General features: G+C 69.0%; 57 protein-coding genes and 1 pseudogene (1 of these 58 only partly in view). 30 read left to right on the top strand and 28 right to left on the bottom strand.

The genetic code is table 11. The features are described from left to right. The 5 genes from ON33_RS05380 to ON33_RS05400 all read left to right on the top strand — a co-directional run. A partial coding sequence (locus ON33_RS05380; protein ID WP_040855884.1) for a biotin/lipoyl-containing protein occupies positions 1-182 on the top strand: 182 nt, incomplete at its 5' end. A 66-nt stretch (positions 183-248) separates the two neighbouring features. After that, positions 249-674 (top strand): DUF1707 SHOCT-like domain-containing protein, encoded by a 426-nt coding sequence (locus tag ON33_RS05385; protein WP_040855886.1) that lies wholly within the window; start codon positions 249-251, stop codon positions 672-674. Beyond that, positions 674-1,018 (top strand): hypothetical protein, encoded by a 345-nt coding sequence (locus ON33_RS05390; RefSeq protein WP_040855889.1) that lies wholly within the window; start codon positions 674-676, stop codon positions 1,016-1,018. Before ON33_RS05385 ends, ON33_RS05390 begins: the two co-directional genes overlap by 1 nt. Before the next feature lie 256 nt (positions 1,019-1,274). Next, positions 1,275-1,538 (top strand): hypothetical protein, encoded by a 264-nt coding sequence (locus tag ON33_RS05395; RefSeq protein WP_040855892.1) that lies wholly within the window; start codon positions 1,275-1,277, stop codon positions 1,536-1,538. Positions 1,539-1,626: 88 nt separating this feature from the next. Beyond that, entirely contained in the window at positions 1,627-2,427 is an 801-nt protein-coding gene (locus ON33_RS05400) for a biotin--[acetyl-CoA-carboxylase] ligase (protein ID WP_040855895.1), read from the top strand. Between the two features lie 12 nt (positions 2,428-2,439). On the opposite strand, the gene ON33_RS05405 is transcribed toward ON33_RS05400, so the two are convergent. Both ON33_RS05405 and ON33_RS05410 read right to left on the bottom strand, forming a co-directional pair. Continuing rightward, on the bottom strand, positions 2,440-3,873 hold the full coding sequence (locus ON33_RS05405; protein ID WP_169336779.1) for a serine/threonine-protein kinase: 1,434 nt from the start codon (positions 3,871-3,873) through the stop codon (positions 2,440-2,442). 59 nt (positions 3,874-3,932) lie between these two features. Beyond that, positions 3,933-4,886: an acyl-ACP desaturase gene (locus ON33_RS05410; protein WP_040855997.1), complete on the bottom strand. Its 954-nt coding sequence runs from the start codon at positions 4,884-4,886 to the stop codon at positions 3,933-3,935. Between the two features lie 193 nt (positions 4,887-5,079). Here ON33_RS05410 and ON33_RS05415 point away from each other — a divergent pair, with 193 nt between their 5' ends. The 3 genes from ON33_RS05415 to ON33_RS05425 all read left to right on the top strand — a co-directional run bounded on the left by ON33_RS05415 (position 5,080) and on the right by ON33_RS05425 (position 7,706). Continuing rightward, positions 5,080-5,604 (top strand): PH domain-containing protein, encoded by a 525-nt coding sequence (locus ON33_RS05415; protein WP_040855896.1) that lies wholly within the window; start codon positions 5,080-5,082, stop codon positions 5,602-5,604. Between the two features lie 30 nt (positions 5,605-5,634). Continuing rightward, positions 5,635-6,312: a response regulator transcription factor gene (locus tag ON33_RS05420; protein ID WP_040855899.1), complete on the top strand. Its 678-nt coding sequence runs from the start codon at positions 5,635-5,637 to the stop codon at positions 6,310-6,312. A gap of 83 nt (positions 6,313-6,395) precedes the next feature. Beyond that, positions 6,396-7,706, top strand: a complete 1,311-nt coding sequence (locus ON33_RS05425; RefSeq protein WP_040855999.1) for a sensor histidine kinase — start codon at positions 6,396-6,398, stop codon at positions 7,704-7,706. Between the two features lie 139 nt (positions 7,707-7,845). On the opposite strand, the gene ON33_RS05430 is transcribed toward ON33_RS05425, so the two are convergent. Next, positions 7,846-8,394, bottom strand: a complete 549-nt coding sequence (locus ON33_RS05430) for a GtrA family protein (protein ID WP_040855903.1) — start codon at positions 8,392-8,394, stop codon at positions 7,846-7,848. Positions 8,395-8,510: 116 nt separating this feature from the next. Here ON33_RS05430 and ON33_RS05435 point away from each other — a divergent pair, with 116 nt between their 5' ends. The 5 genes from ON33_RS05435 to ON33_RS05455 all read left to right on the top strand — a co-directional run bounded on the left by ON33_RS05435 (position 8,511) and on the right by ON33_RS05455 (position 13,091). Next, positions 8,511-9,716, top strand: coding sequence for a 5-(carboxyamino)imidazole ribonucleotide synthase (locus ON33_RS05435; RefSeq protein WP_051151675.1), 1,206 nt, complete (start codon positions 8,511-8,513; stop codon positions 9,714-9,716). Then, a complete protein-coding gene (gene purE / locus ON33_RS05440) occupies positions 9,709-10,212 on the top strand; it encodes a 5-(carboxyamino)imidazole ribonucleotide mutase (protein ID WP_040855909.1) in 504 nt (167 codons plus the stop codon). The genes ON33_RS05435 and purE overlap by 8 nt, the downstream gene beginning before the upstream one ends. Positions 10,213-10,305: 93 nt before the next feature. Further along, positions 10,306-11,001 carry a TetR family transcriptional regulator gene (locus tag ON33_RS05445; protein WP_040855911.1) on the top strand — a complete coding sequence of 232 codons (696 nt, stop codon included), beginning with the start codon at positions 10,306-10,308 and terminating at the stop codon, positions 10,999-11,001. Between the two features lie 170 nt (positions 11,002-11,171). Next, complete coding sequence (locus ON33_RS05450; RefSeq protein WP_040855914.1) at positions 11,172-12,329, top strand: acyl-CoA dehydrogenase; 1,158 nt, start codon at positions 11,172-11,174, stop codon at positions 12,327-12,329. A 441-nt stretch (positions 12,330-12,770) separates the two neighbouring features. After that, positions 12,771-13,091, top strand: coding sequence for a hypothetical protein (locus ON33_RS05455; RefSeq protein WP_040855917.1), 321 nt, complete (start codon positions 12,771-12,773; stop codon positions 13,089-13,091). Here the strand turns inward: ON33_RS05455 and ON33_RS05460 are convergent. From ON33_RS05460 to ON33_RS05470, 3 genes are all read right to left on the bottom strand, one after another. After that, positions 13,088-13,378, bottom strand: coding sequence for a GNAT family N-acetyltransferase (locus ON33_RS05460; RefSeq protein ID WP_040855920.1), 291 nt, complete (start codon positions 13,376-13,378; stop codon positions 13,088-13,090). The genes ON33_RS05455 and ON33_RS05460 overlap by 4 nt on opposite strands. 45 nt (positions 13,379-13,423) lie before the next feature. Beyond that, positions 13,424-14,743 (bottom strand): FAD-binding oxidoreductase, encoded by a 1,320-nt coding sequence (locus tag ON33_RS05465; RefSeq protein ID WP_051151681.1) that lies wholly within the window; start codon positions 14,741-14,743, stop codon positions 13,424-13,426. Positions 14,744-14,850: 107 nt separating this feature from the next. Further along, positions 14,851-16,314 carry an MFS transporter gene (locus ON33_RS05470; RefSeq protein ID WP_245550312.1) on the bottom strand — a complete coding sequence of 488 codons (1,464 nt, stop codon included), beginning with the start codon at positions 16,312-16,314 and terminating at the stop codon, positions 14,851-14,853. Positions 16,315-16,461: 147 nt separating this feature from the next. Here ON33_RS05470 and ON33_RS05475 point away from each other — a divergent pair, with 147 nt between their 5' ends. Next, complete coding sequence (locus tag ON33_RS05475; protein ID WP_051151676.1) at positions 16,462-17,085, top strand: TetR/AcrR family transcriptional regulator; 624 nt, start codon at positions 16,462-16,464, stop codon at positions 17,083-17,085. 30 nt (positions 17,086-17,115) lie between these two features. Next, a complete protein-coding gene (locus ON33_RS05480) occupies positions 17,116-17,436 on the top strand; it encodes a GroES family chaperonin (RefSeq protein WP_040855925.1) in 321 nt (106 codons plus the stop codon). 64 nt (positions 17,437-17,500) lie between these two features. On the opposite strand, the gene ON33_RS05485 is transcribed toward ON33_RS05480, so the two are convergent. The 5 genes from ON33_RS05485 to ON33_RS05505 all read right to left on the bottom strand — a co-directional run bounded on the left by ON33_RS05485 (position 17,501) and on the right by ON33_RS05505 (position 21,957). Continuing rightward, a complete protein-coding gene (locus tag ON33_RS05485; RefSeq protein WP_040855927.1) occupies positions 17,501-18,289 on the bottom strand; it encodes an SDR family oxidoreductase in 789 nt (262 codons plus the stop codon). An 82-nt stretch (positions 18,290-18,371) separates the two neighbouring features. Next, positions 18,372-18,947 (bottom strand): TetR/AcrR family transcriptional regulator, encoded by a 576-nt coding sequence (locus ON33_RS05490; RefSeq protein WP_040855930.1) that lies wholly within the window; start codon positions 18,945-18,947, stop codon positions 18,372-18,374. Between the two features lie 107 nt (positions 18,948-19,054). After that, entirely contained in the window at positions 19,055-20,470 is a 1,416-nt protein-coding gene (locus ON33_RS05495; protein WP_040855934.1) for an NAD(P)(+) transhydrogenase (Re/Si-specific) subunit beta, read from the bottom strand. A gap of 3 nt (positions 20,471-20,473) precedes the next feature. Beyond that, a complete protein-coding gene (locus tag ON33_RS05500; RefSeq protein ID WP_040855936.1) occupies positions 20,474-20,815 on the bottom strand; it encodes an NAD(P) transhydrogenase subunit alpha part 2 in 342 nt (113 codons plus the stop codon). After that, positions 20,815-21,957, bottom strand: coding sequence for a Re/Si-specific NAD(P)(+) transhydrogenase subunit alpha (locus ON33_RS05505; RefSeq protein ID WP_040855939.1), 1,143 nt, complete (start codon positions 21,955-21,957; stop codon positions 20,815-20,817). Before ON33_RS05505 ends, ON33_RS05500 begins: the two co-directional genes overlap by 1 nt. 323 nt (positions 21,958-22,280) lie before the next feature. Here ON33_RS05505 and ON33_RS05510 point away from each other — a divergent pair, with 323 nt between their 5' ends. From ON33_RS05510 to ON33_RS05520, 3 genes are read left to right on the top strand one after another with little or no spacing between them, the layout of a single operon-like run. Then, complete coding sequence (locus ON33_RS05510; RefSeq protein ID WP_040856004.1) at positions 22,281-22,730, top strand: HIT family protein; 450 nt, start codon at positions 22,281-22,283, stop codon at positions 22,728-22,730. Beyond that, positions 22,727-23,545: a maleylpyruvate isomerase family mycothiol-dependent enzyme gene (locus tag ON33_RS05515; RefSeq protein ID WP_040855942.1), complete on the top strand. Its 819-nt coding sequence runs from the start codon at positions 22,727-22,729 to the stop codon at positions 23,543-23,545. The genes ON33_RS05510 and ON33_RS05515 overlap by 4 nt, the downstream gene beginning before the upstream one ends. A gap of 2 nt (positions 23,546-23,547) precedes the next feature. Next, positions 23,548-24,186 carry a Type 1 glutamine amidotransferase-like domain-containing protein gene (locus ON33_RS05520; protein ID WP_040855944.1) on the top strand — a complete coding sequence of 213 codons (639 nt, stop codon included), beginning with the start codon at positions 23,548-23,550 and terminating at the stop codon, positions 24,184-24,186. A 68-nt stretch (positions 24,187-24,254) separates the two neighbouring features. Here ON33_RS05520 and ON33_RS05525 read toward each other — a convergent pair whose 3' ends face one another. Continuing rightward, positions 24,255-25,697, bottom strand: coding sequence for an MFS transporter (locus ON33_RS05525; RefSeq protein WP_040855946.1), 1,443 nt, complete (start codon positions 25,695-25,697; stop codon positions 24,255-24,257). Positions 25,698-25,756: 59 nt separating this feature from the next. On the opposite strand from ON33_RS05525, the gene ON33_RS05530 reads away from it, so the two are divergent. Beyond that, a complete protein-coding gene (locus ON33_RS05530; RefSeq protein ID WP_040855949.1) occupies positions 25,757-26,293 on the top strand; it encodes a MarR family winged helix-turn-helix transcriptional regulator in 537 nt (178 codons plus the stop codon). Positions 26,294-26,311: 18 nt separating this feature from the next. On the opposite strand, the gene ON33_RS43070 is transcribed toward ON33_RS05530, so the two are convergent. Both ON33_RS43070 and ON33_RS05540 read right to left on the bottom strand, forming a co-directional pair. Then, positions 26,312-27,745 carry an MFS transporter gene (locus ON33_RS43070; RefSeq protein ID WP_040855951.1) on the bottom strand — a complete coding sequence of 478 codons (1,434 nt, stop codon included), beginning with the start codon at positions 27,743-27,745 and terminating at the stop codon, positions 26,312-26,314. A 137-nt stretch (positions 27,746-27,882) separates the two neighbouring features. Next, on the bottom strand, positions 27,883-28,740 hold the full coding sequence (locus ON33_RS05540; protein WP_040856006.1) for an NAD(P)H-binding protein: 858 nt from the start codon (positions 28,738-28,740) through the stop codon (positions 27,883-27,885). A 74-nt stretch (positions 28,741-28,814) separates the two neighbouring features. Here ON33_RS05540 and ON33_RS05545 point away from each other — a divergent pair, with 74 nt between their 5' ends. Both ON33_RS05545 and ON33_RS05550 read left to right on the top strand, forming a co-directional pair. After that, positions 28,815-29,771 (top strand): AraC family transcriptional regulator, encoded by a 957-nt coding sequence (locus tag ON33_RS05545; protein ID WP_040855955.1) that lies wholly within the window; start codon positions 28,815-28,817, stop codon positions 29,769-29,771. A 183-nt stretch (positions 29,772-29,954) separates the two neighbouring features. Then, a complete protein-coding gene (locus ON33_RS05550; RefSeq protein ID WP_040855958.1) occupies positions 29,955-30,392 on the top strand; it encodes an acyl-CoA thioesterase in 438 nt (145 codons plus the stop codon). Here the strand turns inward: ON33_RS05550 and ON33_RS05555 are convergent. The 3 genes from ON33_RS05555 to pdhA are packed head-to-tail and all read right to left on the bottom strand — an operon-like array spanning position 30,389 to position 33,909. After that, a complete protein-coding gene (locus ON33_RS05555; protein ID WP_040856010.1) occupies positions 30,389-31,804 on the bottom strand; it encodes a dihydrolipoamide acetyltransferase family protein in 1,416 nt (471 codons plus the stop codon). The genes ON33_RS05550 and ON33_RS05555 overlap by 4 nt on opposite strands. A gap of 45 nt (positions 31,805-31,849) precedes the next feature. Next, complete coding sequence (locus ON33_RS05560) at positions 31,850-32,833, bottom strand: alpha-ketoacid dehydrogenase subunit beta (RefSeq protein WP_040855961.1); 984 nt, start codon at positions 32,831-32,833, stop codon at positions 31,850-31,852. Further along, positions 32,830-33,909, bottom strand: a complete 1,080-nt coding sequence (gene pdhA, locus ON33_RS05565; protein WP_040855963.1) for a pyruvate dehydrogenase (acetyl-transferring) E1 component subunit alpha — start codon at positions 33,907-33,909, stop codon at positions 32,830-32,832. Before pdhA ends, ON33_RS05560 begins: the two co-directional genes overlap by 4 nt. 180 nt (positions 33,910-34,089) lie before the next feature. Here pdhA and ON33_RS05570 point away from each other — a divergent pair, with 180 nt between their 5' ends. The 3 genes from ON33_RS05570 (at position 34,090) to ON33_RS05580 (ending at position 36,850) form a co-directional block, all read left to right on the top strand. After that, the gene (locus ON33_RS05570) at positions 34,090-34,617 is read left to right on the top strand and encodes an Lrp/AsnC family transcriptional regulator (RefSeq protein ID WP_040856012.1); all 528 of its coding nucleotides are present in this window, start codon (positions 34,090-34,092) and stop codon (positions 34,615-34,617) included. 77 nt (positions 34,618-34,694) lie between these two features. Then, positions 34,695-35,900 carry a benzoate/H(+) symporter BenE family transporter gene (locus tag ON33_RS05575; protein ID WP_040855965.1) on the top strand — a complete coding sequence of 402 codons (1,206 nt, stop codon included), beginning with the start codon at positions 34,695-34,697 and terminating at the stop codon, positions 35,898-35,900. A gap of 92 nt (positions 35,901-35,992) precedes the next feature. After that, positions 35,993-36,850 carry a sulfurtransferase gene (locus tag ON33_RS05580; RefSeq protein WP_040855967.1) on the top strand — a complete coding sequence of 286 codons (858 nt, stop codon included), beginning with the start codon at positions 35,993-35,995 and terminating at the stop codon, positions 36,848-36,850. Here the strand turns inward: ON33_RS05580 and ON33_RS05585 are convergent, their stop codons facing one another. Beyond that, positions 36,851-37,567 (bottom strand): methyltransferase domain-containing protein, encoded by a 717-nt coding sequence (locus tag ON33_RS05585; RefSeq protein ID WP_245550313.1) that lies wholly within the window; start codon positions 37,565-37,567, stop codon positions 36,851-36,853. It abuts the gene before it with no gap. Between the two features lie 42 nt (positions 37,568-37,609). Between ON33_RS05585 and ON33_RS37960 the strand changes: the two genes are divergently transcribed. After that, positions 37,610-38,266 (top strand): TetR/AcrR family transcriptional regulator, encoded by a 657-nt coding sequence (locus ON33_RS37960; RefSeq protein ID WP_218001373.1) that lies wholly within the window; start codon positions 37,610-37,612, stop codon positions 38,264-38,266. On the opposite strand, the gene ON33_RS05595 is transcribed toward ON33_RS37960, so the two are convergent. Both ON33_RS05595 and ON33_RS05600 read right to left on the bottom strand, forming a co-directional pair. Beyond that, the gene (locus tag ON33_RS05595; RefSeq protein ID WP_373281016.1) at positions 38,207-38,914 is read right to left on the bottom strand and encodes an HNH endonuclease family protein; all 708 of its coding nucleotides are present in this window, start codon (positions 38,912-38,914) and stop codon (positions 38,207-38,209) included. The genes ON33_RS37960 and ON33_RS05595 overlap by 60 nt on opposite strands. A 71-nt stretch (positions 38,915-38,985) precedes the next feature. Next, entirely contained in the window at positions 38,986-39,348 is a 363-nt protein-coding gene (locus ON33_RS05600; RefSeq protein WP_040855969.1) for a hypothetical protein, read from the bottom strand. A gap of 246 nt (positions 39,349-39,594) precedes the next feature. On the opposite strand from ON33_RS05600, the pseudogene ON33_RS05605 reads away from it, so the two are divergent. Beyond that, positions 39,595-42,425, top strand: a pseudogene (locus ON33_RS05605) (DEAD/DEAH box helicase). Beyond that, positions 42,422-43,192: an SWIM zinc finger family protein gene (locus ON33_RS05610; RefSeq protein WP_040855971.1), complete on the top strand. Its 771-nt coding sequence runs from the start codon at positions 42,422-42,424 to the stop codon at positions 43,190-43,192. Before ON33_RS05605 ends, ON33_RS05610 begins: the two are co-directional and overlap by 4 nt. Before the next feature lie 10 nt (positions 43,193-43,202). Here the strand turns inward: ON33_RS05610 and ON33_RS37965 are convergent, their stop codons facing one another. The 4 genes from ON33_RS37965 to ON33_RS05630 are packed head-to-tail and all read right to left on the bottom strand — an operon-like array spanning position 43,203 to position 47,090. After that, positions 43,203-44,738 carry a flavin-containing monooxygenase gene (locus ON33_RS37965; RefSeq protein ID WP_083868620.1) on the bottom strand — a complete coding sequence of 512 codons (1,536 nt, stop codon included), beginning with the start codon at positions 44,736-44,738 and terminating at the stop codon, positions 43,203-43,205. Continuing rightward, positions 44,735-45,310 (bottom strand): NAD(P)/FAD-dependent oxidoreductase, encoded by a 576-nt coding sequence (locus tag ON33_RS39345; RefSeq protein ID WP_083868621.1) that lies wholly within the window; start codon positions 45,308-45,310, stop codon positions 44,735-44,737. Before ON33_RS39345 ends, ON33_RS37965 begins: the two co-directional genes overlap by 4 nt. Beyond that, positions 45,307-46,230: a hypothetical protein gene (locus ON33_RS05625; protein WP_040855977.1), complete on the bottom strand. Its 924-nt coding sequence runs from the start codon at positions 46,228-46,230 to the stop codon at positions 45,307-45,309. Before ON33_RS05625 ends, ON33_RS39345 begins: the two co-directional genes overlap by 4 nt. A 23-nt stretch (positions 46,231-46,253) precedes the next feature. Next, positions 46,254-47,090, bottom strand: a complete 837-nt coding sequence (locus ON33_RS05630) for an SDR family NAD(P)-dependent oxidoreductase (RefSeq protein WP_040855979.1) — start codon at positions 47,088-47,090, stop codon at positions 46,254-46,256. Between the two features lie 104 nt (positions 47,091-47,194). On the opposite strand from ON33_RS05630, the gene ON33_RS05635 reads away from it, so the two are divergent. Beyond that, complete coding sequence (locus ON33_RS05635) at positions 47,195-47,869, top strand: TetR/AcrR family transcriptional regulator (protein WP_051151680.1); 675 nt, start codon at positions 47,195-47,197, stop codon at positions 47,867-47,869. Between the two features lie 8 nt (positions 47,870-47,877). Here ON33_RS05635 and ON33_RS05640 read toward each other — a convergent pair whose 3' ends face one another. From ON33_RS05640 to icmF, 4 genes are all read right to left on the bottom strand, one after another. Next, complete coding sequence (locus ON33_RS05640) at positions 47,878-48,864, bottom strand: methyltransferase (RefSeq protein ID WP_040855981.1); 987 nt, start codon at positions 48,862-48,864, stop codon at positions 47,878-47,880. 90 nt (positions 48,865-48,954) lie between these two features. Further along, positions 48,955-50,016 carry an amidohydrolase family protein gene (locus ON33_RS05645; RefSeq protein ID WP_245550314.1) on the bottom strand — a complete coding sequence of 354 codons (1,062 nt, stop codon included), beginning with the start codon at positions 50,014-50,016 and terminating at the stop codon, positions 48,955-48,957. Positions 50,017-50,151: 135 nt separating this feature from the next. Next, positions 50,152-50,550, bottom strand: coding sequence for a hypothetical protein (locus ON33_RS39350; RefSeq protein ID WP_040855985.1), 399 nt, complete (start codon positions 50,548-50,550; stop codon positions 50,152-50,154). Between the two features lie 208 nt (positions 50,551-50,758). Further along, entirely contained in the window at positions 50,759-54,043 is a 3,285-nt protein-coding gene (icmF, locus tag ON33_RS05655) for a fused isobutyryl-CoA mutase/GTPase IcmF (RefSeq protein ID WP_040855986.1), read from the bottom strand. 127 nt (positions 54,044-54,170) lie between these two features. Here icmF and ON33_RS05660 point away from each other — a divergent pair, with 127 nt between their 5' ends. After that, on the top strand, positions 54,171-55,670 hold the full coding sequence (locus tag ON33_RS05660) for a CoA-acylating methylmalonate-semialdehyde dehydrogenase (protein WP_040855988.1): 1,500 nt from the start codon (positions 54,171-54,173) through the stop codon (positions 55,668-55,670). Positions 55,671-55,673: 3 nt separating this feature from the next. After that, positions 55,674-55,815, top strand: the 5' portion of a protein-coding gene (locus ON33_RS05665; protein ID WP_040855990.1) for an acyl-CoA dehydrogenase family protein. The gene runs 998 nt beyond the window's last position; the window shows 142 of its 1,140 coding nt (coding positions 1-142); it begins with the start codon at positions 55,674-55,676; its stop codon lies beyond the right edge, outside the window.

The following is a 55,815-nucleotide window of genomic DNA, read 5'->3' on the forward strand; positions in this document are numbered from 1 at the left end:
CAGTCGTGAAGGTCGCCGTCGAAGAGGGTCAGTCCGTCGAGGCGGGCGACCTGGTGGTGGTGCTCGAGGCCATGAAGATGGAGAACCCGGTCACCGCCCACAAGGCCGGTGTCATCACCGGGCTCGCGGTGGAGGCGGGCGCCGCCATCACCCAGGGCACCGTGCTCGCCGAAATCAAGTAACGCAACATGATTCGCCGAGTGGCCGCTCACCTGCAGGTGAGCGGCCACTCGCGCTAATGTCGTGGCATGGCTGAACCACCCGAGATTCGTATCGGAACCGCCGAGCGTGAGGACGCGATGAAGCGGTTGTCGGATCATTTCGCGGCGGGACGGCTCAGCGTGGCGGAGTTCGACGAGCGCAGCGGTGTCGTGGCCGCGGCGCTGACGCGCGGGGACATCGAGCGGGTGTTCACCGATCTGCCGGAGCCGGTCGCGGAGAAGAGCGTTCCGGCGCAACGGGAGTCGCGGTTCGGCGCGCACTGGCGCGACCGGGTGATGCCCGTCGTCCCGATCGTCGCGCTGATCCTGTTCTTCGTCACCCACCAGTGGTGGATGTTCCTGTTGATTCCGCTGGCGGGCGCGGTGCTGTACGGCGGGCGCAATCCGGGCCGGCGGCCGGACCGCCGGGATCGCCGGCGGCAGCGGCGGCTGGATCGGGGATCGGAGGACTGATGGAACCCATCGAAATCAATGCGGGCAGTTGGTATCTGCGCGCCCTGCGCGCCGACGAGCGCATCGACGACCGGCCGGCCCTCGCCGACGGCGGCATCACCGAGGCCGGCTATGTGGCCCGGCGCAGCGCCGAATGGGCCGAGGAGACCCACTTCTCGTGGGCGGTGTGCATCCCGACCACCGCGGAGATGGTCGCCGAGATCGGTGTCCGGCCCAATGCCGACGGCACCGCGACCGTGACCGGCTGGGCGCGTACGGGATACGACGCCGCGCTGGCGGACGGTCTGGTGACCGTGCGCCGATTCACCGCGGGCGCCCTCGGCCTGGACCCGGTCGACGCCTGAATCCGGCCCGCCGGATTGCCTCCCCTGTCCGGTCCGGACACGGATCTGGACCCTGAAAGTCCGCCTCTGCCAGCCGTAATGCCATCCGGACCCGAAAAAATCGGTCGTGCCGGGCCCCGGTCGTGGGTCACTCTGGAGTCGCATCCGAAACCGACGACCTGGGGAGGCGGTTATGTGGAGCTGGAGTGCACACCAAGCAGATCGGGCAGCGGCGGCATCGTTCACCGCGTGGCGGTTCCGTGACCCGGAGCCGACAGTGACCGATCCGGATTTCAGTGAGACGGGGGACGGGGACGGCGCGACCGAAGACGGGCGCACCGCTCCGCTCGACGGTGACTGCCGCACCGGAGGCGGCGACGACACGACGGGGGACGCCGCCGCCTCCGAGTATGCGGAGATGCCGGGCGCGGAGGAGTCCGACGCGACCGGCGATGCGCACGAGGACATCTCCGAACACGCGCTCACCAGCCTGTTCGAGGCTCTCGCCGGCCTGTTGCAGGCGGGTTCCGCGGCACGATAGTGCTCCGGGCGCATCAGGGGCGGGTCCGATCCGGACCCGCCCCTTGTCGTTTCCGTCCCCGGCCGGGCGGGGGAGTAGCGTGCCGGATATGGACAGGTCGCCGCTGAATGCTGACGTGCTGGGCCGGAGTGTTGCCGAGGTGCCCGAGCTGGGTTTCTTCTCGGCCGTCGAGGTGGTGGAGTCGACCGGGTCGACCAATGCGGATCTGGTTGCGCGGGCCGCGGATTCGAGTGCTGATCGGCTGGTGCTGATCGCGGAGTCGCAGGAGCACGGCCGCGGCCGCCACGACCGGCGGTGGGTGAGCCCCGAGCGGGCGCAGATCGCCATGTCGCTGCTGGTGCGGGTGCGCGGTATCGATCCGGCCGTGCTGGGCTGGCTGCCGCTGCTGACCGGCGTGGCCGTGGTGGACGCGGTGCGCGCGGTGGCCGGGGTGAAGGCCGTGCTCAAGTGGCCCAATGACGTGCTGGTGGACGGCCGCAAGCTGGCCGGGATCCTGGCCGAGATCGCGGCGGCGGGCACGGACCCGGCGGTGGTGGTCGGGGTGGGGCTGAACGTGTCGCTCACCGAGGCCGAACTGCCTGTCCCGCACGGCACGTCGCTGCTGCTGGCCGGTGTGCCGGAAATCGATCGCACGGTGCTGGCGCAGGCGATGCTGCGCGAGTTCGCGCGGCGCTTCACCGCGTGGGAGGCGTCCGGCTGGGATATCGCCGAGCTGTCGGCCGCCTACCGGGAACGCTGCGCCACGCTCGGCGCACAGGTCCGCGCGGAGCTACCCGGCGGTGAGGTTCTCACCGGAATCGCCACGGGCATAGACGAATACGGCCGCCTGCTGATCGGTGATCGTGCTGTGTCCGCGGGCGACGTCACCCACCTGCGCGCCGAATACTGATCCGGCAGGCCGTTACTGGCTGTACTGCCCGTGCTGTCCGCGATGATTGTTGCCGCCGGGCCGAGTGCCGCCGCCGGGACCCGAACCCGGGCTCGGGATGCCCGGAATCGACAGACCCGGGATGGTGAAGTCGGGATCGGGTTGCCACGGGGCGCTCGGAATGCCGATTGCCGGTGGTCCGGCGGGGGCCAGCGTGTCATCCGGCGGCGGCGCCACGGGTTCGGCCGCGGGGGCCTCGGGAGTCGGTGATGTGTCGCTCGGCTGCTCGGTGGTCGTCGGGATCGTTTCTCGGACAATCACTTTCGTGGTCGGTACGGCCGAGGTTCGGGCGCGCTGCTCGGGGTGCGCGTCCGCGGCCCAGCTGGTGAACGTTGCCGCGCCGATCGCGAGCACGATGGCGGCGCCCGCGAAGCCCGCGGTGGCGAGCCGCCGCCGTCCGGTCCAGCGGCCCAGGCCCAGATCGGTGGTCTTGGACAGCGCGACCGTCCGTGTCTCCGGCTCGGATGGGGTTGCCGCGGCGGGCACCGGGTGCGGGATGGCGGTGGTGCGGGCATCGGTGAGGGCTGGGTTGGGGATGGCCACGGTCGCCTGCGTCCCGGGCTCGGGCTGGACCGCGGGCGCGGCGAGAGCGGCCTGCGCGGCGGCGGCGAATTCGCCTGCGGTGGAATAGCGTTCGCCGGGTTTCTTGGCCAGGGCGCGCAGCACGACCGCGTCGAGTGCGGCCGGTACGGTCGCGTCGATGGTGGACGGCGGTTTGGGTGCGAGTTCGAGGTGGGCGCGCATGAGCTGTGCCGGATTGCGGACCCGGAAAGGCCTTTGGCCGGTGAGACATTCGTAGAGCACGCAGCCCAGCGAGTAGATGTCGGAGCGTGCCGTGACGGCGCCCTCGAAGCGTTCCGGCGCCATGTAGGCGGGGGTGCCGATCAGCATGCCGGTCTGGGTGATCGGGCTCTGGCCGTCCTGCAGGGCGGTGCCGAAGTCGATGAGGTAGGCGACGTCGTCGGGGGCGACGATGATGTTCTGGGGTTTGACGTCGCGGTGGATGAGCCCGGCGGCGTGGGCGTCGTCAAGGGCGGAGGCGACCTGCGAGATGAGCTCGACGGCCGCGTCCGCGGCCATCGGACCCTCCCATTCGAGCAGGGCCTCGATGTCGAGGCCGTCCACGAATTCGGAATCGATGTACAGCCGGCCCTCGAGTTCGCCGTAGCTGTGCACCGGGACCACGTGGGGTCCGTGCAAGAGGGAGGCGGCTCGGGCCTCCCGTTCGAAGCGCTGCCGGTATTCGGGATCGGCGGTCAGTACGGGCGCCAGCATTTTGAGCGCCACGGTGCGATCCGCCACGGTGTCGTGCGCACGCCACACTTCCGCCGACCCGCCGCTGCCGAGCAGTTCGTCGAGGCGGTATCGGCCCAGGTAGCCATCCCCCAACGGATTTCCTCTCGTCACACTGGGGGACACCATAGCGAACCGGACTTTATTTCAATCGCGCACGACGCGCGTCCGCGTCAGACCGACTGCAATTCGCCGCGGGCGGCTTCCCGGGCGAGCATGCGGTCGCGTTGCTCTTCGAACTTGACGACATCCTTGCCGAGCTTGTCCAGATAAGCGGCCAGGGTCTCGCGCGCCTGCTCGCCGCGCGGCCCGAAGTCGTTGCGCTCGAAGATATTCCAATTCTTCAGCACCGGGCCGACGACTTCCTCGAGGTGCTGGCGCAGGTCGTAGATGCCGTGTTTGGCCATCATGACGCCGTTGCGGCGGAAGTTCGGCATGCCGTGGCCGGGCATGACGAAATTGGTGAGCACCCTGGTGATGCTCTCGACCGCCTGATCGGGGACCAGGTCCAGGCCCGCGCCGCACAGGCTGCGGTAGAAGATCATGTGCAGGTTCTCGTCGGCGGCGATGCGCTGCAGCATGCGGTCGGCGATCGGGTCGTCGCAGACCCGGCCGGTATTGCGGTGCGAGACACGGGTGGCCAGCTCCTGGAACGTCACGTACGCGACGTTCTCCAGAAAGCCGCCCCAGTTCTCCGGCGACTGCACGCCATTGGTCATGTGGATCATGCGGGCCTGTTCCAGCGCCACCGGATCCACGCCGCGGGTGACCACCAGGTAGTCCCGCATGACGATGCCGTGCCGGTTCTCCTCGGCGGTCCAGCGGCCCACCCAGGCGCCCCAGGCGCCGTCCTGGGAGAAGTTCTCGGCGATCTCGCGGTGGTAGGAGGGCAGGTTGTCCTCGGTGAGCAGATTGGTGATCATCGCGATCTTGGCGACCTCGGACAGCCGCGACTGCGAGGGATGCCAGTCCTCGCCGCCCATGGCGGCGAAATTGCGGCCCTGGTCCCACGGCACGTAATCGTGGGGGTGCCATTCCTTGGCCATCGACAGATGCCGATTCAGATTCGCCTCGGCGACGGGTTCGAGCTCGGAAAGTATCTGGAACTGCGTCAACTCGCGGGTCACACACGCCTCCTGTGTCTTGCACACCGGGTAGAGCCTGAACAGGTCTTGCTCGGAAACCACGAAGGTCTTGCGCGGTACAACTAGGAAGTAAGGCAACTCGTGCCTGCCGATGGTATCGGTAACCGCACGATTGTGCCCCGGCCCGCAGGCTGCTGTGCGGCATTCCGACATCTGGCCGCGATAGGGTTTCGGCATGGGTTATCCGGAGGAGGCGTTGGCGGCCGAAGAGGTGCTGCTGCTGCACCGCCATCCGCATTGGAAGATGTTGTTCTGGCCCGCTGTGACTTTCATCCTGATCACCGCGTTGGCCGGATTCGCCGCGGGTGTGACCGCGCGTAATACCCACGACACCCTCCAGACCGTTCTACTGCTCGGCATTCTGGCGCTGTGGCTGGGGATCGTGCTGTGGCGCAGCGTCGCACCGCTGATCCGGTGGAAGTCGACGCATTTCATCGTGACCGATCGGCGGGTGCTGATCCGGCAGGGCGTGCTCACCCATACGGGGATCGACATTCCGATGAACCGGATCTCGAATGTGCAGTTCCGCCATGGGTTGTTCGACCGCATGCTGGGTACCGGCACGCTGATCATCGGCTCGTCGTCGGAGGATCCGCTGGAGTACGACGACATTCCGCATGTGCAGCAGGTGCACGCGCTGCTCTATCACCAGGTCTTCGATGTGGTGCAGAAGAATCCGAACGGCGGCGGCTTCTACTGATCCGCCGGGGCGTACCCGTAGTCTGGTGCCGTGACCGCAGTACTGCTGGCCGAGGATGACGAGGCCATCGCCGCCCCGCTGTCGCGGGCGCTGGGCCGGGAAGGCTATTCGGTGACCGTGGAGAGCTATGGTCCCGCCGTGCTCGAACGGGCCCTCGAGGGCGGCCACGACCTGCTCATCCTGGATCTCGGCCTACCCGGCATGGACGGTCTCGAGGTGTGCCGTCAGGTGCGGGCGCGCGGCGCCGAGCTGGCCGTGCTGATGCTCACCGCGCGCACCGACGAGGTGGACTTCGTGGTCGGCCTGGACGCCGGCGCGGACGACTATGTGGGTAAGCCCTTCCGGCTGGCCGAGTTGCTGGCCCGGGTGCGGGCGCTGTTGCGCCGCAGTGGAATCGGCGACGAGGCCGTGGAGGTGGGTGGCATCCGGCTGGAGCCGGCCGCGCGCCGGGTGCTGGTGAACGGCGTCGAGGTGAATCTCGCGAACAAGGAGTACGAGCTGCTGAAGGTGCTCATCGACCGGGCCGGGCAGGTGGTCTCGCGCGAGATGATCCTGCGCGAAGTGTGGGGTGACGCCGATCTGCGCGGCTCCAAGACTCTGGATATGCACATGTCGTGGTTGCGCCGCAAGATCGGCGACGAGGGCCCGGTGGCGGAGCGGCGCATCGTGACGGTGCGCGGCGTAGGCTTCCGGTTCAACACCGACTAGCCGCTCAGTTCGAAATCGTTTGTGTTGTGCTGTTCCGCGCGCGTCCGAACCCCGAAAGCCCGGCGAAGCGAGGCATCTCGACGATGAGACGCAGAATTCTGCTGTCGATGGTGGCCGCTCTGACCCTCACCACCCTGGTTCTCGGTGTGCCGCTGGCGTTCACGGCCTGGAAGTGGGTCGAGGACATCAACCGCAACGAACTGCGCAACCGCCTCAACGGCATCTCCGAGGAGGTGACGCGGCAGGAACGCGACGGTGTGGTGTACGGCGATCTGGACGTCAAGGCGGTGCGGCTGCTGATCCCGGCCAACGGCAAGCTGACCATCATCTATCCCACGCCGACCGAACCCAACAAACGGGTCGACATCGGCGCTGACACGGTGCGCGATCCGCTCTCGGAGTCCTGGTCCATGGGCACCGACGGCTCGCTACGGCTGGAAGTGCCCTCGGCCCCAATGCATTCCATGCAGCGGCAGGCGCTGGGCGCGGTGCTCGGCCTGGTGCTCATCTCGCTGGGCGCGGGGATCGCGGTGGCGGTGGTGACCGCGCGCCGGGTGGCCGACCCGCTGCGGGATGTGGCGGCCCGCGCGGCGCGGCTGGCCATGGGCGACTTCCGCGCCGATCCGCGCCGCCACGGCATCACCGAGCTGGACCGCGTCTCCGACGTCTTGGACTCGGCGACAGTGGAAATCGCCGGCCGGCTGCAGCGCGAGCACGCCCTGGTGGCCGATGTGTCGCATCAGCTGCGCAGCCGGCTCACCGCCGTGCGCCTGCGCCTGGACGAACTGTCCGCGCACGCCGACCCGGCGGTGGTGCACGAGGCGGAAGAGGCCATGGCACAGGTGGATCGGCTCACCGACGCCATCGACGAACTGGTGCGCGCCTCCCGTGACGAGGGCGCGGCCGAACGCGATCCGCTGCCCGTGGTGGCCGAATTGCGCAGTGTCGTCGCGGAATGGCGGCATCCGTTCGCCGAGGCCGGGCGCAAGCTGGTGCTGCTCGGCGACCCGACTCTCAAAGCGCCCGTGACGGGTTCGCGGTTGCGCGAGGCCGTCGCGGTGCTGGTCGACAATGCCCTCATGCACGGCGGCGGCACCTGCACGGTGTCGGTGCGCACGGTGGCGGGCCGCATGGACGACCGCGAGCCGCTGGTGGTCGTCGAGGTCGCCGACGAGGGCGACGGCGTGCGAGACGAGCTGGCGCCGCACATCTTCGACCGCGGCTTCTCCGCGGCGGGCTCCACCGGCGTCGGGCTGGCGCTGGCCCGCGCGCTGATCGAAGCCGACGGCGGGCGACTGGAACTGCAGCGCCGCCGGCCCGCCCTGTTCGCCGTGTTCCTCGGCTCCTCGGGGGTGGCGTCGCGGCCGATCGCGGTCGGCACCGAGCCGCGCTGACCCGCTATCCGTTATCGGGCGAGTACGACGCCGGGCAGTGGCCTGGGTCTGGCCCCGGTGGCTCGGCAATCCCGCTTACACGGCGGAACCGCGACAATCGAGGAAAATCCGGCGGGCGGCGTCCGCCTCACCGTCACTCTCAGCTGTGGCCCAGCTGCTCCTCGTTCTCGCTGACGAGATCCTCGAATTCGTTCTGCAGTTCCTGCATTTCGTCCGGAAAGACCCACTTCTTCATGGCGTAGAACCGGAATGCCATTTGCAGTAGGTTGCCGATGATGAAGGCGCTGAAGAAGTCGGCGATGTTCTCGACGGTGAAACTCACATTGGGCTGCCGGAGGTCGAACACGTAGCTCGACACCCACAGCGGCAGCGCGGCGAGTCCGACGCCGATCCCGCTGACCAGGAAGAACAACAGCGCTTCGTGGTGCTTCTCGCGTCCACCGCGCTTGTCGAAGGTCCATTCCCGGTTGAGGATGTAGGACACGATGACCGCGATGGTGCCCGACATGATGCGGGCCACGGTCGGCTTGGTGTCCATGATCGTCCATTTCAGGACGTAGAAAATGCCCAGGTCGATGACGAACGTGGTCGCACCGACTATCGCGAACTTGATCAGTTCGTAATGGCGATCCGCGAGGGCCCGCAGGGGTGTGGGCAGGCGGTTGACCACTTTGTCGACAAATGACACGGGCCGAGTCTACGTCGCTCGTCCACGCTGTGTCCGGCCGGTACAAATTGGGGCATATACCTGTCGGGTGACCCGCGGGTCGGGCACCGGTGGATGCCATGACAACATAGTGCAGCGTGAGCGCCCGTTCCTTCGATTCCTCCGCGATGCCCACCGTCACCATGATCGGCGGTGGCCAGCTCGCGCGCATGACCCATCAGGCGGCCATCGCGCTGGGCCAGCGGCTGCGCGTCCTCGCCGAGCGCCCCGACGATCCGGCCGCCCAGGTGACGCCGGAGGTGGTGCTCGGCAGCCACGACGATCTGGCCGCGCTGCGCAAGGCCGCCGTCGGCTCCTACGCGCTGACCTTCGATCATGAGCACGTGCCGACCGCGCACCTGGAGGCGCTGATCGCCGAGGGCGTGAACGTGCAGCCGCCGCCGCAGGCGCTGATCTTCGCCCAGGACAAGCTGCTGATGCGCCGCAAGCTGGCCGAACTGGGCGTGCCGATCCCGGCCTACACCGAGGTGACCTCGGTCGCCGACGCCGTGAATTTCGCCGACGAGCACGGCTGGCCGTTCGTGCTGAAGGCGGTCCGCGGCGGCTATGACGGCCGCGGCGTGTGGATGCCCGCCGACGCCGCCGAGGCCGCGCCGATCATCGAGGACCAGCTGGCCCACGGGGTCTCGCTGATGGCCGAGGCCAAGGTGGATCTGAAGCGGGAGCTGTCGGCCATGGTCGCGCGCTCCCCGTTCGGCCAGGCGGCCGCCTGGCCGGTGGTCGAGACCGTGCAGCGCAACGGCCAGTGCGCGGTGGTCATCGCGCCCGCGCAGAACCTGAGCGAGGCCAGGGCCACCGAGGCCGAGGCGCTGGCCCTGCGCCTGGCCGCGGAGCTCGGCGTGACCGGCGCCATGGCCGTGGAGCTGTTCGAGACCCACGACGGCGACCTGCTGGTCAACGAGCTGGCCATGCGCCCGCACAACTCCGGCCACTGGGGCATGGACGGCGCCTGCACCGGCCAGTTCGAGCAGCACCTGCGCGCGGTCCTGGACTACCCGCTCGGCAGCACCAAGCCGCTGGCCCCGGTCACCGTCATGGCCAATATCCTGGGCGCGGCGGAGGCCCCCGCGATGTCCATGGACGAACGGCTGCACCATCTTTCGGCCCGGATCCCCGAGGCCAAGGTGCACCTCTACGGCAAGGGCGAGCGCCCCGACCGCAAGATCGGCCACATCAACATCCTCGGCGACGACATCGCCGAGACCCGGGAGAAAGCCGAGCGGGCGGCGTACTGGATGTCGCACGCGATCTGGACCGACGGATGGGATCCGCACCATGACTGACACCGCGCAGGTTGGCCTCATCATGGGGTCGGACTCCGACTGGCCCACCATGGAGGCGGCCGCGGAAGCCCTGGCCGAGTTCGGCATTCGCTTCGAGGTCGGCGTGGTCTCCGCGCACCGCACCCCGCAGCGCATGCTGGACTACGCGAAGAACGCGGCCGGCCGCGGCATCAAGGTCATCATCGCGGGCGCGGGCGGCGCGGCCCATCTGCCCGGCATGGTCGCCTCCGCGACCCCGCTCCCGGTCATCGGCGTCCCGGTGCCGCTGAAGTATCTGGACGGCATGGACTCGCTGCTGTCGATCGTCCAGATGCCCGCCGGCGTCCCGGTGGCCACGGTCTCCATCGGCGGCGCCCGCAACGCAGGCCTGCTGGCGGTTCGCATCCTGGCCGCCGCCGACCCCGAATTGCGTTCTCGCATGGAACGTTTCCAGGCGGGCCTGGAGCAGATGGTCCTGGAGAAGGACGAGACGCTGCGCACCAAACTCCTGGGCTGACGCGCCCGTCTTCCCGAACCGACCTCACCCCGTTTCCGCGCGCCGTCGGCCGTGGCGTGCGGAACGGTCCGCCGGGGTCGCTACCGTTGGCGGATGCCTACCGACCAGCCCGCGCGGCCGCGCGCCGACACGGATTCCACCCAGCGCCGTCTCACCGTGGTGGATCAGGCATTACGGCTGTTCGCCGAAAAGGGTTACGAGGCAACGACGGTCGACGAGATCGCGGAGGCCGCGGGGATTTCGCGGCGGACCTTCTTCCGGCAGTTCCGGTCCAAGGAGGACGTGGTCTTCGCCGATCACGAGTCGCAGCTGACGCAGGCGCGGGCCTTCCTGGATGCCGCGGTGGGGGATCCGTGGGAGGCCGTGTGCGAGGCCGTGGTCGAGGTGTTCGAGCGGTTCACGCAGTGGCGCGAGATCGCGGCCCGGCGCTACGGGGTGGTGCGGCAGGTGCCGACGCTGCGGGAGCGTGAGATCGTGACGGTCTTCCGGTACGAGCGGTTGTTCACCGATTTTCTGCGCCGGCGGTCGCCGGACAGTTCCGATCTGGCGCTGGTGCAGTTCACCGCCGCGGTGACGGCGACGCACAACTATCTGCTGCGGCGCATGGTGCGCGGCGAGTCGGCGGCGAGTCCCGAGGATCTGCGGTCGGCGCTGGCGACGATTCCACGCGGAGGCGTCGCGCGCGAAGCCGCGCCGGGCTCGGACCAGATGGTGGTGGCGGTGTTCCCCCGGGATCTCCCGCCCCGGCAGGTCGCTGACCTGCTGGCTCGTCGGCTGGATACGCTGTGAGCTGTCCCCAGTGGCATAAATGACACTGCGTGCCACAGATTGGTGAGCAAGTACCCGCACGTGATCGGGATATCGCGGCGTATACTTAATTTCGAATGGCACTGAGTGCCGTACATGTTGGCGATGCTGGACAACCACCGGCGATCCCCCGACGACCAGGAGAGCACCCCATGGCGGGCAACCCCGATTTCAACCTGTTCCAGCTCGAGGACTTCCACCACGAACTGCGCGAGGCCATCCGCGGCCTGTCCGAGAAGGAGATCGCCCCGTACGCGAAGGATGTGGACGGCAACGCCCGCTTCCCCGAGGAGGCGCTGACCGCCCTCAACGCGGCCGGTTTCAACGCCGTCCACGTGCCCGAGGCCTACGGCGGCCAGGGCGCCGACTCGGTCGCCACCTGCATCGTGATCGAGGAGGTGGCCCGCGTCTGCGGTTCCTCCTCGCTCATCCCGGCCGTGAACAAGCTCGGCACCATGGGCCTGATCCTGAACGGTTCCGAGGAGCTCAAGACCAAGGTGCTCGCCGACATCGTCGCGGGCAAGATGGCCTCCTACGCGCTGTCCGAGCGTGAGGCCGGCTCCGACGCCGCCTCCATGCGCACCCGCGCCCGCCAGGACGGCGACGGCTGGATCATCAACGGCTCCAAGTGCTGGATCACCAACGGCGGCCGCTCCGACTGGTACACCGTCATGGCCGTCACCGACCCCGACAAGGGCGCCAACGGCATCTCCTCGTTCATGGTCCACAAGGACGACGAGGGCTTCGTGGTCGGCCCGCTGGAGCACAAGCTGGGCATCAAGGGTTCCCCGACCGCCGAGCTGTACTTCGAGAACTGCAAGGTCCCCGGCGACCGCATCGTCGGTGAGCCCGGCACCGGTTTCAAGACCGCGCTGCAGACCCTGGACCACACCCGCCCGACCATCGGTGCGCAGGCCGTCGGTATCGCGCAGGGCGCCCTCGACGCCGCGATCGCCTACACCAAGGACCGCAAGCAGTTCGGCAAGACCATCGCGTCCTTCCAGAACACCGAGTTCATGCTGGCCGACATGGCCATGAAGATCGAGGCCGCCCGCCTCATGGTCTACACCTCGGCCGCCCGCGCCGAGCGTGGCGAGAAGAACCTGGGCTTCATCTCCGCGGCCGCCAAGTGTTTCGCCTCGGATGTGGCCATGGAGGTCACCACCAACGCGGTCCAGCTCTTCGGTGGCGCCGGCTACACCACCGACTTCCCGGTCGAGCGCATGATGCGCGACGCCAAGATCACCCAGATCTATGAGGGCACCAACCAGATCCAGCGCGTCGTCATGTCGCGTCAGATCCTGCGCTGACGTTCTCGGCGAGTTCGTAAGTCCCGGAGGCGGTTCCGAGTTTCGGCTCGGGGCCGCCTCCGGTCCCTCGGCAGGGCTGCCGCGGTGTCGAGGGGGCTTCCGCGCCGCTGTTCGCGCCGGGTGTCGCGTGACTGTGAAATGCTTCTTCTTCGCAGCTAACTGGCGGCCCTGCGGGTGTCCGCCGCGGGGTCCCGGAGATCGGTCCTGCCCTGCGCGTGAGCCGCATTCGAGGCGCCCGGCCGCAGGCCGGGCCCGGCACGCCGGATGCTCGCCTGGGCTGCCACGCCGAAATCTGTTCAGTAGCCGAGGAATTGCTCCGGGGGGCGGTCAACCGCCGATGTGCGGCGGGCTGGTTCGCCGGACTTTTCCTTCACGGCTCCCTCGGGTAAAGCACGGGTTTCAGGGCTGTTCGGGCCGGGGTGCTGGAGGCACTATTGACCCATGGCCGGAGTCGAAATCAACGACACCTTCGTCCGGCGCACACTGGCCGACGGACGGGTGGAAGAGGTCGCGTGGACGGAACTGGCAGAGGTGCGGATCATTACGGCGGCCGACGGCCCGTTCGCCGGCGATGTGTTCTTCGTGCTGATCGGGGCGACCGGTAAGGGCTGTGTGGTGCCGTACTCGGCCGCCGACACCGCGTTCCTGGCCAAACTCCAGTCACTGCCGGGGTTCGACGACGCGAAGGTGGGGGAGGCGATGGTGGGTAGCGCCGACCGGCACTTCCGGGTGTGGCGGCGCCGGCATCACCGCTCGAATTAGGCCACCAGGTCGGCGTACTCGGGGTGCTCCCCGATGTACTTCTCGACGTACCAGCAGGTGGGAATGATCGAAAAGCCTGCGGTGCGCGCGTCGTTCAGCGCGAACTCCACCACCTGCGCGGCCACGCCGCGGCCCCGGAACTCGGGAAAGGTGAGGGTGTGCTGGATGTCGCGGACCCGGGTGTCGCCGTCCACCCGCTCCGCGTAGTCGGCGTAGCCCGCGAGAGTGCCGTCCAGGTAGATCTCGTAGCGGGTCGCGTCGGCATTGTGTTCCAGCTTGGTGCTCATGACCTGTGTGAACTTCCTTGTGAGGTGGATTGTTCCGGTGCCCGGTCAGAGAACCGCGCCCGGATTGAGTATCCCGTCCGGATCCAGCGCGTCCTTGATGCGGCGGGTGAGCGCCATCACGTCGGGGCCGAGCTGATCGGGGAGCCAGGCCTTCTTGAGCCGGCCCACGCCGTGCTCGCCGGTGATGGTGCCGCCCAGTCCGATGGCCAGGTCCATGATCTCGCCGAACGCGCGGTGCGCCCGCTCGGACTCGTCGGGGTCGGCGGGATCGTGCACGATCAGCGGATGGGTGTTGCCGTCGCCGGCGTGCGCGATGACGGAGATGAGCACCCGGCGGTGCGCGGCGATCTCGGCGATGCCGGTGACCAGGTCGCCGAGCCGGGGGAGCGGCACGCCGACATCCTCGAGCAGCAGCGGCCCTTTGCGTTCCACGGCGGGAATGGCGAATCGCCGTGCCGCGCAGAAGGCTTCGCCCTCCTCGGGATCGTCGGTGCGGAAAGCCTCGGTGGCTCCGGCCTTTTCGCAGGCGGCGAGCATGATGTCGGCCTCGTGCCCGGCGTGTTCGCCCGGGGCGTCGGACCGCGCCACCAGCAGCCCGGCCGCATTCCGGTCGAGTCCCATGCGCAGCTCGTCCTCGACGGCGTTGATGGCGACCGAATCCATGAATTCCAGCATGGAGGGCCGCAATTGGCCGGTGATGGCGAGGATGGCGTCCGTCGCCGCGGTGAGCGTGGCGAAGGTGGCGACCACGGTGGACTGCGGCGGCTGCGCGGGCAGCAGCCGCAGGGTCAGCTCGGTGATGATCCCGAGCGTGCCCTCGCTGCCGACGAACAGTTTGGTGAGCGACAGCCCCGCCGAGTCCTTGAGCCGCGGCCCGCCCAGCCGCACCGCGGTTCCGTCGGCCAGCACGACCTCCATGCCGAGCACGTAATCGGTGGTGACGCCGTACTTCACGCAGCACAGCCCGCCGGCGTTGGTGGCCGCGTTCCCGCCGATGGAGCAGATCTCGAACGACGACGGATCCGGCGGATACCACAGCCCCCGCTCGGCCACGGCCCGTTTGACCTCGGCGTTCAGCAGTCCCGGCTGCGCCACCGCCGTCCGGGTCACGGTGTCGACGCTGATCTCCCGCATCTTCTCGGTGCTCAGCACCAGCGCCCCGCGCTGCGCGGTGGCCCCGCCGGACAGGCCGGTTCCGGCCCCGCGCGGCACGATCGGCACCCGATGTCCGGCGGCCCACCGCACGGTCGTCGCGACCTGCTCGGTGGTCAACGGCCGCACCAGCGCGAGGGCGGTCCCGGCCTCCGGATCCAGTGCGCGGTCCTGCCGATATCCCGCGAGCACATCCGGATCGGTGACCACCATGCCGGCCGGGAGCAGGGTGCGGAGTGAGTCGAGATCGATGTCCACACTCAGAAAACTACGGGCTCCCGGCTGGTTTGTCCGGAAGCCCGTGGATCCCCGTGGCTGTCTCAGCGCGCGGTTCCGGTCTTCGGCAGCGCGAGTGCGGCGGCGAGCACCACGGCCAGCACCGCGGCTCCGCCCAGGGCGGCCATCTCCATGGCGGTCACGTAGCCGCCGGTCCCGTGGTGCGCGCCCAGCGCGCTGAAGAAGATGACGCCGAGAACCGTTGCGCCGATGGCGTTTCCGAACTGCTGCGAGGTGGTCAGCACTCCGGCCGCCATGCCCGCCTGCCGCGCCGGGATCCCCGACGACAGCACCGCCCCGACCACCGACGGAATGGTCAGCCCGTTCCCGGTCCCGACGATCATCATGCCCGGGATGAGCGCGAGGACGCTCACCCCGCCGCCCAGGGTGAACAGCACGCCCAGCGTCAGCGCCAGCCCGGTGAGGCTGGTGAGCGTGCCCGCCACCATGACCCGGTTGCCGATCCGGGCGGCGACCCGCGGCGCGAGGAAGAACGAGCTGCCCGCGAAGCACAGTCCCAGTGGCGCGAAGGCCAGCCCGGCGGTGAGCGGCGAGAGGCCGAGCCCGTTCTGCAGCATGAGCGTCAGGCACAGCATGAATCCGGCGAAGAAGGCCAGATATCCGCCCGCGATCACCAGCCCGAGGCTGAATCCGCGTTCGCGCACCATGCCGGTGTCGAGGACGGGTTCGCCGCCGCGGCCGGCCAGCCGGTTCTCGTAGCGCAGGGTGAGCAGCAGCACCGGGATCGAGGCGAGCATGCTGAGCCAGGTCCACACCGGCCAGCCCTCGGGGCGGCCCAGCGTGATCGGGACCAGCAGCAGCGCCAGCGCGGCCGAGATACCCAGTGCGCCGATCGGATCCAGTTTCGGCCGCTGGATTTGTTCGTGCCGGGGCAGCCAGCGGGCGGCCAGCGCGGCGGCGATCAGCCCGATGGGCACGTTGATGTAGAAGATCGTGCGCCAGCCCCAGCCGAACAGGTCTGCGTCGAGCAGTACGCCGCCGAGCACCTGGCCCGAGACCGCGCCGATGCCGATGGTGGCGCCGAAAGCGGCCATGGCCCTGGGTCGTTCGTGCGGCGGGAAGAGGGTGTTGATGAGGGCGAGCATCTGCGGCACCATGAGCGCCGCGGTGCCGCCCTGCAGGATGCGGAAGGCGACTAGCGCCCAGGCATTGGGTGCGAGCCCGCACAGCAGCGAGGCGAAGGTGAAGGCGAGCATGCCGATCACGAACAGCCGGCGGTGCCCGTGCAGGTCGCCGAGGCGGCCGCCGGTGATCAGGCCCGAGGCGTAGGCGAAGCCGTAGCCGCCGACGATGAGTTCCAGCGCCGATTCGCCGGCGTGCAGGTCGTGTTCCAGCGAGGAGGCGGCGACATTGACGACGAACCAGTCGAACATCGCCATGAACATGGCACTGAGGATGACGGGCAGGGCGCGCCAGCGGGCGGCGAACTCGAGGGGGCCGGCGGCGACGGGAGCCGTTGCGGCGGGCCTGTTTTCGAGGGTGGTCACGTCGTTCTCCCGAACGTGAAAAGGGATGGGAGGCGGTGGCGCACCGTTGCGCCGGGAAGCTCGAGCTTTGTAACTAACCGGTTGGTTAGAGATATTCCACCCGGATCCCGCGTCTTGTCAACCAGTTGGTTGGTTACCATCGGGGGCATGGCAGGTATCAGGGACCCCGAGGCCACGAAGGCGCGCATCTTCGAGGCCGCGACGGCGGAATTCGCGCAGTACGGGATCGCCGGCGCGCGGGTGGACCGCATCGCGCGCAATGCCAAGGCCAACAAGCAGCTCATCTACGCCTACTTCGGCGACAAGGAGAAGCTCTTCCATCAGGTCCTGGAGAAGACCATGCTGACCGTCGCCGGCTCGGTCACCACAGATATCGAGGACCTCGACACCTGGATCGACCAGCACATCGACTACCACCGCGAGCACCCCGAACTGCTGCGCCTGCTCCAGTGGGAAGCGCTGGAACTGGGCCGGGACCATGCCTCGGCGGGTGAATTGCGGTGCGGCCGTTACCTGGAGAAGCGCGCGAAGATCGAGGTGGCGCAGGGCAAGGGCCTGCTGCGCGCGGACATGCCGTCCGGACAGGTGCTCATGCTGCTCATGTCGATGATCAACTATCCGCTGGCGGTCCCGCAGGTCAACGCGTTCACCCTGGGCGTGGCGGCCGACCCCGAGGAGCAGCGCGCCTGGATCAAGGACGCCATCCGGCGGATCGTCGAGCCCGCGAGCGAAACCGCGACCGTGGCACCGGCGGCGGGCACCGGGGCATAACCGCTCGTCCCCGCGCAGTACACTGCCGCGGTGTCCGATGCCAAGCTAGAGATCCAAATGCTGCACGACCGCGTCATGGTCAAGCTCAATCCCGAGGCGGGCGAGCGGCGCAGCAGTGGCGGCATTCTCATCCCGGCCACCGCGCAGGTGGCGAAGCGCCTGTCGTGGGGCGAGGTCTGCGGCGTGGGTTCCCATGTTCGCGCGGTGAGCGTCGGCGACCAGGTGCTGTTCAGCGCCGACGATCAGTTCGAGGTGGAGATCCAGGCGCAGGCGTATTACGTGCTGCGCGAACGTGATCTGCACGCGGTCGCCAATGCCCATCCCGAACACGGCACCGGCCTGTACCTGTAGCGCACTCGAAGCCCGAACGGTCCGCGCCCTTTTCGAGGACGCGGGCCGTTGCCGTGACGGCCGATCAGGCCGTCTTCAGGATGCCGCCGTCGATCACGTAGTCCGCGCCGTTGATGATGGCGGCCTGCTCGGAGGCCAGGAAGGCCACCAGTGCCGCCACCTCGCTGGCCTCGGCGATGCGGCCGGAGGCGATATCGAACTGGGCCGGAATGGCGTTCAGGAACTGCTCCTGGTCCAGTCCGCTGGCCGCGGCCAGCTTCGCGCCGAGATGGTCTGGGCCGCGCCAGATGTCGGTGCCGACCGGACCGGGCGACACCGTGTTCACGCGGACGCCCCGTGGGCCGAACTCCTCGCTGAGCCGCTTGCCGAAGTTGGTGAGCGCGGCCTTGGCCTCGCTGTAGCCGACCGGGCCCTTGGCCGGGATCCGGGCGTTGATCGAGGACACTGTCACGATCGCGCCGCGCCGCTCGATGATGCTCGGCAGCGCCGCCCGGGTGGTGGTGACGACGCCGAACAGGTTGAGGTCGAACAGCTTTCGCCACTGCTCGTCCGGCGTCTCGAGGAAGCCGCCGAGGACCAGCTGGTCGGGGTCGCCGCCACCGACATTGTTGACCAGGATGTCGATGCCGCCGAGTTCGGTCAGCGCCGCCTCGACCGCTGCGAGCGCGCCCTCGGTGCTGCTCAGGTCGGCGGAAATGGTTGCCGCCGCGACTTTTTCGAGTTCGGGTGAGATGTTCCGGGCGACGCCGGCCACCCGCACGCCCTCCGCGGCGAGGGTTTCGGCGACGGCCAGGCCGATGCCTCGGCTGGCCCCGGTGACGAGTGCGGTCTTGCCGTTCAGTCCGAGATCCATGATCCGTACCTTTCTTGAACTGTGGGTCAAAAACGGGGGTAAAAGAAAAGGCCGCGGGATGCGGCCCCGATGGGCAGTGGTTTCAGAGGGTGGACAGGGTAGTGTCGACGATCCGGTACAGCATCGCCGTATCCGCGATCTTCGCCGTGACGCGAAGGCCGCCAATGGCATTCATCAGGTACTCGCTGTAGGCGCGAGCGTCGAGCTCGGCGCGGACGTCGCCGTCGCGCTGTCCCTGTTCGATGCGCTCGGCGATCACCTCGATCATGTGGGCATGGGCGGCCGTGACCGCCTCGGTCGCCTCCGCATCGTGCCCGCCGAGCTCCATGGCGGTGTTCACCACCATGCACCCGCGCCGCACCGGCTGCGACAGATCGCTGTCCACAACCCAGCGCATCCAGGCCCGCAGGCACTCCCGGGCGGTCCCCGGCTGCGCCAGGGACTCGCGTGCGAACGCGGCCCCGAGTTGGTCGTAGCGCGCCATGCACAGGTTGAACAGCTCCCGCTTGCTGCCGAAGGCGTTGTAGAGACTGCCTTTTCCGATCCCGGTCGCCTCGGCGAGCTGGGCGGGCGAGGTATTCGCGTACCCGTGGGTCCAGAACGCCTCCATGGCGCGATCCACCACCGCTTCCTCGTCGAAGTTGCGTGGCCGGCCCATGCCTCGACTCTAGAAGTTCTAGACCTTCAGGTCAAGAATTGTAGTGAAAATCGGCCCGCGCCGGAAGACGCGGGCCGGTTGTGCCGTGCCGTGGGGCAACCCGTTGGCTACAGGGCTTTGAGTTCCTCGGTGACTGCTCCGACGGATTTCTTGGCGTCGCCGAAGAGCATGGAGGTGTGGTCGGCGTAGAACAGGGGGTTGTCGATGCCGGCGAAGCCGGAGTTCATCGAGCGTTTGAGCACGATGACGCTTTTGGCTTGGTCGACGTTGAGGACGGGCATGCCGTAGATGGGGGAGGAGGCGTCTTCGCGTGCGGCGGGGTTGGTGACGTCGTTGGCGCCGATGACGAGGGCGACGTCGGTGCGGGCGAATTCGCCGTTGATGTCGTCCATTTCCTTCATGGCGTCGTAGGAGACCTCGGCTTCGGCGAGTAGGACGTTCATGTGGCCGGGCATGCGGCCGGCGACGGGGTGGATGGCGTATTTGACTTCGACGCCTTTGGCTTCGAGCAGGGCTGCCATTTCCTTGACCGCGTGCTGGGCCTGGGCTACGGCCATGCCGTAGCCGGGGACCACGATGACCTGGTTGGCGTAGGCCATTTGGATCGCGGCGTCGGCGGCGGAGGTGGCTTTGGCCTGTTTCTGCTCGCCGCTGCTGCCCGCGCCGGGTGTTGTTCCGCCGCCGCCGAATCCGCCGGCGACGATGGCGGGGATGGATCGGTTCATGGCCTTGGCCATGAGGTTGGTCAGGATGGTGCCGGAGGCGCCGACGATCATGCCGGCCACGATCATGGCGGTGTTGTCCAGCGCCAGGCCCGCGGCGGCCGCGGACAGGCCGGTCAGGGCGTTGAGCAGGGAGATGACGACGGGCATGTCGGCGCCGCCGATGGGTAGCACCACCATGAGGCCGAGGATGCCGGCGAGGACGAGCAGCGCGATCATCCAGTATTGCGGTACGCCGGTGTCGGTGGCGCCGATGCCGATGACGACGGCCGCGGCGATCGAGCCGGCGAGCAGCAGCAGGTTGAGGGGCTGTTGTAGTTTGCCCAGGCCGATCGGTTTGCCGGGCAGGATTTCCTGCAGTTTGCCGAAGGCGATGACCGAGCCCCAGAACGAGACCGAGCCGATGATGGCCGCGAACAGCGAGGCGATCACGATGTGCACCGTCGGCTGCTCGTGCACCGCGGAAAAGCCCTTGGTGTCGAGGAATTCGGCCCAGGCGATGAGTGCGACGGTGCCGCCGCCGACGCCGTTGAACGCGGCGACCAGTTGCGGCATGGCGGTCATCTTGGTGAAGCGGGCGGGCGGAACGCCCAGCAGCACACCGACGGCCAGGCCGGCGACGATGATGATCCAGTTGCTGGTGTGCCGGATGGCGATGAGCGTCGCGACGACCGCGATGACCATGCCGGTGGCGGCGATCTGGTTGCCGCGCACGGCGGTCTTGGGGCCGGTCAGGCCCATCAGGCCGTAGATGAACAGCGCGAACGCGACGATGTAGAGGATATTGACCAGGTTGTCCATGGCTCAGCGGCCCGCCTTCACAGATTCATCGCTTCGCTTCGCTTCGCCCGCAGCAGGCTTCTTTGCTTTGAACATGCCCAGCATGCGGTCGGTCACGACGAAACCGCCGATGACGTTCAGGGTTCCGAATACGACGGCGACGAACAGGATGATCTGCATGAGTACCGACGGGTGCTGTACTTTGCCGAACACCACGAGCGCGCCGAGTACCACGATGCCGTGAATGGCGTTGGTGCCGGACATGAGTGGGGTGTGCAGGGTGTTGGGCACCTTGGAGATCACGGCGAAGCCCACGAACCCGGACAGCACCAGGATCGCGATATTCGCCAGCAGTTGGGTGTACATCAGGCTTCCACCTTCTGAGCGCTCGGCTCGCTTCGCTCGCGTGTGACGCAGGAATCCGCCAGCACCTGATCGGAGAAATCGGGTGCCAGTACACCGTCTTTGAGCATGAGTTCGAGCAGGGCGGCGATGTTCTTGGAGTACAACTCCGAGGCGTGCTCGGGCATGGTGGCCGGCAGGTTCAGCGGCGAGGCGATGGTGACGCCGTGGCGGACAACGGTTTTGCCGGGTTCGGTCAGCTCGCAGTTACCGCCGGTCTCACCGGCCAGGTCCACGATCACGCTGCCGGGTTTCATGCCCTCCACCGCGGCGGCGGTCACCAGGCGCGGGGCCGGGCGGCCGGGGACCAGCGCGGTGGTGATGACCACGTCGAAGCCCTTGATGGCGTCCTCGAGGGCCTGTTGCTGCTGGGCCTTCTCCTCGTCGGTGAGTTCGCGGGCGTAGCCGCCCTCACCGGCGGCGTCGATGCCCAGGTCCAGCCATTGCGCGCCGACCGAGCGCACCTGGTCGGCGACCTCGGGGCGAACGTCGTACCCGGTGGTGCGGCCACCGAGGCGTTTGGCGGTGGCCAGGGCTTGCAGTCCGGCGACACCGACGCCGAGGACCAGCACGGTGGCCGGCTTCACGGTGCCCGCGGCGGTGGTCAGCATGGGGAAGAATCGGGTGGATTCCGACGCGGCGAGCAGCACGGCCTTGTAGCCGGCGACGTTGGCCTGCGAGGAGAGCGCGTCCATGACCTGGGCGCGGGAGATACGCGGAATGGCTTCCACCGCAAAGGCTTGCACGCCCGCGCTCTCGAGCGCGCCGATCTTGTTGTCGGCGTTGCGGGGTGCGAGGAAACCGATCAGCGTCTGCCCCGACGACAGCTTGGCGATCTCGCTGTCGTTCGGCGCGGCGACCTTCACGACCACCTCGGCGCTGTACGGATCACCCAGCGTCGCACCGGCCTCGGTGTACGCCTCGTCCGGAATCAACGCGCCCAGACCGGCACCGGCCTCGACGATCACCTCGACACCCTGCTTCAGCAGGGCCGGAATGATCTTCGGCACCAATGCGACGCGTCGTTCGTCAGGGTTCGTCTCGCGAACCACTCCGACGCGCGCACCGCGGGGCGCAGCGGTCTGTGCGCTCTGCGTTGTGTCCACTTGCCAAACTTCCTTCTCGTGGTGAGCCCAGGTCACCCTGATGTCGGGGCCGCGTCACCGGTCCAACGGCGGGCCGAACTTACTCGGTAGTAAGTTCGTGAGAATTCTCGCAACTGTACCTGGTTCGCGGTGAGCGTAGCGGAGATGCCCGTCACATGGTGTGGCGAGAAAACCGGACAACTCCATGCTCGACCGGGGTTCACGCCCCGGCAAGCTCGAAGAATTCTGTGTGCTACCGACCAGTAGGTGTGGGTCTGATTGTGCTCACATCGGGGGCGTGTAGGGGGTGTCGCGCGCCACTTGTACGCCGTAATGTCTGCATGGTGAGTGGCTGCATGTTCTGCCGGATCGTCGCGGGCGACGCACCCGCGACCAAGATCTTCGAAGACGACACCCTCGTGGCGTTCCTGGACATCCGGCCCATCACCCGGGGCCACACGCTGGTGATCCCCAAGCGGCACGCCACCGATCTCGACGAGCTCGACCCGGCTCTCGGCGCCCAGCTGTTCGCCTTCGGCCATCGCCTGGCCAAGTCCATGCGCCGCGCCGGCCTCGGCGCCGACGGCGCCAACCTGCTGATCAACGACGGCAAGGCCGCATTCCAGACCGTTCATCACGTGCATCTGCACGTCATCCCGCGTCATCACGGCGACACGCTGCGTTTCGCCAAGGGTTTCGTGCTGCGCCGCCCACACGACACCGAGCGGACGGCCGCGGCACTGCGCTCCGGACTGGACCGGCTCGCCGAGGAAGATAGGGAGACCACCGCATGACGGACACGGTGCCGGACCGCGCCGAGATCACAGCCCTCCTGTCCGACCAGTGGGACGCTCTGACCCGGCTGGTGGACGGCCTGGACGAGAACCGATGGCGCACGGCCTCACCGCTGCCCGGCTGGACGGTGTTCGATGTGCTCGCCCACGTGGTCGGCACCGAATCGATCCTGCTGGGCGAGCCGACCCCCGATCTCGCGGTGGCCGGTGAGCACATTCGCAACGACATCGGCGCACTCAACGAGAAGTGGATCGAATCGCTGCGCCCACTTGCCGGTTCCCAGTTGCTGGAACGGTTCCTGGACGTCACCGGCCGCCGGTTGAAGGCGCTCGAGCAGACCACCCCCGAGGCCTGGGCCGAACCCGTGCCGACCCCCGTTGGCATGGCCCCCTACGCCCGGTTCATGCGCATCCGCCTGTTCGACTGCTGGATGCACGAGCACGACATCGCCGACGCGCTCGGCGTGGCCGTCGACGAGGGCGGCAGCCGCGGCGCCGCGGCCTTCCCCGAACTGCTGACCGCGCTGGGCAAGGCCGCGGTGAAAGGCGCGGGCGCGCCGGACGGTTCGCGCATCACCGTCGAACTGACCGGGCCGCTGCCGCAGACCCTGCACCTCGCGGTCGACGGCGGCCGCGCGGGCCTGGTCGAAACCCTCGACGCCCCAGCGGGTCTGGTGGTCGCCATGGGCTCCGGTCTGTTCGCCCGCTTGCGCGGGGGCCGCACCACCGCCGACGCGCACGCGGGAGAGATCACCCTCACCGGCGACACCGACCTCGGCAACCGCCTGGTCCGCAGCCTGGCCTTCACCATCTGACCGTGCGACTGTTCCTGTCCAGCTACCGTTTCGGCGCGCACCAGCAGCGACTGCTCGACATGATCGGCGACCCGGGCCCCGTGGCGGTGATCGCGAACGCCTGTGATGCCTGGCCTTCGGCCTGGCAGGGCGCGGTCACCAGCGACCTGGTGCCGCTGCGCCGGTTGGGCTTCCGGCCCGACATCCTCGATCTGCGCGACCATATCGGCCGCCCGGCCGAGGTCGAGCGGCGACTGCGCGGGTATCCGATGGTCTGGGTGCGCGGCGGCAACACCTTCGTGCTGCGCGCCCAATTCGCCCGCAGCGGAGCCGATCTCGCGCTGACCACACTGCTCGCCGAGGACGCTCTCGTGTACGCGGGTTACAGCGCGGGCGCCTGTGTCATGACGCCCGACCTGCACGGCATCGAGTCCATCGACGATCCGGACGAGGTCCGCACCGCCTGCGGCGTCGAACCCCGGTGGGACGGACTGGGTCTCGTCGATCACCGCATCGTCCCGCATCTCGACTCCCCGACCGACCCCGAGGGCCTGTCCCGAAAACTGGTGCGCGAGTACGCGTCGGCGGGGGTTCCGCACTGGGCGCTGACCGACGATCACGTCGTGGTCGTCGACGGCGCTCGAACCGAGGTCCTGACCTAACCGTTCCGGCACAGAAAAACCCGCGCACACCGGGTGGTGTGCGCGGGTTCTGCTGCCCGGCAGTTGGTTCAGTACCCCTTGTGGCGGATGCCGTGGCCGAGAGCGACGGCGGCCGCGCCGAACGCGCCGATCGCGAGGGTCGCGAAGCTGGCGACGTAGGCGCCCTCGGTCGGCACGGTGGCGTGCGGGCCGAGGTGCAGCACGTGGGCGGTCAGGATCGAGCCCGTGATCGCACCGGCGATCGAGCCGCCCGCGGTGCGCACCAGCGAGTTGATGCCGGAGGCGATACCGCTCTCGCTCATCGGGACGTGCTGCACGGCCAGGCTGCCCAGCGCCGCGTAGCCGATGCCGAAACCGGCGCCCTGCAAGATCTGCGCGATGATCATGTCGTACTGGTGATCGTGCGAGATCGCCAGCCAGCCCATGGACAGCCCGGCGAACACCGCGCCGATGGCCAGCGTGTAGGCGGGGCCGATCTTCGCGGAGATGCGGCCGGTATTGAAGGAGAAGTAGGTCATGAGCGCCGCGCTCGGGATGCCGTAGAGGCCGACCGAGAGCACGGTGCCCGACAGGCCGTAGCCGACCTTGTCCGCCGGGGTCTGAATGAAGTTCGACACCAGCGAGAACGCGCCGAACATGGAGAAGCCGAGCAGCGCCGAGGCCACGTTGGCGGACAGCGACTGCGGTCCGACCAGCAGTTGCAGGCGCACCAGCGGCTGTTCGACCCTGAGCTCTGTGAAGACCCAGATGGCGGCGAGCACGGCCGCGGCCACGAACAGCGCGATGACCGAGCCGGAGCCCCAGCCCCAGCGCGGGCCCTCGCTGATGCCCAGCAGCAGGCAGACCAGCAGGGCGGCCAGCAGTGCGGCGCCGACGAAGTCGGGCTTGCCGCCGTGGCGGACGCCATTGTTCTTGGCGCTCACCTGGATCAGCACGGTGGCGATGACGCCCAGGGCCGCGGTCAGCCAGAAGACCGGGTGCGAATCGGTGGTGTGATCGGCGATGAGACCGGTGGCCAGCAGGCCGACGGTGCCGCCGACACCCATGGTGCCGGACACGATTCCGATTGCGCTGACCAGTCTTTCGCGCGGGAAGGTGTCGCGGATGATGCCGATGGCGAGCGGGATCATGGCCGAGGAGATGCCCTGCAGCGCGCGGCCTGCGATGTAGACCGGCAGCGTGGTGGCGAAGGCGCAGATGACCGAGCCGACGATGAGCACGCCCATGGTGACCATGACCATCGGCTTCTTGCCGTACATGTCGCCGAAGCGGGAGAGCAAGGGGGTGGCAACCGCGCCGGAGAGCAGGGCGGCGGTGAACAGCCAGGTGACCCCGGCGACGTCGGTGTGCAGCTGCGTGATGAAACGCGGCAGCAGTGGAATCACAACGGTTTGCTGCAGCGACACGACCAGGCCGGCCGCACACAGCGCAAGCAGAGTGAGGCCCAGGTGGGCCTTCGTGTGGTCGTCGGGTTTGGTCCCGTCGACCTGACCGACAGCGGTCGTTGTCATGCGGCGATCCTTTGGTTTACTTACCAAAATTAAGTAAATGGGTTTCGTAAGATAACCACATGCCGCGACCGGAAGCCACTCCCGCCACCCGAGATGATGCAGGTCACATCGTTGAACTGGAGCGCGCGCTGGCCCGAGTCGCCTATCTGCTGACCCGGGTCCGCCGCCATGATCAAGCCATGGTGCAGTGCGGGCTCACCATGGATCGGGCCAGTGTTCCGCTGCTGCGGCTGCTCGCCGATGCGGACCGGCCCTTGCGCCTGGGCGAGCTCGCCACCCGCCTCGATGTCGAGGCCCCGCACGTGAGTCGTCAGATCCAGCGGCTGGAGAAGGCCGGATACGTCGAGCGGGTGCCCGATCCCGACGACCGCCGCGCCCAGCTGGTCCGTCCGACCGCCACCGGCCGCCGCGCCGTCGAGGCGGTCCGCGAGGTGCTGCGCGGGTGGATGCTGGAGGCGCTCTCCGACTGGACCACCGAGGACCTGCAGTCCCTCGCGACCCTCAACCACCGCATGGTCGACGCCTTCCTCGACCACGCCGATTTCATCGGCGACTTCGGCGCGACCGCCCGGGACCGGCCCAGCGGCACCGCCTGAGCCGTCCGGCCGCCGCGGCTACCGGTCCGCGGCGGGTGCGGCGACCGCGCGAGCGCCCCAGGCGCACAACAGCATTGCCACCAGCGGCACCGCCATCGCGGTGGTGAGGGGCACGGCCTTGTCGAGCCAGCCGATGAGCGCGGGCCCGGCCAGCAGGCCCACGTACCCGAGCCCGAACACCCGCGACATATCGGTGGCGGCGGTGCGGGAGCCGAGATTTCCCGCGGCCGTGAACACCTGCGGGACGCCGCCGGACAGTCCGATGCCGCACAGCGTCCACCCCAGCAGGGTGAGCGGCAGCCACCCCGATGTCACCACGAGCCCGAAACCGGTGGCCGCCAGCAGCGTTCCCCAGCGCACGATGGCCACCCGCCCGAACCGCTCGCTCACCCGGTCCGTCGCGAACCGCCCGAGCGTCATGGCCAGCGAGAACCCCGCGAACGCCAGCGCCGCCGTCCCCGCGTCCACCTCGAGCTGCCCTTTCACCTGCAGCGCACTCCAATCCGCCGCGACCCCTTCGGTCATCAGCAGCGCGAAGGCGATCAGGCCCAGCGCCAGCACCTTCCGCCCGACCCGGGCGGGCCCGGCGCTGCCCGCGAGCGTTTCCGTCGCGGCCGCACCATCTCCCACCGGGTCCGGTCCGGTGGCATGGACTTCAGCCGCCCCCGGGGTGTGGTGGGGCACGGTCCCGTCCGGTTCGCCGTCGGCGTGGTCGCCCGCGCGCCGTGCCCGGGTGGGCGGCGAATCACCCTCGGTTCCGGCCGCGTCGGGCCGGCTGATGATGTAGTCGGTGGCGGGAATCCCCGTGTGGCCCATTGGAATCGGGTGCTCCACGGGTGGCGGTGCGCCGCCCGAGTCTCGTCCGGGCGGAGCCGCGGCGGAGTGGGGGAGCAGTCGGGGGATCGTGACGGCGACGACGGCGAGGCCGAAGGCGCTGGACACCAGGAATGCGAGGTGCGGTGGCCAGTGGGCGTGCTGGGTGGCGGCGCCGAAGGCGGAGCCGAGGAAGCCGCCGCAGGAGAAGAAGGCGTGGAAGGCCGACATGATGGGCCGGGCGTAGGCGCGCTCGATATGGACGGCCTGGGCGTTCATGGAGACGTCGATCGCGCCATTGGCGAAACCGAAGGCGCCCAGCGCCAGTCCGAGGGCGAGCGGTGAACTCGCGTGGGCGGGGCCGAGCAGAGCCACGGACAGCAGGGTGGCGGCGGTGCCGGTGAGGGCGCGGCTGCCGAGCCGGTCCGCCAGGGGCCCGGCGGCCTGCATGCCGGCAATGGCGCAGGCCGCCATGAACAGGATCAGCATGCCCAGGGTGGTGGGTGACACGCCGGTGCGTCCGGTGACGGCGGGGATGTGCACGATCCAGACGGCCGAGAGCATCCCATTGAGACCGAACACCGCGAACAGCGCCAGGCGCGCCTTCCGGAGCCGGGGAGCGGGCGTCGTAGCGGCCATCGATACGACGCTACCGGGTGTGGCCCGGCCGCTCCCCGGTTTCCGCAGCTCTTCATGACAGCGTCGGCGCTTCGGCTGCGATCCGAATCGTTTGCAGTACAACCTGTTTGCCGGCCAGTCCAGGCGGGGCGGACAAGTTACGCGCTCGCTGCGACCGTCCAGGCGCCCGAACTCACCACCTCGCGCACATAATCGGCGAAGTCGCGCGGCTCCCGGCCCAGCGCCCGGCGCACCCCGTCGGCCGGCGGTGAGTTGCGCCCGTCGAGCACCGTGCCGAACAGGTAGTCGAGCAGGCTGATCTCGTCCGCGGGCACCCCGTAGGAGGTCAGCGCGGCGACGAAATCGGTTCGGGTGAGCGGAATGTAGGAGATGTCCCGCCCGGTCGCCGCCCCGATCGCGGCCACCGCGTCGGCGAAGGTGAGCGCGCGCGGTCCGGTCAGCTCGTACACCTGGCCGGCGTGCCGGTCGTCGAGCAACGCCGCGACCGCCACCTCGGCGATGTCGTCCGCGTGCACGAACGGCTCGGGCACGTCCCCGGCGGGCAGCGCCACCTCGCCGGCCAGGATGAAATCGGTGAACGCGCCCTCGCTGAAATTCTGCGCGAACCACGCGCACCGTACGACCGTCCAGTCCAGGCCCGAATCCCGCACGATGGCTTCACATTCCAGCGCCTCGGGCTCGCCACGACCGGACAGCAGCACCAGCTTGCGCACCCCGGCGGCGACGGCCCGATCGCAGAACGCCTTGATGTCCGCGGGCGCACCGGGCACCGCCAGATCCGGCTGGTAGGTCAGGTACACGGCGTCGACGCCCGCCAGGACCGCGGCCCAGGTGTCGCGGTCGGTCCAGTCGAACGGGATTGCGGCGGTGCGCGAACCGGCCCGCACGGGCACGCCGCGCGCGCCGAGCAGATCGGCCACCCGGTGCCCGGTCTTGCCGCTCGCACCGAGCACGAGAACGGTATTTGCGCAGTTCGAGGTGTCTTCGTTGATCATGTATCGAGTACACCGGGATTCGGCGAGCGCGAACATGGTTGAGAAGCGCACGGGCATTTGCCATCGTCTTCGGTATGGATGCGTTGGCCAGCCTGCTCGAAGGACCACGCGCGCGAGCCGCATTCGTGATGCGCTCGTCGGTCGACCCGCCCTGGTCGCTGCGCGTCCGTGACGAGGCCCCGCTGACCGTGGTGGCGGTGGTGCGCGGCGGCGGCTGGGTGACGCCGGAACCCAAGGGCGGCAAGCCGACTCCGCCGCGGCAGCTGCGCACCGGCGATATCGCCATCTTCCGCGGCCCCGACCACTATGTGGTCGCCGACGATCCGGCCACTCCGCCGCAGGTGCTCATCGAACCCGGCAATATCACCACCACCATGGACGGTGAGGTGCTGTGCGAGACACTGAGTCTGGGGGTGCGCAGCTGGGGCACCAGCGTCGACGCGGAGACCGTGCTGGTCACCGGCACCTACGAGCACGAATCGGCGGCCAGTCGCCGCCTGCTGCGGGCGTTGCCGCCCGTCGCGGTGCTCGGCCGCGACGAGATCGACGCCCGGGTGCTGGATCTGCTGGTCGACGAGGCCGCCAAGGACCTGCCCGCCCAGAGCGCCATGCTGGACCGACTATTGGATCTGCTGCTCATCGCGGCCCTGCGCGCCTGGTTCTCCCGGTCCGAGGCGCCCGCCTGGTATCACGCCTACGGTGATCCGCTGGTCGGCCGGGCCCTGCGCCTGATGCAGCACAATCCGGCCCATCCGTGGACGGTGGCGTCGCTGGCCGCCGAGGTCGGCGTGTCCCGGGCCGCACTGGCCCGCCGGTTCACCGAACTGGTCGGCGAGCCGCCCATGGCCTTCCTCACCGACTGGCGGCTGGCCCTGGCCGCCGACCTGCTGCACGAATCCGACGCCACCTTGGAATCCATTGCCCGCCGGGTCGGTTACGGCAGCGCCTTCGCCCTGTCGACCGCCTTCAAACGGCACTACGGCATCAGCCCCCGGGACCATCGCGCCACCCCTGACGAACGCTCCGCTTGATCGCTGGAGAGCATCGCGGCCGGAGCGGCTAAGGTTCGTTCACGGCAACCCTCACCCAAAGGTTCGCGGCCCGTCTCGATTCTGGACTGAGTGGAGCGGGGGGAGCGAAGCTGAGGAGCGGAGGGAGGGAAGAATCGAGACCTCCAGGGCCGCGAACCCGCCCGGAGCGAAGCGGAGGGCAAAATGACAGAGCGCTACCCGGTGCTGTGGCCGGTGCCGACGCGCTGGGCGGACAACGACCACTACGGGCACGTCAACAACGTGACGTACTACTCGTACTTCGATACCGCCGTGAACGCCTGGCTGATCAGCGCCACCGGCACCGATATCCGCGATCTGCACGCCATCGGCGTGGTCGCGCAGACCTCCTGTACCTTCCGCGGCTCGATCAGCTTCCCGGACATGCTGCGGGTGGGCATCCGGATCGCGCGGCTCGGCAACTCCAGCATCAACTACGAGCTGGCCATCTTCCGCGACGCCGGCGACACGCTGGAGCTGGCCGCCACCGGCACCTTCACCCACGTCTACGTGGACGAGGAAACCCGCAAGCCGGTCCCGATCCCGGCGGTCATCCGGGCGGTGGCCGAGCCGCTGGTGGTCACCGCTCCCTCGGAGGGCTAGACCCGGCCGAGCAGGGTCAGCGGATCCTCCAGCAGGGCCCCGATGCACGCCAGGAACCGCGAGCCCTGCTCGCCGTCGATCATGCGGTGATCGAAGCTGAGCCCAAGGCTGGTCACCCAGCGCACGGCCAGCTCGTCGCGATGCACCCACGGGCGCTTGCGGATGGAACCCAGGCACAGGATGGCCGCCTCGCCCGGATTCACCAGCGGCACACCGGTATCCACGCCGAAGACGCCGACATTGGTGATGGTGAAGGTGCCGCCGGTCAGGTCGGCGGGCGTGGCGGTGCCGCCGCGCGCCTTACCGGCCACCCCGGCGATCTCCAGGCACAGATCGCGCAGCGTGAACCCTTGTGCCTCCTTGAGATTCGGCACCAGCAGCCCGCGTTCGGTCGCGACTGCGATGCCCAGATTCACGTAGTGCTTGGTGACGATCTCCTGATTGGGTTCGTCCCAGACCGCATTGATCTCCGGGAATTCGATGAGCGCCGCCAGCGCGGCCCGCGCCACCAGCGCCAGCGGGGTGAGGGTCAGGCCGGTGAAACTGGGCGTGGCTCGCAGATGCTCGAGCAGCTCCATGGACGCGGTGAAATCGGTGGTCACGAAGGCGCTGGCCTGGGGAATGTGCTGGGCGCTGGCCACCATGGCGGCGGCGGTGCGCTTGCGGATTCCGCTGATGGGTGTGCGGGTTTCGCGTTCGGCGGGGACGGCGCGGCCGCCGGCCGCCGGATGCATGGGCGGCACCTCGGGCGCGGGATGCGGCGTGGGCAGCGCGCTGAGGGTGGCGGGCGGGGGCGGGGTGTGGATCGTGATGTGGCCCGCTCCAAGGGCTTCGGGCCGCATGCCGTGCAGATCCTCCACGGTGACCGCGCCGTGCGGCCCGGTCCCGCGTACCGCCCGCAGATCGATCCCGATCTCGCGGGCCAGTTTCCGGGCGGCGGGGGTGGCGGCCGCCCGCCCGGCCGGAGCCGAGCTGCCCAGGCCCTCGGGACCGTCCGAGCCCATGGCGCGCCGGGTCGAAACAGTCGGTGCGTCAGCCGCTTTCGCCGCAGCGCGGGCGGCGCGGCGGGATACCGGCTCACTGTCGGGGCCGTAGCCGACCAGCACCGACTGCCGTCCGTCCGGCGCACTCGGCTCCGAGCCCGCCTCCGGACCGGCGGCGGGCGCCGCGGCGGCCCGCGCGGCCACGCTGATCCGGATGAGCGGCGCGCCGACCGGCACCGTGTCGCCCGGTTCCGCCAGCAGTTCCAGCACCCGGCCCGCGTACGGACTGGGCAGCGCCACCTGAGCCTTGGCCGTCTCGACCTCGGCGATGGTCTGGTTCAGGGCCACGGTGTCGCCGACCGCGACCGACCACGACACCAATTCCGCGTCGGCCAATCCCTCACCGAGATCGGGCAAACGGAATTCCATGACCTGCTGCTGATCTTCCACCGGGCTTCCTCCGTGGCTTGACCGTTAGGCGGCGAGCGAGCGATCGACCGCGGCGAGAATGCGATCGGGGTCGGGCAGGTGGTGCCGCTCGAGTTTAGCCGGGGGATAGGGGATGTCGAAGCCACCGACGCGCAATACCGGTGATTCCAGATGGTAGAAGCAGCGTTCCGTGACCCGGGCCGCGATTTCGGCTCCCAGCCCGGCGAATACGGGCGCCTCGTGCACCACGATCAGACGCCCGGTTTTCCGCACCGAGGTTTCGATGGTGTCGAAATCGATCGGGGACAGGCTGCGCAGATCGATCACCTCGATCGAATGTCCCTCCGACGCCGCGATATCGGCGGCGGTGAGCGCCGTGGCGACCGTGCCGCCGTAGGCGACGATGGTGGCGTCCTCCCCGCCGGCGCAGACCCTGGCCTGGTCCAGGGCGATTCCGCCGTCCTGGTCGAGCCGGTCGAAATCCACCTCGGCCTTGTCCCAGTACCGGCGCTTGGGCTCGAAGAAGATCACCGGATCGTCGAGGGCGATGGCCTGGCGGATCATCGGATACGCGTCGGCCGGATTGCTCGGCGAGACCACCCGCAATCCCGCGGTGTGCGCGAAATACGCCTCCGGCGATTCCGAGTGATGCTCTACCGAACCGATGCCGCCGCCGAACGGAATGCGAATGGTTATGGGCACGCGCACTTTTCCGCGCGTCCGGAAGTGGATTTTCGCGACCTGCGAGACGATCTGGTCGAAGGCCGGATACACAAATCCGTCGAACTGGATTTCGCATACCGGCCGCAATCCGCGCAATGCCATTCCGAAAGCCGTTCCCACGATTCCGGATTCGGCCAGCGGCGCATCGATGACGCGGTTGTTGCCGAAATCCTTCTGCAGCGTGTCGGTGACCCGGAATACGCCGCCCAGCCGGCCGATGTCCTCACCCATCAGCACAACCTTCGGATCGTCCTCCAGCGCCCGGCGCAGTCCGGCATTGATCGCTCCCGCGAACGTGGTCTTCATCGCCCGGCTCCCTCCAGATAGGCGGCGTACTCGCGGCGTTCCTCCTCGATCAGCCGATGCGGTGTGGCGTAGACGTGGTCGAACAGTTCGGTGGGTTCCGGGTCGGGCATGGTGAGCGTGGCGGTGCGCAGCCGGGCCGCCACCTCGTCGGCGCGTTCGGTCACCGAGGTCTCGAAGGCGTTGTCCCACAGCTGTTCTCGTTCGAGCAGCCGCTTCAGCCGGTCGATGGGATCGCGCTGCTGCCAGATCTCGAGTTCCGCGGCGGTGCGGTAGCGGGTGGGGTCGTCGGCAGTCGTGTGCGGGCCCATCCGATAGGTGATGGCCTCGATGAAGCTGGGCCCGCCGCCTGCCCGCGCGTGCAGCAGCGCCTGCCGGGTCACGGCCAGCACGGCGAGGGCGTCGTTGCCGTCCACCTGCACGCCGGGGATGCCGTAACCGAGGGCGCGCCGCGCGATCGGGGTGGCGCTCTGTACGCGCACCGGCGCGCTGATGGCCCAGTGATTGTTCTGGCAGAAGAACACCACCGGCGCGCTCCAGCTCGCCGCGAACCCGAGTGCCTCGGCGATATCGCCCTGGCTGGTCGCGCCGTCGCCGAAGTAGGCGATGGTGGCGATCTCGGCGCCTTCGAGATGGGCGGCGTAGGCGTAGCCGGTGGCGTGTAAACCCTGGGAGCCCACCACGATCGCGGGGTTGGTCATCTTGACCGCGTCGGCGTCCCAGCAGGAGTGGGCGGCGCCGCGCCAGAGCCGGGTGAGGTCCTCTGGCGGGACGCCGCGGCAGTAGGCGACGCCGGCCTCCCGGTAGCTGCAGAAGACGTAGTCGTCGGGGGCGAGGGCGTGGGCCGAACCGATCTGCGCCGCCTCCTGGCCCAGTAGTGGCGGCCACAGTCCGAGCTGGCCCTGCCGTTGCAGGGCGGTGGCCTCGGTGTCGATGCGCCGGGCCACGACCATGTCGGTGTACATGGCTCGGAGTCGGGTGCCGTCGATATCGGCGACGAGCGGGGCGTGCGCGCGATCCAGTACGCGATGACCGTCGGGCTGTACGAGCTGCACCGGGTAGGTGTTCTTCTCGGGCATGGGTATCGCCTCCTGACACCGGGTTACACCGTTGTCGCCCTGGGGATTGTGTCCCGTGAGCAACCGATGTGTGTCCTGTATCACATAGCATCCTCCGCTGAGCGATGTGTGCAAGCCCGCCGCGCCGAACTGTGCAGAATGCTCGGTCGTCGGCCGGTCGCGGGTGTCATACTGATCCCCATGAGCAGCAGGGAGCCCCTTTCTGCCCCGCTGGACGCCACCGATGCCCGTCTGTTGCTGGAACTGGTGGCCAACCCGCGCGCCACCGGTGTCGAACTGGCCGCCCGGCTGGGCCTCTCGCGCAATACCGTGCAGGCCAGGCTGGCGCGCTGGGAGGCGGGCGGGGTGCTCTCCAGCTTCGAGCGCCGGGTGGATCCGCGGGTGCTGGGCTATCCGCTGGCGGCCTTCGTGGCGGTGGTGGTCGATCAGCATCGACTCGACTCGGTGGTTGCCGAACTGGCCGAGATTCCGGAGGTCACCGAGGTCTGCGGCATGACCGGGCCGACCGATCTGACGGTCCGGGTGGTCGCCGCCGACGCCGATGATCTGTACCGTCTGACCGGCAGCATTCTGAAGATTCCGGGGGTGGAGCGCACCAATATGGCGCTGGTGATGCGCTCGCTGGTCGGGCCGCGCGTCACGCCGCTGCTGGAACGGCTGGCGGTGCAGAACGGGTCGGGCCGACCGCAGGATGCCGACCGGTTCTGACTGTTTCGCTGAATTTCAGTCCAGTTTCGAGGGATTGGCCGCTGACCTCGGGGTGACTGGACCGCGACTATGACCCGATGGGTACCAGCGTCACCAGCACTCCGGAGGTCGAGAGTCCGCCCACGGCCGGCATCGGGCAGCCGGTCGGGGCCGGCATCGTCACCGCCCTCGTCGGATTCACCAGTTCCTTCGCGGTGGTGCTCGCGGGCCTGACCGCCATGGGGGCGACCTCCGCGCAAGCGGCGTCCGGACTGCTGGCAGTCTGCGTGACCCAGGCCGTCGGCATGATCGTGCTCAGCCGCCGGTACCGGATGCCGATCACACTGGCCTGGTCCACGCCCGGTGCCGCACTGCTGGCGAGCACCGGCGCGGTGTCCGGCGGCTGGGCGGCCGCGGTGGGCGCGTTCGCGGTGGCGGGCGGGCTCATCGTGCTGACCGGATTCTGGCAGCGCCTGGGCGCGCTCATCGCGGCGATTCCGGTGGAGATCGCGCAGGCCATGCTCGCCGGAGTGCTGCTGCCGATGTGCCTGGCGCCGGTGAAGGCGCTACCGGTGAGCCCGGCCGTGGTGGTGCCGGTCATCGCGACCTGGCTTGTGCTGCAACGCTTCGCACCGCGCTGGTCGGTGCTGGCCGCCTTCGCCGTCGCGGCCGTCGGCGCGGCGGTCGACATCGCGGTGACCCACCGCCGCATGGATCTGCCGGCCCTGGTGCCGCGCGTGGAATGGACTGTGCCGCACTGGAATTGGCAGGCCGTTATCGGCGTCGCGGTGCCGCTGTACATCGTGACCATGGCCGCGCAGAACATTCCGGGCACGGCGGTCATGAAGACCTTCGGCTATCAGGTGCCGTGGCGGGCGGCCATGACGATCACGGGGCTGGGCACGGTGCTCGGCGCGCCCGCGGGCGGGCACGCCATCAACCTGGCGGCCATCAGCGCCGCGCTCTCCGCCGCCCCCTCCGCGCATCCGGATCCGAGGCGCCGGTGGATCGCCGCGTTCACCGCCGGCTGCATGTACCTGGTGCTCGCCCTGGCCTCGGGCGCGCTCGTCATGCTGGTGGCCGCCGCGCCCAAGGGCGTGCTGGAAACCGTTGCGGGCCTTGCCCTCATCGCCACGCTGGCGGGCGCGCTGACCGCCGCGCTGACGCCCGCCGCGCACCGGTCCGCGGCCGCGCTCACCTTCCTGGTGGCCGCCTCCGGCATCGCCCTGCTCGGTGTCGGGGCGGCCTTCTGGGCGCTGGTCGCGGGTCTGCTGGCGCGCTGGTTCCTGCCCCCGGCGAAATAGGTTCCCGCCCGCGGCGAGACAGCGGGACGGCCGGGCTGCTGCGGGGTCCGGCCGGCGGTGGTTAGGGTGGGGTGGTTCGGCTTCACAGGGCGATGATTCGGCGAAGAGGAGTTGGCTTGAGTTCGGTGCTGATTTCGGTTGCGGAGCTTGCGGATCTGCTGAGCCAGAGCGGCAGCCGGGTGCGATTGCTGGATGTCCGGTGGGCGCTCGGCGACCCGGACGGGCCGCAGCACTATCTGGACGGCCATATTCCGGGTGCGGTATTCGTCGATCTGGAAACCGAACTCGCCGATCCGCCCTCCGCCGCCAAGGGCCGCCACCCCATGCCGGACCTGGCGCACCTGCAGAAGTGCGCGCGCAGCTGGGGTGTGTCCGACGGGGACCTCGTGGTCGTCTACGACGCCACCGGCGGCATGGCCGCAGCGCGGGCCTGGTGGCTGCTGCGCTGGGGCGGCGTGGCCGATGTGCGCATTCTCGACGGCGGGCTACCCGCGTGGGAGCAGGCCGGGGGCGAGCTCGTCGCCGGTGACGAGACCGCCCCCGAAGCGGGAACCGTGGTGCTGTCCCCGGGCAATATGCCGACCATCGACGCCGATGGCGCGGCCAGCTGGCAGGGCCTGCTGCTGGACGCCAGGGCGGGCGAGCGCTACCGCGGCGAGGTGGAGCCCGTCGACCCGCGCGCCGGGCACATTCCGGGCGCGGTGAGCGCGCCGACCGCCGAGAACCTCACGGCCGCCGGGCAATTCCTGTCGCTGACCGAATTGCGTTCCCGCTTCGAGGGATTCGGCGCCGGGCCGGTCGCGGTGTACTGCGGCTCCGGGGTCACCGCCGCCCATCAGGTCGCGGCGCTGGCCGTGGCCGGGATCGACGCCGCCCTCTATCCCGGGTCCTGGTCGCAGTGGTCCAACGACCCCAAGCGACCGGCCGCCACCGGCGCCGAACCGGCCTGATCAGTACGGCTTGACGGCGGTGAGAATGCCGGTCGCGAACGGGCCGGTGCGGAATTGCACTGCCGTGAAACCGATGTCGGTCAGCACGTCGCGGTAGCGGCGGATATCGACCGCCGACAGCGGATCCGCGGCCGCGTGGTCGTCGTCATGGCTGTGCCCCCGGCCGCCCGAGCGGTGCGCGGCCAGTCCGGCCATGGCGCGAATGGCCAGCCCGCGCAGGCCGGTGGTCGGGTGGGTGTCGGCGAGCAGTAGGCGGCCGCCCGGGCGCAGGACGCGGAAGACGGCCGCCAGGGCGGTCTTTCGCTCGGATTCGGCGATGTGGTGCATGGCGAAGGTCGAGGTCGCCACATCGAACGAGGCGTCCGGGTAGGGCAGCGACTGGGCCGCGCCGAGGTCGAAGGTGCAGTTGGGGGCGGCGTGGGCGGTCGCGTAGGCGATCATCTGCGGCGACGGGTCGACGCCGACCGCCCGGCCGTGCGGCCCGGCCTGCCGGGCCAGCTCATTGGCCAGCCGCCCGGGGCCACAGCCCAGATCGATGGCGTGATCGCCCGGGCGGATGCCGCTGATCGTGGCGAAGTGCCGCGCGAGGCTGCCGGCGCGGCCCAGGAAATAGACGTCGGTGAGCAGCTGGTAGCGGCGCGGCCAGTTGATGAGGGCTCCGACGGGTTGGGATTCGATATCGGACACTTGATTGTGCTGGGTCATGTGGTCAATCATCGAAGGATGGGAAAGCCCAGGCCAGACGCAGTTTCTGAGCATGTGTACGTTTCCGGACACCCGGGCGGAATCCGTCCCGGAACGGCCTCCGACGTCGTCGCCGGGACCACCGGGACGGTGCTCGATCGTCGCGTCCGCCGCACGCGGATGGCGCTGCACCGGGCGCTCATCGAGCTCATGCAGGATCAGCCCTATGCCCGGATCACGGTGCAGGACATCATCGATCGCGCCGATGTCGGCCGCTCCACCTTCTACGCGCACTACCGCGACAAGGACGATCTGCTGTTGATCAGCTGTATCGAGCATGTGCGGGGCGAGATTTCGGCGCAGCTGGCCCGCTATCCGGGCGAGCCGCCGCCGCTGGCGCCCGTGGAGATCCTGTTCCGGCTGATCGCGGCGCATCCGGACGTGTACCGGCCACTGATCGGACAGCGCGCGAACGCCATTGTGCTGCGGTCGATCCGGCAGATGTACGCCGAACTGCTCGCCGAGCACCTGGGCCCGCGGCTCGGGCCGGACCCTGTCGCGGCGGGCGCGATCGTCACATTTCTGTCGTGGGGTCTTTACGGATTGCTGGAATCGGTCATGGATCCGCGGCAGGAGCTCACCGCCGACCAGGCGTACCGGCAGTTCGCGACGCTATGGGCAGGCGCGGGCGACCCGCGCCAGGGCGTCCCGGTCGGCGGCGGTGACCGGTAGCCCGTACCGGTGCGCGACCATCAGATATTTGCCGGCGTAGAAGCAGTGGCCGGCGCGAGCGGGCGGCAGCCAGTCGCCCGGTGTGCGATCGCCCTTGTCCTCGTTGGTCTTTCCGTCCACCGCGAGCAGGTTGTAGTCGACATCGTTGGCGAAGCGCACGCGCCGCGCCGGCGGCCACCCCGACGCGCCCAGATCCCAGGCGGCGGCCAGCGGATACACGTGGTCGATCTGCACGGTCTTCGCCTCGCCCCGCGCGAACGCGATGTGCCGGCCCGTATAGGGATCGTTCAGGTCCCCGGCCAGCACCACGCACGCGTTCCCGGGCCGGAAACTCACCTCGGTGAGCTGCCTGGCCAGCACGGTATTGCGGCTGTCGCAGCCGTCGTGACCACCCGGTCCGTCGTGATCGTCGGTCCACGCCGGTCCGAACACGCACCCCTGCCCGCTGCCGCAGCCACGCTCGTAACCACCCGGACGCGGTCGGGCGGGCACGGTCCGCACACCCGCGAGCAGCCGTTCCAGCTGGACGCGGGTGGGACTGCCCGGCGCCGGCGACACCTGTCCCAGGGATTCGCACCCGAGGACCCCGACCAGGACCACCAGCGCGCCGAGCAGCCGGAACAGCAGGGGTCCGCCCGTGAGCCGCACGGCAATACGTGTACCGCACCCTTCGGCCGGCGAGTGCTGTCACGCGAACTTCGCACTCCCCCGGGGGCTGCTTACAGCCAGGCGTGCGCCAGGATGTCGTCGGCGGCGGTTTCCGAGAGTTGCGGCGGAAAGCGTGTTGCCGCAATGGAATCCACGTGCGCGCCGTCATGGCCGATGAGCCAGGAACCGCCTCGTTCCTCGCATTCGGCGATCTTGGCGAAAACGGTGAGCAGAAATGTGATGGAGTCGTGCGGGTCCGCGGTGCGGGCGAGGCGCTGTGACTCACCCGGCCGGGACAGATCCAGCCACACCCCGGACTGTCCGTCCAGGCGCATCCCCACGATCTTGGACGTGTCCACGAAGGTGAATTTCCGCCGTTCCCACGAAGTTGTGGGCGTGAAGCTCTGCTCGAGCACTTGGAGCAGAATCGTCATCGTCAACGGCCTCCCTACGGTCTCGAAAGTGCCACGGCTCCGGATTGAGTCGCGGTGGATTGTCGGGTGCGCCCCGCACGGCTGCCATCCGGGCACGAGCATGGTGTGCAACGGACACAGCTGACACCGGCGGGTGCGGTGACCTGCGGATTTATCCAGTATGTTCCGTATCCGATCAGAAATAAAGGGGGACCCGACTCTCGGGTAGTCGGGAGGTTGTCGGGGGCGGCTGGTTGGATGGGCGGAATGCTGCACGGACTGTGGACGCCCGGGTCCGGGTTGGTGCTCTGGCACGATCCGGACGGTTCCGTGCTGGCCGGGGAGGTCGAGAAGCTGCCGGAGCCCCTGGGGTCGATCGTGCGCGGCGCGAAGTGGCGGCATCGAGCGCGGGTGCTGGTCATGGGGGAGTACGGGCCGGAGGAGGCGCAGGTGCGGGCGCACGCGCTCGCACCTGAGACGGCCGCGAAGGTGCTGTCCCAGGACCTGCCGGCGGGGCTGGTCGCGGGGGATCTGCGGTTTCTGGGGCATGTGGCGCGCGGGGTGCAGCGGTGGGTGCGGGCGGGTCGCGTGGTGCCGGAGGTGCGGCGGGACGACGGGGAGTGGTGGGTGCGGTGGCGGCTGGTCGGCGGGCAGCGGCAGCGGGCCTGGCTGGCGGAGCTGGCCGTGGCCATGCCGGGCGCGTTGCAGGTGGCCGGGCGGCCCGCGGAATTGCTGGAGAACCTCGTCGCGGAACTGGCCGATCCCCTGGTGCGCCTGCGCATTACGGAGCCGCCGGACCGGGCGTCCGGGTCGCATCCGCTGCTGACCGCGCTGGTGGCGGCGACGCCGCTGGAGACCGGATCGCATCGGGTGGCGTCGGTGCTGGACGACTGGCGGACCAGCCTCACCGCGGACGAGCCGGAACTGGTGTTGCGGCTGCTGGAACCGGACGGTGAGGAGCCGGGCGAGCTGTGGCGGCTCGAGGTCTGCCTGCGCGAGGAAGGCGAAGCGCCGCAACCGGTACTGCTGCCGGGTGATCCGCAGCTCATGCGGATCGCGGGGGAGAAGCTCGCGGCCGCCAAGCAGGCGTACCCGCGGCTGCGGGATCTGCCCGGCGATGCCCGCAGCATGGATCTGTTCCTGCCCACCGAGGTGGTGATGGATCTGGTCGCGCACGGGGCGAACGCGCTGCGATCGGCGGGGGTGCGGCTCATGCTGCCGCGGGCCTGGCGGGTGGCCGCGCCGGCCATGAAGCTGCGGGTGCAGAGTCCGGCCGCCACCGAAACCGCCGTCGGGCTCAAGGGTTTGGTGTCGTTCCGGTGGGAGCTGGCACTGGGCGACACCGTGCTGACGCCCGCCGAGATGTCGCGGCTGGTGGACGCCAAATCGGATCTGGTGCGGCTGCGCGGGGAGTGGGTGCAGGCTGATCATCGCATGCTGGCCGCGGCGGCCGACTACGTCTCGGGCCGCACCGACGAGACCGAGACCACCGTCGGCGGCCTGTTCGCTGAGCTGAACGCGCATCCGGTGATCGGGGTGCCGCTGGAGGAGGTCACGGCGACCGGCTGGGCCGCAGCGCTTTTCGACGGTGAGCGGACCGTCGAGCCGGTGCCGGACCCGGTCGGTCTCAAGGCCCAGCTGCGGCCCTATCAGCAGCGCGGCCTGACCTGGCTGGCGGCCATGAGCCGGCTCGGGTGCGGGGCGATCCTCGCCGACGACATGGGTCTCGGCAAGACGGTGCAGGTGCTGGCGCTATTGGTACACGAGCGTGAAACCGTTGCCGCGGCAGGCGAATCGGTGGCAATCGGGCCGACCCTGCTGGTCTGCCCGATGTCGGTGGTGGGCAACTGGCAGCGCGAGGCCGAACGCTTCGCCCCGGACCTGAGGGTGCTGGTGCACCACGGCGCCGGGCGGCGCTCGGGTCCGGAAATGGATGCGGCGGTTGCGGATTCGGACCTCGTGATCACCACGTACGCGCTGCTGGCCCGCGATGTCGAGGACCTGAAGCGCCAGGACTGGCAGCGGGTCGTGCTGGACGAGGCCCAGCACATCAAGAACGCCGGAACCCGGCAGGCGCGGGCCGCGCGACTGGTACCGGCGCGACACCGTCTGGCGCTCACCGGAACCCCGGTGGAGAACCGGCTCGAGGAACTGCGTTCGATCCTGGATTTCGCCAATCCCACACTGCTGGGCAAGGCGTCGGAATTCCACGCCCGCTTCGCGGTGCCGATCGAGCGCGAGCACGACGAGAACGCGGTCACCCGGCTGCGGGCCATCACGTCGCCGTTCGTACTGCGGCGGGTCAAGACCGATCCGGCGGTGATTTCGGATCTGCCGGAGAAGATCGAGATGACGGTGCGGGCCAATCTCACCGTGGAGCAGGCGGCGCTGTATCAGGCCGTGCTGGACGATATGTCGGCCAAGCTGAAGGCCGCGGAAGGCATGGAGCGCAAGGGTGCGGTGCTGGCCGCGCTGACCCGGCTCAAACAGGTGTGCAACCATCCCGCGCATTTCCTGGGCGACGGGTCGGCGCTGCTGCGCCGGGGGGCCATCACCGGTCCGGGAAGCTGGGGCTGGTGGAGGACATTCTGGAGTCCGCGATCGCCGACGGCGAGCGGGCGCTGCTGTTCACCCAGTTCGCGGAGTTCGGGAATCTGCTGGCGCCCTTCCTGTCCGAGCGTTTCGGGTCGGAGGTGCCGTTCCTGCACGGCGGGGTGAGCAAGCAGCGCCGCGACGACATGGTCACCCGCTTCCAGGAGGAGGACGGCGCGCCGGTCATGCTGCTGTCGCTCAAGGCGGGCGGCACCGGTCTCAACCTGACCGCCGCCAATCATGTGGTGCACCTGGACCGCTGGTGGAATCCGGCGGTGGAGAACCAGGCCACCGACCGCGCTTTCCGCATCGGCCAGCGTCGGGATGTCCAGGTGCGCAAGCTGGTCTGCGTCGACACCATCGAGGAGCGCGTCGACGACATGCTGAAGGGCAAGAGCCAGTTGGCCGACCTCACCGTCGGCACCGGCGAGAACTGGATCACCGAACTCGGCGACGACGAACTGCGCGCACTGTTCGCCCTCGGATCGGAGGCGGTCGGCGAATGAGCAATGTCATCGACTTCAACGAGTACGGCCGGCGCCGCCCGGTGCGCGGCGGGGTGCAGTCGCGCAGCCGCCGGGGCGCCGCGTTCGCCCGGACCTGGTGGAGCCGTTCGTTTCTGGAGGCGGTCGAGCAGGTCGCCGACGCCGGCCGGCTGGCCCGCGGCCGCTCCTACGCTCGCACCGGTCAGGTGGTGAACTATCGCCTGGAGCCCGGCCTGGTGAGCGCGGAGGTGCAGGGCAGCCAGCCCCGCCCGTTCATCTCGGTGCTGACCCTGCGGCAGCTGCGCGGCGACCGCCTGGACGAACTGGTGGACCTGGTCCGCGCCACTCCGGGCATGCTGGGCGAGATCGCCGCGGGCACCCTGCCCCAGGCCCTGGGCCCGCTGCTGCTCCCCACGACGGTGTCGGAGCTCGACTTCTCCTGCAGTTGCCCCGATTCCGGCTGGCCCTGCAAGCACACGGCCGCTGTCTGCTACGTCATCGCGGAGCGCCTCGACGAACGTCCGGGTGAACTGCTCACCCTGCGCGGCATCGAGCTCGACACCCTCATCGGCAGCGTCCAGCGCGCGAGTCCGCCCGCCGAATCCACCGATCTCTATGGCGACGACACGGCGCTCCCGGCTCTCCCGAAGCCCGAGTTCCGCCCGGCACCCGAGGATCTCGACGCGGTCCTGCTCCGACAGGCCCTCCGCATGACGGCCGAGGACGAGCAATCCGTCGCCGCGGGTCTCCGCGAACTCCGCGCCCTCTACCGCGCGCTCGACAACTGAGGCCGCGGGGCTAGGCGGTCGCGGTGCGGGTGGCGGGGTGGCCGGTGGTGCGGCGTGCCTCCGCCGATTCGAACCGATAGTCCCTCAGGTCGAAATGCGCGGCGCGCCAGGCGGCTTCGGGGGTGCTCATGGCGCGCAGCGGGACGTCGCCGTTCTTGTCGAAGTAGTAGGAGTTGGCCAGGGTGCAGCTGTCCTGCCAGAAGACCTGGGTGCGGCGGCGGGAGAGCATTTCCTGGAAGTAGCGCTCGTTGGCCTCCGGGGTGACCTCGATGCGGGTGGCGGCGCGGCGGCGGGCATTGCGGAGCAGGCGCAGGATGTGGGTGGTCTGCATCTCGATGAGCGTGAAGTAGGACGCGCCGTTGTAGCCGTACGGGCCGATGATGGTGAAGAAGTTGGGGAAGCCGGGCACGCTGACGCCCTCGTAGGCCTGCAGGCGGTGGGTGTCCCACCAGTCCTCGAGGCGCAGCCCGTCGCTGCCGTGCAGGTCGAAGGTGGGCATATTGCCGGACTCCATGACCTTGAAGCCGGTGGCCATGATGAGGACGTCGACCTGGTGGTGGCGGCCGGTGGTGCGCAGGCCACTGGCGGTGATCTCGGTGATGGGATCGGTTTCCAGCGTGACGTTCTCGCGGTTGAAGGTCTTCAGGTAGTCGTTGGAGAACGACGGCCGCTTGCAGCCCAGCGCGTACTTCGGCGTGAGCCGCTCCCGCACGATCGGGTCGTGCACCTGGTCGCGCAGGTGGGCCAGCCCGGTGCGCTCGCCGAGCTTCACCACGGGCAGCACCTTGTAATAGTGCGCCGAGAGCGGGAAGGTCAGCTCCACGAAGGCTTGGCTCAGCCAGCGGGTCAGGAACTGCCCGCCCGGCAGCCGCATGAGCGCCTGCGCGACCGGCGGCATGGGCGCGTCCGGTCGCGGCAGGCACCAGATCGGAGTCCGCTGGAAGACAACGAGTTCCGAGACCTCGCGGGCGATCTCCGGAATGATCTGGATGGCCGAGGCCCCGGTCCCGATGATGCCGACCCGCTTGCCGCGCAGCTCGATCCCGTGATCCCAGCGCGCGGTGTGCATGGTCTGGCCCCGGAACCGTTCCACGCCGGGGATATCGGGCAGTTTGGGCCGGGTCAGCACCCCGGTCGCGCCGATCAGATACCGGCAGGTGAGCTCGTCGCCGTCGGCGGTGCGCACCCGCCACAGGTGCAGTACATCGTCGAAGTCGGCGCGGGCGATGGTGGTGCCGAACCGGATGCGCGGCCGCAGCCCGTACTTCCTCACGCAGTGCTCGGCGTAGGCCTTCAGCTCCCGCCCGGGCGCGTACACCCGTGACCAGGAGCGCTGTTTCTCGAACGAGTACTGGTAGCTGAAGGACGGAATGTCCACGGCGATACCGGGATAGGTGTTCCAGTGCCAGGTGCCGCCCACCCCGTCGGCCTCGTCGATCATGACGAAATCGTCGAAGCCGGCCTTGCGCAGGGCGATCGCGGTCCCGATCCCCGAGAATCCCGCGCCCACAATGACGATCTCGTGGTCCACGACGGTATTTGTCACGATGCGTCCTCCGCGTAGATGATGCAGTCCACCCGATGCTCGACGCCGTCCACGGTGCGAATCCCGAGCGGCGCGAGCCGGGCGATGGGCCAGCTGACGATCCGGCAGTTCGGCTGCCGCAGGGCCCGGTAGTAGTGACTGTGCACTCGCACGGCGGCGGGCCGATCGGGCGTCAGCTGCCGCCGCTCCCACGAATCTCCGATATGCGCGCGGAGATTCGCCGCGGCGACGCGTCGCAGCACCTGCCGTTCGCACCAGCGAAGAACATTCACGCCGGAGTCGCCGGGCAGCCGTCCCAGCGCGTCGGCGGGCAACTGGCGCAACAGGATTCCGGCCCCCGGCATGGGTGGGGTGGGCAGAATCCAGATGGGATCGTGCTGGAACACCGTCACTCGGCGCGCCTGGGCGACGACCGGCGGGACCACCCTGGCCAGCGCGGTACCGCCGCCGATGACCGCGACATGCAGTCGATCGAGTTCGTGCTGGTCGCGCCAGCGGGTGCAGTGGATCTGGGGGCCGGTATAGGCGCCGCGGGCGCTGCCCGGATCGTTGCGGCGGATCGGGGCGGTCATCTCGCCACCGGCTCGTAGGTCAGGGCCTTGGACCAGGACGGGGCGCGGCGCAGGACACGCACCGGGAAGTGGTCGATGGCCTTGTTGAGGGCGTCGTTGACGCCCTGGATGGGCTGCCAGTGGTTGATGGTTGCCCTGCCGTGCAGGCGGACGACGTGGTAGAGCGGCACGCGTTTGATCTCCGGGCTGCGTTCCCCGGCTTTCTCGTAGCGCCGCACGGCATTCCAGAGCTTCTCCTCGTCGAGCCCCATCGCCATGATGTTGGCGGACATGCGGGAGAGCAGCGGCGTGTACAGCAGCGCGCCGAGCAGCAAGGTGGGTCGCAGCGCGAAACCCGCCGTCTCGATGGCGATCCGCCGCATCGGTCCGGCGCCGAGCTGTTCGAGCACCTGGAAGCCCACCGCCAGATGCCGGGACTCGTCGCTGTTGATGTGCCGGAACACCTCGTGACACAGCGGATCCCGCACCTCGTCGAGCAGGAACTTCACCAGCGCCCCGTCCAGTGCGCACTCCAGCGAGGGAATGACGGTGCCGAGCACCGGCAGGGACAGCTCGTCGCCGTACCGGTCCAGCCACTCGATGACGAGTCGGATGTTCTTGTTGGGCACCGGCATCGCGTTCCCGTCGAGCATGCCCCAGCGTCGCATCAGGGCCAGTTCGGCGTTGGCGTGCTTCTGCTCCTCGGCGTGGAAGTAGCGGTAGATCTCCTTGAGCGGCCCGTCGGGGGCGCGCAGCGTGAGTGCCGCGAACCCGCGGGCGCCGACGTGCTCGATCCACACCAGATCGGCCATGAACGCGGTCAGGGCCGGCCGCTGCTCCGCGGTGATGAGCTCGGCTCCCGGTGCGTCCCAGTCGATATCGGCCAGTGCCCACTGCCGATCCTGGACGACACCGAGCATGTCGGAATACGCGAACGCCATTGTTCAACTCCTTGCCGCCTTGGCTACCGCACCAGCCGCTCCAGTAATCCGGCTGCGCGGGTGTAGGTTTCGGGCAGCAGTCGCTTGGACTGCCAGATCGCCTTTGCCTCGAGCTGCGGGACCACGTACAGCTGGCCGTGATCCACCGCGTCGAGGGTGGCGCGGGCGATGGACGCGGGCGGGCGGCCGGTCCAGCGAATGAGGCGGTCGCCCCAGAGCTGGGCGGTCTCGTCGCCGATCGTCACGCCCTCGAGAATGTTGGTCCGGACGCCGGTGGGGCACAGCACGGTGACGGTGACGCCGGTGCCGGACAGTTCCGCGGCCAGTGTCTCCGACAGCGCCAGCACCCCGGCCTTGCTCACGTTGTAGGCGGCCATGCGCGGCGCGGATCCGAAGGCCGCCGCGGAGGCCACGTTCACGATCGAGCCGTGCCCGGCCGCGCGCAGCCGGGGCGTGAAGATGTGGCAGCCGTGGATGACGCCCCACAGGTTGACGTCGAGCACCTGATGCCATTCCGCGGGCGGCGTGTCGCCGATGAGGGTGCCGCCGCGGCCGATGCCGGCATTGTTGACCACCAGGTCCGGGCTCTTGCCGAACCATTCCTCGGCGGTGTTCGCCAGCACGGTCACCTGGTCCAGGCTGCGCACGTCGCAGACGGTGTCGAAGGCCTTGCCGCCGATGTCGCCGATCATTTCGGCGGTGTCGCGGGCGCGGTCGCCGTCGATGTCGGAGCAGACCACGCGCCCGCCCCGCTTGCTGATCTCGAGCGCGAAGGCGCGGCCGATGCCGCTGCCCGCACCGGTCACCACCGCGTCCGCCTGCTGGGTGCGGCGGGAACCGCCGAAGGGGTTGAGTCGCATGGGAACTCCCGGGGCCGTGCCGACCGGGCAGTCAATTGGTGGCGTATGCCACCATTGGCCGCACCTGCCACCAATTAGGCTCCGGGTGCGCTATTTTGTCAACTATGGACGTGCCCGCACCGGCAGCCGCCGTGTCCCCGGGACCCGCGCCGACCCGGCGCGGCGGCACCTGGGGCGGCCGTACCCAGAAGGAACGCCGCGCCGAGCGTCGCGAGCGGCTGATCGCGGCGGCACTGGACATCTGGCTCGAAAATGGCTGGGCCGCAGTCACCATGCGCGGTGTGTGCACCCGCGCGGGTCTCAATGACCGCTACTTCTACGAGCACTTCGCCGACCGCGACGAGTTGCTGGGCGCGGTGTGGGACGAGGTCGGATTCCAGGTGCTGGCCGAACTCTCGGCCGTGGTCGCCGAGAACCTCCAGCATCCGGCGCTGGGCATCCTGCGCATGGCCATCGCCCGCGCGGTCGCCCTGCAATCGGAGGGCCCGGCGCGCATCCTCTTCGGCGACCACGCCGGCAGTCGCATCCTCGAGGAACGCCGCACCGCCATGCTCACCGAGGCCACCGATCTGCTCATCGTCACCGCCCGCCCCTACCTGCGGCCCGGCGTCGACGAATCCGATCTGCGCATGGGCGTGCTGCTGGGCATCGGCGGCTTCATCGAACTGCTGACGGCCTGGCGCACCGGCGCCATCGACGCCGACGCCGACCGCATCGTCGACCATGTCAGCCGCACCGCCGATCTGCTCGGCGCGCAGTATCTCGCGCTGCCGGGCTGAGCGAGCGGCTACTTCACCGCCCACACCATGGACTCGGCCCCGGCGAGGTGCTCGGTCTGAGGATTCTGGAAGCCGGTGTCGGCCAGCCAGGTTCGCAGATCGGCGGCGGTGTAGTCGAAGCCCCCGGACGTCTCGATGAGCATGTTCAGGCTCATCAGCAGGCCGGGGAGATTGGTGCGGCGATCATCGTCGATGAGGGACTCGTAGACGATGATGGCCCCGCCCTCGGGCAGCGCGCGGTAGGCCTTCTCCAGCAGCATCAGCTTGGTGGGCAGATCCCAGTCGTGCAGGACGTGGCCGAAGACCAGGACATCGGCCTCCGGCAGCTCCTCGGCGAAGAAGTCACCGGCGCGGAAGGTGACCCGATCCTCCACCGGCGCGCTGTATTCGGTGAAGATCGGCTCCACCGCGGGCAGATCGTAGCCGATGCCGTGCAGGTGCGGATTGGTCTCCAGCACGGTGCGCAGCAACCCGCCCTGGGCGGTGCCGATGTCGGCCACCGACTTCCAGCGATGCCACGGGAACACTTCGGCGATGGCGTGCGCGGCCGGCAGTGACAAACCCGTCATGGCCCGCTGAAAGTCGTAGAGCCGCTGCGGATCCCGGTAGATGGTGGTGAAGAAGTCGCCGCCGTCGCGGGCCTCGTTCTGGGGCAGCCCGGTGCGCAGGCCCGCGGTGAGCCCGCCCCAGAACGGGTAGAGCCGGGCCGCGGCCATCTCCAGGAAGCCGCCGATGTACTCGCTGCCGGTGCTGTCCAGATAGGTTGCGGTGTCTGCGGTATTGGCGTACCGATCGTCGGTGCGCCGCAGCATGTCCATGGCCACCAGCGCGTCCAGGAAATCGCGGGCGGACCGCGGATGCAGGCCCAGTTCGCGCTGTAGCTGCTCCGCGGTCAGCTGTCGATGCCCGAGCACCGTGAACACTCCGAGTTCGACGGCGCTGAGCAAGGTCCGGGACTCCCAGAAACCCATTCCGATCCGCAGGATCCGCTCCATGGCGCATCACGATAGCCAGAGCGACCGTCCGGCAACGGCGGACACGGCAAATCCGTCCGGCCGGGGAGGCGCCGATCCCGCTGAGCGGGCTCAGAGTACGTCGATCCTGTACACCCGTTCGGCATTGCGGCGGAAGATCTGCTCGATGGCCTTCGCGTCCGCGCCATGCCCGGCCAGTGCGGTGGCCACCGCCTCCGCGGCGTTCGGGATGCTCGTAATCGGTTTGTCCACCGGGAAATTCGAGCCCCAGATGAGCCGATCCGCCCCGAACACGTCGAGCGCGTGCTCCAGCATCGGCGAAATCCGTTCCAGCAGTACGGGAACCGGCGTCGGATTGCCGCGCTTGGGCACCGCATGCCCGAGGATGGGCATCATCAGACCGCTCACCTTGGATACCACATTGGCATGCTGGGCCAGGGCGCTGAGATCGTCGCGCCAGCGCACGAACAGCTCGCGCCGCTGTCCGGGATTGTGGCCGGTGTTCCGCCCGACCGGCCCGAAAATGCCCGCGGGCGTGCCGAGATGGTTGAGCACGATGGTGGTGTCGGGATAGCGCTCGGCCAGCGCGGCCACCTCCGGCAGCTGCCCCGAGTACACCCACGCCTCGAATGCCAGCCCACGATCGGCGAGCGCGCCGAAGCCGTCCAGGAAGGCGGGGGAGGTGAGCCGGCCCGGTGTCCGGCAGGTCGCGCGCACATCGGGATCCGGGTGGTACTCGACGCGGGAGCGAATGCCCCGGAACAGGGGCGAGGCGGCCTGATGCGCGTCGAGCAGTTCGGCGAACTCGGGGGCGGCGGGATCGCCCGCGCCCATGATCGCTCCCAGTGCCGGTGTGTCCACGCCGAACGGCAGGCTGGCCACCCAGCGGGTCTCGTCGGCCGGGCCGAGCGGTCCCTTGCCGACCCACTCGACCTCGATGTGCACGATGGCCTCGACGGGCACGTCGCCGGCGTCCTCGCGGTAGTCGCGCGGCAGGTACGGATGGACGACCGGCGTGGGATCCCCGGCGAATTCGCGATCGCGCCGCGGCGCCAGCCGTTTGGCCAGGTCGATCGGTATCGGCACGTAGCGGAACAGCTTCGCCAGCCCGCTGAACTCACGTGGCGTGGCGAGCGGATCCCACTGATGGATGTGGGCGTCCACGACAGTCATTCCCGCGAGGTCCATGAGGTCCCTTTCGCCTGGGTCGGCCTGTCCCGGATTGTTCCACGCGCACCCGCCCCCGGCCGCGAAATGACGGTGCCGCGCCCGGCGAGGTGGACGCGGCACCGTCGGTGGGCGCGGTGGTTACGGCAGTACCTGCGGAATGACGTTGGGGTCCAGGATGCCGACCAGCGCGCCGATCCCGGCGCCGATGACGGTGCCCAGCGCGGATCCGGTCACCAGGCCGGGCACGGAGCCGACGACCGAGCCGAGGGCGCCGCCCGCGGCGCTGCCGCTCAGGGCGCCCGCCGCCGCGCCGTTCCAGGCCGGGTCGGGGAACTGGGCATTCGGGTTGGTGGCCACCGGGTCGAGCGGGATGCCGTCGGCGGCGACGGGGGTGGCCTGGACCGGTTGTGCGGGAGCCGGCGCGGTGTCCGGCGCCTGTGCCGAGGCCACGCCCGCGAACAGGGTGGCGGCGGCCGCGACGGGCAGCGCGACGGCGATCAGTCTGGCGGTGGCTCTCTTGGTGGTCTGACGCATCATGGTCTTCCTGTCCTCCCCGATTCCGAATCCCCGACCGGATTCGAAGTCAGCTGTGATCGAACCGAACGATTCAGATATAGCTGAGTAATTGCTATAGATCGGAAATTGCCACGCAGTGGAAATTGGGGGATGGCAAAAATGCAGGAGGAACTAATAGCCCATTGCGATGACTCATGAGATATAGCAATGAGCTATCAAAGGTCTCATATCAGACATTGCGCCGATACTGACCGCCCACGGTGAAGAAGGTGTCGGTGACCTGCTGGAGGGTGCACACTCGCGCGGCATCCATCAGAACCTCGAAAACGTTCTCGTCGCTCGCCGCGGCCGCCGCCAGCCGGGTCAGCGCTGCCGGCGCCTCGTCCCGGTGCCGATCCGTGAATTCGCGGACTCGTTGCAGTTGAGACTGCTTTTCCGGCTCGGTGCCGCGCGCCAATTCCAGCACCCGGTGTTCCTCCTCGTGCGGATTGCGGAAGGTATTGACTCCGATGATGGGCAGGCTGCCGTCGTGCTTGCGGCGCTCGTAGAGCATGGACTCGTCCTGGATCCGGCCGCGCTGATACCCGGTCTCCATGGCCCCGAGCACCCCGCCGCGTTCGCTGATCCGCTCGAACTCGCGCAGCACCGCCTCCTCCACCAGATCGGTGAGCTCGTCGATGACGAAGCTGCCCTGTAGCGGGTTCTCGTTCATGGCGAGCCCCCACTCCCGGTTGATGATGAGCTGGATGGCCAGCGCCCGGCGCACCGATTCCTCGGTCGGCGTGGTGACCGCCTCGTCGTAGGCATTGGTGTGCAGGCTGTTGCAGTTGTCGTAGACCGCGATGAGCGCCTGCAGCGTGGTGCGAATGTCGTTGAAGCTCATCTCCTGTGCGTGCAGCGACCGCCCGGAGGTCTGCACGTGGTACTTCAGCTTCTGCGACCGCTCGTTGGCCCCGTACCGGTCGCGCATGGCGATCGCCCAGATGCGCCGTGCCACCCGTCCGATCACCGAGTACTCGGCGTCCATGCCATTGGAGAAGAAGAACGACAGGTTCGGCGCGAAGTCGTCGATGTCCATGCCGCGCGCGAGATACGCCTCCACATAGGTGAACCCGTTGGCCAGCGTGAAGGCCAGCTGGCTGATCGGGTTCGCTCCGGCCTCGGCGATGTGATAGCCGGAGATGGACACCGAGTAGAAGTTGCGAACGCCGTTGCGCACGAACCACTCCTGGATGTCGGCCATCATGCGCAGGCTGAACTCGGTGGAGAAGATGCAGGTGTTCTGACCCTGATCCTCCTTGAGGATGTCGGCCTGCACGGTGCCGCGCACCGTGGCCAGGGTGCGGGCGCGCAGGCCGGCCGCCTCGTCGGCGGTGGGTTCACGGCCCTGCTCGGCCGTGAACTCGGCCACCGCCTGATCGATGGCGGCATTGAGGAAGTAGGCCAGGATGGTCGGCGCGGGACCGTTGATCGTCATGGACACCGAGGTGGTGGGCGAGTCCAGATCGAAGCCGTCGTAGAGCGCCCTCATATCGTCGAGGGTGGCGATGGAGACCCCGGAGGTGCCGACCTTGCCGTAGATGTCGGGCCGCTCGGCCGGGTCGTGCCCGTACAGCGTCACCGAGTCGAAGGCGGTCGAAAGCCGTTTGGCCTCAGCGTGTTCGGAGAGCACCTTGAACCGGCGGTTGGTGCGGAAGGCGTCGCCCTCGCCCGCGAACATGCGCGCCGGATCCTCGTTGTCCCGCTTGAACGGGAACACCCCCGCCGTGAACGGGAACCGTCCGGGCAGATTCTCCGATCGCAGGAACCGCAGCAGCTCACCATGATCGGTGAAGCGGGGGAGCGCCACCCGGGGAATCGAACTGCCGGACAATGTCTCCCGGCGCAGTGTGGTCCGCAGCTCCCGATCGCGGACCCGCACGACCTGTTCGTCGCCCCGATACGATTCCACGACGGCCGGCCATTCTGCCAGCAGCGCAGCGGTTTCCGGCGACTGTCCGGCGCGAGCCTGCGCGAGCAGCCCGCGCAGGACCTCCCCGGCAGCGGCGGTATCGCCGGTGGTCGTAGCGGCGACTCCGGCCGCGGTCTCCCGGGAAGCCTGGAGGGCGCCGTCTCCCGGCAGCTCGGCGAGTACCTGCTCCAAGCGCTGGACGCGGCGTGCGGCGTCCATCTCGCGCGCCGTGCCGGCGTGGTAATCCCTTACGGCTTGCGCTATTTCGGCCAGATAGCGCACACGGGCGGGGGGGATGATCTGGGCGAAGCGGGTGGAGGTGCGGGTGGTCACCCGCGGCAGCACGCCTTCCTGCAACGGCAGCCCCTGCTCGGCGAGCAGGCCGCTCAGGTGCTGGTAGAGCGCCGTCACCCCGTCATCGTTGAAGGTCGCCGCGCTGGTGCCGAAGACCGGCATGTCCTCGGGCGCGGCATCGAACTCCTCCCGATTCCGCACCAGCTGCCGCGACACATCGCGCAGCGCGTCCTCGGCCCCGCGCCGCTCGAACTTGTTGATGGCCACCACATCCGCGTAGTCGAGCATGTCGATCTTCTCGAGCTGGGAGGCCGCCCCGAACTCGGGCGTCATCACGTACAGCGACACGTCCACGTGCTCGGCGATCGCCGCGTCGCCCTGCCCGATGCCGGGCGTCTCGAGGATGATCAGGTCGAATCCCGCTGCCTTGCAGGCGATCACCATGGTGTCGATATCGTGCGGCAGTTCCCGTTCGCCCCGGGTGGCCAGCGACCGGAAGTAGACCCGTTCCCCGTCGAGGGCGTTCATCCGGATCCGGTCGCCCAGCAGCGCACCGCCGCCGCGTCGCCGGGTGGGATCCACGGCCAGCACCGCGACCCGCAGCTTGTCCTGCTGGTCGGTGCGCAGCCGCCGCACCAGTTCGTCGGTGAGAGAGGACTTTCCGGATCCGCCGGTGCCGGTGATGCCCAGCACCGGCACGTGCCGCCCGGCCGCCGCGGCGGTCAGGGCCGCCACGTCCGCCTCGGGCAGCGTGCCCTGCTGCAGGCAGGTGAGCGTCCGCGCCAGCGCCGCCCGATCCCCGGCCAGCACCGCCTCGACCGGTGCGGGCGTGTGCGAAAGATCCACGTCGCACGTCGAAATCAGCCGGTTGATCATCCCCGGCAGTCCGAGCCGCTGCCCGTCCTCCGGGGAGAAGATGGTCACCCCCGACTCGGCCAGCCGCGCGATCTCCTCGGGAATGATCACCCCGCCGCCCCCGCCGAAGATCTTCACGTGCTCGGCGCCGGCCTCCTTCAAGGCCCGGGCCAGGTATTCGAAGTACTCGATGTGCCCGCCCTGATACGAGCTGACGGCGACGCCCTGCACGTCCTCGGTGACGGCCGCGTCCACGACTTCGCGCACGGCCCGGTTGTGCCCTAGATGAATCACCTCGGCTCCCTGGGCCTGCAGGATTCTTCGCATGATGTTGATGGCCGCGTCATGGCCGTCGAACAGTGCCGCTGCGGTCACGAACCGCACTGGATGAACCGGGACATGCAGATCTGGCATGCGGTTGCTCCAAGTCTCGGAGGCTCTCTGGGTGCTGTGAATTATCCCACAGCCAATACTTGGATGTCCAACTATAGGATCGCCACAGAAAGCGCAATCGGCGCGCAAGCATCGAGACAGGACTGGCATGGTTCGCGAACTCACTCATTTCATCGACGGCAAGCAGGTCCCGGGAACTTCCGGCAAATTCGGCGATGTGTTCAACCCGAGCACCGGTCAGGTTCAGGCCCGGGTGCCGCTGGCGAGCAAGAGTGAGGTCGAGGCGGTCATCGCGAACGCCGCCGCGGCGCAGCCCGCCTGGGCCGCCATGAACCCGCAGAAGCGGGCTCGCATCCTCATGAAGTTCCTGACGCTCGTGCAGGACGAGATGGACTCGCTGGCAGCGCTGCTGTCCAGTGAGCACGGCAAGACCATCCCCGACGCCAAGGGCGACATCCAGCGCGGCCTCGAGGTCATCGAATTCGCCGTCGGCATTCCGCACCTGCTCAAGGGCGAGTACACCGAGAGCGCCGGCACCGGCATCGACGTCTACTCCATGCGGCAGCCGCTGGGCGTGGTCGCCGGCATCACCCCGTTCAACTTCCCGGCCATGATCCCGCTGTGGAAGGCCGGTCCGGCGCTGGCCTGCGGTAATGCCTTCGTGCTCAAGCCTTCCGAGCGCGACCCCTCGGTGCCGCTGCGGCTGGCCGAGCTGTTCCTCGAGGCCGGGCTGCCCGCCGGTGTCTTCAACGTGGTCAACGGCGACAAGGAGGCCGTCGACACGCTGCTGCACGACGAGCGCGTCAAGGCCGTCGGCTTCGTCGGCTCGACCCCGATCGCGCAGTACATCTACGAGACCGCCACCGCCAACGGCAAGCGCGCGCAGTGCTTCGGCGGCGCCAAGAACCACGCCATCGTCATGCCCGACGCCGACCTCGACGACGTGGCCGACCAGCTGATCGGCGCGGGCTACGGCTCGGCCGGCGAGCGCTGCATGGCCATCTCGGTCGCCGTGCCGGTGGGCGAGGAGACCGCGGATCGCCTGCGCGCCAAGCTCGTCGAGCGGATCAACAAGCTCAATGTCGGCGTCTCCGACGACCCGGGCGCGGACTTCGGCCCGCTGGTCGGCCGTGACGGCGTGGACCGGGTGAACAACTATGTGCAGATCGGCGTCGACGAGGGCGCCGAGCTGGTCATCGACGGCCGCGGGCTGGTCGTGGAGGGCGGCGAGGACGGCTTCTTCGCCGGCGCTTCGCTGTTCGACCGCGTCACCCCGGAGATGCGGATCTACCGGGAAGAGATCTTCGGACCGGTGCTGGCCCTGGTCCGCGCCGAGGACTACGAAGAGGCACTGCGGCTGCCCAACGAGCACGAATTCGGCAATGGCGTGGCCATTTTCACCCGCGACGGCGACACCGCCCGCGACTTCGCCGCCCGCGTGCAGGTCGGCATGGTCGGCATCAACGTCCCGATCCCGGTGCCGATCGCGTACCACACCTTCGGCGGCTGGAAGCGGTCCGGCTTCGGTGACCTCAACCAGCACGGCCCGGACTCGATCCGCTTCTACACCAAGACCAAGACGGTGACGCAGCGCTGGCCCGCGGGGCAGAAGGAATCCAACGCCTTCGTCATCCCGACCATGGACTGACCGATGTTCGTACTTGACGAGGACGAGAAGGCGATCGTCGAGACCGCCCGCTCCTTCGCCGATGAACTGCTCGCGCCCAATGCCCTGGAATGGGATGAGCGCAAGCACTTCCCGGTGGACGTGCTGCGCAAGGCGGGCTCGCTCG

The organism is Nocardia niigatensis NBRC 100131, assembly GCF_000308655.1.
Classification (GTDB): domain Bacteria; phylum Actinomycetota; class Actinomycetes; order Mycobacteriales; family Mycobacteriaceae; genus Nocardia; species Nocardia niigatensis.

Coding starts and splice junctions, on each gene's coding strand:
- ON33_RS05425 (WP_040855999.1), top strand. CDS start 6,396: ATGAGACGCAGAATTCTGCTGTCGATGGTGGCCGCTCTGACCCTCACC.
- pdhA (WP_040855963.1), bottom strand. CDS start 33,909: ATGCCCGAGAAGAACACCTACCCGGTGCAGCTCGTACAGCCCGACGGT.
- purE (WP_040855909.1), top strand. CDS start 9,709: ATGACTGACACCGCGCAGGTTGGCCTCATCATGGGGTCGGACTCCGAC.
- ON33_RS05500 (WP_040855936.1), bottom strand. CDS start 20,815: ATGTACACCCAACTGCTGGCGAATATCGCGATCCTGGTGCTGTCCGGG.
- ON33_RS05415 (WP_040855896.1), top strand. CDS start 5,080: ATGGGTTATCCGGAGGAGGCGTTGGCGGCCGAAGAGGTGCTGCTGCTG.
- ON33_RS05495 (WP_040855934.1), bottom strand. CDS start 20,470: ATGGACAACCTGGTCAATATCCTCTACATCGTCGCGTTCGCGCTGTTC.
- ON33_RS05530 (WP_040855949.1), top strand. CDS start 25,757: ATGCCGCGACCGGAAGCCACTCCCGCCACCCGAGATGATGCAGGTCAC.
- ON33_RS05385 (WP_040855886.1), top strand. CDS start 249: ATGGCTGAACCACCCGAGATTCGTATCGGAACCGCCGAGCGTGAGGAC.
- ON33_RS05455 (WP_040855917.1), top strand. CDS start 12,771: ATGGCCGGAGTCGAAATCAACGACACCTTCGTCCGGCGCACACTGGCC.
- ON33_RS05450 (WP_040855914.1), top strand. CDS start 11,172: ATGGCGGGCAACCCCGATTTCAACCTGTTCCAGCTCGAGGACTTCCAC.
- ON33_RS05545 (WP_040855955.1), top strand. CDS start 28,815: ATGGATGCGTTGGCCAGCCTGCTCGAAGGACCACGCGCGCGAGCCGCA.
- ON33_RS05465 (WP_051151681.1), bottom strand. CDS start 14,743: ATGGTGGTCACCGATCCGGATGTGCTCGCGGGATATCGGCAGGACCGC.
- ON33_RS05515 (WP_040855942.1), top strand. CDS start 22,727: ATGACGGACACGGTGCCGGACCGCGCCGAGATCACAGCCCTCCTGTCC.
- icmF (WP_040855986.1), bottom strand. CDS start 54,043: ATGCCAGATCTGCATGTCCCGGTTCATCCAGTGCGGTTCGTGACCGCA.
- ON33_RS05645 (WP_245550314.1), bottom strand. CDS start 50,016: ATGACTGTCGTGGACGCCCACATCCATCAGTGGGATCCGCTCGCCACG.
- ON33_RS05460 (WP_040855920.1), bottom strand. CDS start 13,378: ATGAGCACCAAGCTGGAACACAATGCCGACGCGACCCGCTACGAGATC.
- ON33_RS05575 (WP_040855965.1), top strand. CDS start 34,695: ATGGGTACCAGCGTCACCAGCACTCCGGAGGTCGAGAGTCCGCCCACG.
- ON33_RS05585 (WP_245550313.1), bottom strand. CDS start 37,567: ATGATTGACCACATGACCCAGCACAATCAAGTGTCCGATATCGAATCC.
- ON33_RS05445 (WP_040855911.1), top strand. CDS start 10,306: ATGCCTACCGACCAGCCCGCGCGGCCGCGCGCCGACACGGATTCCACC.
- ON33_RS05525 (WP_040855946.1), bottom strand. CDS start 25,697: ATGACAACGACCGCTGTCGGTCAGGTCGACGGGACCAAACCCGACGAC.
- ON33_RS05485 (WP_040855927.1), bottom strand. CDS start 18,289: ATGGATCTCGGACTGAACGGCAAGACCGCACTCGTCACCGGGGCCAGC.
- ON33_RS05400 (WP_040855895.1), top strand. CDS start 1,627: ATGGACAGGTCGCCGCTGAATGCTGACGTGCTGGGCCGGAGTGTTGCC.
- ON33_RS05580 (WP_040855967.1), top strand. CDS start 35,993: ATGATTCGGCGAAGAGGAGTTGGCTTGAGTTCGGTGCTGATTTCGGTT.
- ON33_RS05475 (WP_051151676.1), top strand. CDS start 16,462: ATGGCAGGTATCAGGGACCCCGAGGCCACGAAGGCGCGCATCTTCGAG.
- ON33_RS05390 (WP_040855889.1), top strand. CDS start 674: ATGGAACCCATCGAAATCAATGCGGGCAGTTGGTATCTGCGCGCCCTG.
- ON33_RS05490 (WP_040855930.1), bottom strand. CDS start 18,947: ATGGGCCGGCCACGCAACTTCGACGAGGAAGCGGTGGTGGATCGCGCC.
- ON33_RS05625 (WP_040855977.1), bottom strand. CDS start 46,230: ATGGCGTTCGCGTATTCCGACATGCTCGGTGTCGTCCAGGATCGGCAG.
- ON33_RS05560 (WP_040855961.1), bottom strand. CDS start 32,833: ATGAAGACCACGTTCGCGGGAGCGATCAATGCCGGACTGCGCCGGGCG.
- ON33_RS05660 (WP_040855988.1), top strand. CDS start 54,171: ATGGTTCGCGAACTCACTCATTTCATCGACGGCAAGCAGGTCCCGGGA.
- ON33_RS39350 (WP_040855985.1), bottom strand. CDS start 50,550: ATGATGCGTCAGACCACCAAGAGAGCCACCGCCAGACTGATCGCCGTC.
- ON33_RS05550 (WP_040855958.1), top strand. CDS start 29,955: ATGACAGAGCGCTACCCGGTGCTGTGGCCGGTGCCGACGCGCTGGGCG.
- ON33_RS05555 (WP_040856010.1), bottom strand. CDS start 31,804: ATGGAATTCCGTTTGCCCGATCTCGGTGAGGGATTGGCCGACGCGGAA.
- ON33_RS05540 (WP_040856006.1), bottom strand. CDS start 28,740: ATGATCAACGAAGACACCTCGAACTGCGCAAATACCGTTCTCGTGCTC.
- ON33_RS39345 (WP_083868621.1), bottom strand. CDS start 45,310: ATGACCGCCCCGATCCGCCGCAACGATCCGGGCAGCGCCCGCGGCGCC.
- ON33_RS05635 (WP_051151680.1), top strand. CDS start 47,195: ATGGACGTGCCCGCACCGGCAGCCGCCGTGTCCCCGGGACCCGCGCCG.
- ON33_RS05630 (WP_040855979.1), bottom strand. CDS start 47,090: ATGCGACTCAACCCCTTCGGCGGTTCCCGCCGCACCCAGCAGGCGGAC.
- ON33_RS43070 (WP_040855951.1), bottom strand. CDS start 27,745: ATGGCCGCTACGACGCCCGCTCCCCGGCTCCGGAAGGCGCGCCTGGCG.
- ON33_RS05610 (WP_040855971.1), top strand. CDS start 42,422: ATGAGCAATGTCATCGACTTCAACGAGTACGGCCGGCGCCGCCCGGTG.
- ON33_RS05570 (WP_040856012.1), top strand. CDS start 34,090: ATGAGCAGCAGGGAGCCCCTTTCTGCCCCGCTGGACGCCACCGATGCC.
- ON33_RS05600 (WP_040855969.1), bottom strand. CDS start 39,348: ATGACGATTCTGCTCCAAGTGCTCGAGCAGAGCTTCACGCCCACAACT.
- ON33_RS05640 (WP_040855981.1), bottom strand. CDS start 48,864: ATGGAGCGGATCCTGCGGATCGGAATGGGTTTCTGGGAGTCCCGGACC.